General features: G+C 63.2%; 55 protein-coding genes, 1 other RNA gene and 1 pseudogene (1 of these 57 cut by a window edge). 11 read left to right on the plus strand and 46 right to left on the minus strand.

What is annotated here, in order from left to right; all coding sequences use genetic code 11:
• Window positions 1–307 (plus strand): annotated as a pseudogene (locus tag C6V82_RS18305) (hypothetical protein); the annotation flags it as partial.
• A 93-nt stretch (window positions 308–400) separates the two neighbouring features.
• On the opposite strand, the gene murB reads toward C6V82_RS18305, so the two are convergent.
• From murB to C6V82_RS15060, 9 genes are read right to left on the minus strand one after another with little or no spacing between them, the layout of a single operon-like run.
• A complete protein-coding gene (gene murB, locus C6V82_RS15020) occupies window positions 401–1,429 on the minus strand; it encodes a UDP-N-acetylmuramate dehydrogenase (protein ID WP_102588608.1) in 1,029 nt (342 codons plus the stop codon).
• Window positions 1,426–1,902: a low molecular weight protein-tyrosine-phosphatase gene (locus C6V82_RS15025; protein ID WP_102588607.1), complete on the minus strand. Its 477-nt coding sequence runs from the start codon at window positions 1,900–1,902 to the stop codon at window positions 1,426–1,428. The genes murB and C6V82_RS15025 overlap by 4 nt, the downstream gene beginning before the upstream one ends.
• Complete coding sequence (gene kdsB, locus C6V82_RS15030) at window positions 1,902–2,702, minus strand: 3-deoxy-manno-octulosonate cytidylyltransferase (RefSeq protein ID WP_102588606.1); 801 nt, start codon at window positions 2,700–2,702, stop codon at window positions 1,902–1,904. Before kdsB ends, C6V82_RS15025 begins: the two co-directional genes overlap by 1 nt.
• Window positions 2,702–2,911 carry a Trm112 family protein gene (locus C6V82_RS15035; RefSeq protein WP_102588605.1) on the minus strand — a complete coding sequence of 70 codons (210 nt, stop codon included), beginning with the start codon at window positions 2,909–2,911 and terminating at the stop codon, window positions 2,702–2,704. The genes kdsB and C6V82_RS15035 overlap by 1 nt, the downstream gene beginning before the upstream one ends.
• Window position 2,912: 1 nt before the next feature.
• On the minus strand, window positions 2,913–4,001 hold the full coding sequence (lpxK, locus tag C6V82_RS15040; protein ID WP_373297647.1) for a tetraacyldisaccharide 4'-kinase: 1,089 nt from the start codon (window positions 3,999–4,001) through the stop codon (window positions 2,913–2,915).
• Window positions 3,998–5,749 carry a lipid A export permease/ATP-binding protein MsbA gene (msbA, locus tag C6V82_RS15045; protein ID WP_102588604.1) on the minus strand — a complete coding sequence of 584 codons (1,752 nt, stop codon included), beginning with the start codon at window positions 5,747–5,749 and terminating at the stop codon, window positions 3,998–4,000. Before msbA ends, lpxK begins: the two co-directional genes overlap by 4 nt.
• Window positions 5,746–6,183: an ExbD/TolR family protein gene (locus tag C6V82_RS15050; RefSeq protein WP_102588603.1), complete on the minus strand. Its 438-nt coding sequence runs from the start codon at window positions 6,181–6,183 to the stop codon at window positions 5,746–5,748. Before C6V82_RS15050 ends, msbA begins: the two co-directional genes overlap by 4 nt.
• Window positions 6,180–6,893, minus strand: a complete 714-nt coding sequence (locus C6V82_RS15055) for a MotA/TolQ/ExbB proton channel family protein (RefSeq protein WP_180978302.1) — start codon at window positions 6,891–6,893, stop codon at window positions 6,180–6,182. Before C6V82_RS15055 ends, C6V82_RS15050 begins: the two co-directional genes overlap by 4 nt.
• A gap of 35 nt (window positions 6,894–6,928) precedes the next feature.
• Entirely contained in the window at window positions 6,929–9,205 is a 2,277-nt protein-coding gene (locus tag C6V82_RS15060) for a DNA internalization-related competence protein ComEC/Rec2 (RefSeq protein WP_102588602.1), read from the minus strand.
• Window positions 9,206–9,396: 191 nt separating this feature from the next.
• Between C6V82_RS15060 and C6V82_RS15065 the strand changes: the two genes are divergently transcribed.
• The gene (locus C6V82_RS15065; RefSeq protein ID WP_102588601.1) at window positions 9,397–9,924 is read left to right on the plus strand and encodes a DUF2062 domain-containing protein; all 528 of its coding nucleotides are present in this window, start codon (window positions 9,397–9,399) and stop codon (window positions 9,922–9,924) included.
• Window positions 9,925–9,994: 70 nt separating this feature from the next.
• Here the strand turns inward: C6V82_RS15065 and C6V82_RS15070 are convergent, their stop codons facing one another.
• Window positions 9,995–10,687, minus strand: coding sequence for an ABC transporter ATP-binding protein (locus C6V82_RS15070; protein ID WP_102588637.1), 693 nt, complete (start codon window positions 10,685–10,687; stop codon window positions 9,995–9,997).
• 37 nt (window positions 10,688–10,724) lie between these two features.
• The gene (locus C6V82_RS15075) at window positions 10,725–11,966 is read right to left on the minus strand and encodes a lipoprotein-releasing ABC transporter permease subunit (protein ID WP_102588600.1); all 1,242 of its coding nucleotides are present in this window, start codon (window positions 11,964–11,966) and stop codon (window positions 10,725–10,727) included.
• A gap of 162 nt (window positions 11,967–12,128) precedes the next feature.
• On the opposite strand from C6V82_RS15075, the gene C6V82_RS15080 reads away from it, so the two are divergent.
• Window positions 12,129–13,184, plus strand: a complete 1,056-nt coding sequence (locus C6V82_RS15080; RefSeq protein WP_102588599.1) for an agmatine deiminase family protein — start codon at window positions 12,129–12,131, stop codon at window positions 13,182–13,184.
• 69 nt (window positions 13,185–13,253) lie between these two features.
• The gene (locus tag C6V82_RS15085; RefSeq protein WP_102588598.1) at window positions 13,254–14,156 is read left to right on the plus strand and encodes a carbon-nitrogen hydrolase; all 903 of its coding nucleotides are present in this window, start codon (window positions 13,254–13,256) and stop codon (window positions 14,154–14,156) included.
• A 28-nt stretch (window positions 14,157–14,184) separates the two neighbouring features.
• Here C6V82_RS15085 and C6V82_RS15090 read toward each other — a convergent pair whose 3' ends face one another.
• From C6V82_RS15090 to secA, 3 genes are all read right to left on the minus strand, one after another.
• Entirely contained in the window at window positions 14,185–15,141 is a 957-nt protein-coding gene (locus C6V82_RS15090) for a Nudix family hydrolase (RefSeq protein WP_229843226.1), read from the minus strand.
• A 73-nt stretch (window positions 15,142–15,214) separates the two neighbouring features.
• A complete protein-coding gene (gene argJ / locus C6V82_RS15095) occupies window positions 15,215–16,444 on the minus strand; it encodes a bifunctional glutamate N-acetyltransferase/amino-acid acetyltransferase ArgJ (RefSeq protein WP_102588597.1) in 1,230 nt (409 codons plus the stop codon).
• 44 nt (window positions 16,445–16,488) lie between these two features.
• Window positions 16,489–19,221, minus strand: a complete 2,733-nt coding sequence (gene secA, locus C6V82_RS15100) for a preprotein translocase subunit SecA (RefSeq protein ID WP_102588596.1) — start codon at window positions 19,219–19,221, stop codon at window positions 16,489–16,491.
• A gap of 575 nt (window positions 19,222–19,796) precedes the next feature.
• Between secA and C6V82_RS15105 the strand changes: the two genes are divergently transcribed.
• Window positions 19,797–20,222 (plus strand): DUF721 domain-containing protein, encoded by a 426-nt coding sequence (locus C6V82_RS15105; protein WP_102588595.1) that lies wholly within the window; start codon window positions 19,797–19,799, stop codon window positions 20,220–20,222.
• Window positions 20,223–20,377: 155 nt separating this feature from the next.
• Here C6V82_RS15105 and lpxC read toward each other — a convergent pair whose 3' ends face one another.
• The 17 genes from lpxC to rsmI all read right to left on the minus strand — a co-directional run bounded on the left by lpxC (window position 20,378) and on the right by rsmI (window position 39,476).
• On the minus strand, window positions 20,378–21,289 hold the full coding sequence (gene lpxC / locus C6V82_RS15115; RefSeq protein ID WP_102588594.1) for a UDP-3-O-acyl-N-acetylglucosamine deacetylase: 912 nt from the start codon (window positions 21,287–21,289) through the stop codon (window positions 20,378–20,380).
• 112 nt (window positions 21,290–21,401) lie between these two features.
• Window positions 21,402–22,583, minus strand: coding sequence for a cell division protein FtsZ (gene ftsZ / locus C6V82_RS15120; protein WP_102588593.1), 1,182 nt, complete (start codon window positions 22,581–22,583; stop codon window positions 21,402–21,404).
• Window positions 22,584–22,618: 35 nt separating this feature from the next.
• The gene (ftsA, locus tag C6V82_RS15125) at window positions 22,619–23,908 is read right to left on the minus strand and encodes a cell division protein FtsA (protein WP_102588592.1); all 1,290 of its coding nucleotides are present in this window, start codon (window positions 23,906–23,908) and stop codon (window positions 22,619–22,621) included.
• Window positions 23,909–24,101: 193 nt separating this feature from the next.
• Window positions 24,102–24,827: a cell division protein FtsQ/DivIB gene (locus C6V82_RS15130; RefSeq protein WP_102588591.1), complete on the minus strand. Its 726-nt coding sequence runs from the start codon at window positions 24,825–24,827 to the stop codon at window positions 24,102–24,104.
• Complete coding sequence (locus C6V82_RS15135; RefSeq protein WP_102588590.1) at window positions 24,824–25,750, minus strand: D-alanine--D-alanine ligase; 927 nt, start codon at window positions 25,748–25,750, stop codon at window positions 24,824–24,826. The genes C6V82_RS15130 and C6V82_RS15135 overlap by 4 nt, the downstream gene beginning before the upstream one ends.
• Window positions 25,747–27,159 (minus strand): UDP-N-acetylmuramate--L-alanine ligase, encoded by a 1,413-nt coding sequence (gene murC / locus C6V82_RS15140; protein ID WP_229843225.1) that lies wholly within the window; start codon window positions 27,157–27,159, stop codon window positions 25,747–25,749. Before murC ends, C6V82_RS15135 begins: the two co-directional genes overlap by 4 nt.
• A gap of 58 nt (window positions 27,160–27,217) precedes the next feature.
• Complete coding sequence (murG, locus tag C6V82_RS15145; protein WP_229843224.1) at window positions 27,218–28,306, minus strand: undecaprenyldiphospho-muramoylpentapeptide beta-N-acetylglucosaminyltransferase; 1,089 nt, start codon at window positions 28,304–28,306, stop codon at window positions 27,218–27,220.
• Window positions 28,303–29,544: a putative lipid II flippase FtsW gene (ftsW, locus tag C6V82_RS15150; protein ID WP_102588588.1), complete on the minus strand. Its 1,242-nt coding sequence runs from the start codon at window positions 29,542–29,544 to the stop codon at window positions 28,303–28,305. The genes murG and ftsW overlap by 4 nt, the downstream gene beginning before the upstream one ends.
• Window positions 29,541–30,920 (minus strand): UDP-N-acetylmuramoyl-L-alanine--D-glutamate ligase, encoded by a 1,380-nt coding sequence (gene murD, locus C6V82_RS15155; RefSeq protein WP_102588587.1) that lies wholly within the window; start codon window positions 30,918–30,920, stop codon window positions 29,541–29,543. Before murD ends, ftsW begins: the two co-directional genes overlap by 4 nt.
• Before the next feature lie 31 nt (window positions 30,921–30,951).
• Window positions 30,952–32,034, minus strand: coding sequence for a phospho-N-acetylmuramoyl-pentapeptide-transferase (mraY, locus tag C6V82_RS15160; protein WP_102588586.1), 1,083 nt, complete (start codon window positions 32,032–32,034; stop codon window positions 30,952–30,954).
• A 16-nt stretch (window positions 32,035–32,050) separates the two neighbouring features.
• Window positions 32,051–33,424 (minus strand): UDP-N-acetylmuramoyl-tripeptide--D-alanyl-D-alanine ligase, encoded by a 1,374-nt coding sequence (locus C6V82_RS15165; RefSeq protein ID WP_102588585.1) that lies wholly within the window; start codon window positions 33,422–33,424, stop codon window positions 32,051–32,053.
• Entirely contained in the window at window positions 33,421–34,953 is a 1,533-nt protein-coding gene (locus tag C6V82_RS15170) for a UDP-N-acetylmuramoyl-L-alanyl-D-glutamate--2,6-diaminopimelate ligase (protein ID WP_102588584.1), read from the minus strand. Before C6V82_RS15170 ends, C6V82_RS15165 begins: the two co-directional genes overlap by 4 nt.
• Before the next feature lie 44 nt (window positions 34,954–34,997).
• Entirely contained in the window at window positions 34,998–36,707 is a 1,710-nt protein-coding gene (locus tag C6V82_RS15175; protein WP_102588583.1) for a peptidoglycan D,D-transpeptidase FtsI family protein, read from the minus strand.
• A complete protein-coding gene (gene ftsL, locus C6V82_RS15180; RefSeq protein ID WP_373297643.1) occupies window positions 36,704–37,072 on the minus strand; it encodes a cell division protein FtsL in 369 nt (122 codons plus the stop codon). Before ftsL ends, C6V82_RS15175 begins: the two co-directional genes overlap by 4 nt.
• A gap of 46 nt (window positions 37,073–37,118) precedes the next feature.
• Window positions 37,119–38,075, minus strand: coding sequence for a 16S rRNA (cytosine(1402)-N(4))-methyltransferase RsmH (rsmH, locus tag C6V82_RS15185; RefSeq protein WP_102588582.1), 957 nt, complete (start codon window positions 38,073–38,075; stop codon window positions 37,119–37,121).
• 73 nt (window positions 38,076–38,148) lie between these two features.
• Window positions 38,149–38,513, minus strand: an RNA gene (gene rnpB / locus C6V82_RS15190) — RNase P RNA component class A.
• Window positions 38,514–38,603: 90 nt separating this feature from the next.
• The gene (gene rsmI / locus C6V82_RS15195) at window positions 38,604–39,476 is read right to left on the minus strand and encodes a 16S rRNA (cytidine(1402)-2'-O)-methyltransferase (protein ID WP_102588581.1); all 873 of its coding nucleotides are present in this window, start codon (window positions 39,474–39,476) and stop codon (window positions 38,604–38,606) included.
• 95 nt (window positions 39,477–39,571) lie between these two features.
• Between rsmI and C6V82_RS15200 the strand changes: the two genes are divergently transcribed.
• The 4 genes from C6V82_RS15200 to C6V82_RS15215 are packed head-to-tail and all read left to right on the plus strand — an operon-like array spanning window position 39,572 to window position 42,901.
• Complete coding sequence (locus tag C6V82_RS15200) at window positions 39,572–41,332, plus strand: penicillin-binding protein activator (protein WP_102588580.1); 1,761 nt, start codon at window positions 39,572–39,574, stop codon at window positions 41,330–41,332.
• Window positions 41,316–41,684, plus strand: a complete 369-nt coding sequence (locus tag C6V82_RS15205) for a YraN family protein (RefSeq protein WP_102588579.1) — start codon at window positions 41,316–41,318, stop codon at window positions 41,682–41,684. The genes C6V82_RS15200 and C6V82_RS15205 overlap by 17 nt, the downstream gene beginning before the upstream one ends.
• Before the next feature lie 39 nt (window positions 41,685–41,723).
• Entirely contained in the window at window positions 41,724–42,317 is a 594-nt protein-coding gene (locus C6V82_RS15210) for a phosphoheptose isomerase (protein WP_102588578.1), read from the plus strand.
• A 5-nt stretch (window positions 42,318–42,322) separates the two neighbouring features.
• Window positions 42,323–42,901, plus strand: coding sequence for a BON domain-containing protein (locus C6V82_RS15215; protein ID WP_102588577.1), 579 nt, complete (start codon window positions 42,323–42,325; stop codon window positions 42,899–42,901).
• 214 nt (window positions 42,902–43,115) lie between these two features.
• On the opposite strand, the gene C6V82_RS15220 is transcribed toward C6V82_RS15215, so the two are convergent.
• The 8 genes from C6V82_RS15220 to zapE form a co-directional block, all read right to left on the minus strand.
• A complete protein-coding gene (locus tag C6V82_RS15220; RefSeq protein ID WP_102588576.1) occupies window positions 43,116–43,613 on the minus strand; it encodes a ClpXP protease specificity-enhancing factor in 498 nt (165 codons plus the stop codon).
• A 55-nt stretch (window positions 43,614–43,668) separates the two neighbouring features.
• Window positions 43,669–44,295: a stringent starvation protein SspA gene (gene sspA, locus C6V82_RS15225; protein WP_102588575.1), complete on the minus strand. Its 627-nt coding sequence runs from the start codon at window positions 44,293–44,295 to the stop codon at window positions 43,669–43,671.
• Between the two features lie 160 nt (window positions 44,296–44,455).
• On the minus strand, window positions 44,456–45,223 hold the full coding sequence (locus tag C6V82_RS15230; RefSeq protein WP_102588574.1) for a cytochrome c1: 768 nt from the start codon (window positions 45,221–45,223) through the stop codon (window positions 44,456–44,458).
• The gene (locus C6V82_RS15235; protein ID WP_102588573.1) at window positions 45,223–46,482 is read right to left on the minus strand and encodes a cytochrome b; all 1,260 of its coding nucleotides are present in this window, start codon (window positions 46,480–46,482) and stop codon (window positions 45,223–45,225) included. The genes C6V82_RS15230 and C6V82_RS15235 overlap by 1 nt, the downstream gene beginning before the upstream one ends.
• Window positions 46,482–47,075 (minus strand): ubiquinol-cytochrome c reductase iron-sulfur subunit, encoded by a 594-nt coding sequence (gene petA / locus C6V82_RS15240; RefSeq protein WP_102588572.1) that lies wholly within the window; start codon window positions 47,073–47,075, stop codon window positions 46,482–46,484. The genes C6V82_RS15235 and petA overlap by 1 nt, the downstream gene beginning before the upstream one ends.
• Window positions 47,076–47,307: 232 nt before the next feature.
• Complete coding sequence (gene rpsI, locus C6V82_RS15245; RefSeq protein ID WP_102588571.1) at window positions 47,308–47,697, minus strand: 30S ribosomal protein S9; 390 nt, start codon at window positions 47,695–47,697, stop codon at window positions 47,308–47,310.
• Window positions 47,698–47,710: 13 nt separating this feature from the next.
• Window positions 47,711–48,139 carry a 50S ribosomal protein L13 gene (gene rplM, locus C6V82_RS15250; RefSeq protein WP_102588570.1) on the minus strand — a complete coding sequence of 143 codons (429 nt, stop codon included), beginning with the start codon at window positions 48,137–48,139 and terminating at the stop codon, window positions 47,711–47,713.
• A gap of 223 nt (window positions 48,140–48,362) precedes the next feature.
• On the minus strand, window positions 48,363–49,535 hold the full coding sequence (zapE, locus tag C6V82_RS15255; RefSeq protein ID WP_180978299.1) for a cell division protein ZapE: 1,173 nt from the start codon (window positions 49,533–49,535) through the stop codon (window positions 48,363–48,365).
• A 220-nt stretch (window positions 49,536–49,755) separates the two neighbouring features.
• Here zapE and C6V82_RS15260 point away from each other — a divergent pair, with 220 nt between their 5' ends.
• Entirely contained in the window at window positions 49,756–50,220 is a 465-nt protein-coding gene (locus C6V82_RS15260; RefSeq protein WP_180978298.1) for a Z-ring associated ZapG family protein, read from the plus strand.
• 15 nt (window positions 50,221–50,235) lie between these two features.
• Here C6V82_RS15260 and C6V82_RS15265 read toward each other — a convergent pair whose 3' ends face one another.
• The gene (locus C6V82_RS15265) at window positions 50,236–50,994 is read right to left on the minus strand and encodes a Nif3-like dinuclear metal center hexameric protein (RefSeq protein WP_102588567.1); all 759 of its coding nucleotides are present in this window, start codon (window positions 50,992–50,994) and stop codon (window positions 50,236–50,238) included.
• A gap of 115 nt (window positions 50,995–51,109) precedes the next feature.
• Between C6V82_RS15265 and C6V82_RS15270 the strand changes: the two genes are divergently transcribed.
• Window positions 51,110–52,384 (plus strand): Do family serine endopeptidase, encoded by a 1,275-nt coding sequence (locus tag C6V82_RS15270; protein ID WP_102588633.1) that lies wholly within the window; start codon window positions 51,110–51,112, stop codon window positions 52,382–52,384.
• A 112-nt stretch (window positions 52,385–52,496) separates the two neighbouring features.
• Here the strand turns inward: C6V82_RS15270 and hisD are convergent, their stop codons facing one another.
• From hisD to C6V82_RS15300, 6 genes are all read right to left on the minus strand, one after another.
• Window positions 52,497–53,813: a histidinol dehydrogenase gene (hisD, locus tag C6V82_RS15275; protein ID WP_102588566.1), complete on the minus strand. Its 1,317-nt coding sequence runs from the start codon at window positions 53,811–53,813 to the stop codon at window positions 52,497–52,499.
• 67 nt (window positions 53,814–53,880) lie between these two features.
• A complete protein-coding gene (hisG, locus tag C6V82_RS15280; RefSeq protein ID WP_102588565.1) occupies window positions 53,881–54,534 on the minus strand; it encodes an ATP phosphoribosyltransferase in 654 nt (217 codons plus the stop codon).
• A 23-nt stretch (window positions 54,535–54,557) separates the two neighbouring features.
• Entirely contained in the window at window positions 54,558–55,820 is a 1,263-nt protein-coding gene (murA, locus tag C6V82_RS15285; protein ID WP_102588564.1) for a UDP-N-acetylglucosamine 1-carboxyvinyltransferase, read from the minus strand.
• A gap of 12 nt (window positions 55,821–55,832) precedes the next feature.
• Window positions 55,833–56,102, minus strand: coding sequence for a BolA family protein (locus C6V82_RS15290; RefSeq protein ID WP_102588563.1), 270 nt, complete (start codon window positions 56,100–56,102; stop codon window positions 55,833–55,835).
• 118 nt (window positions 56,103–56,220) lie between these two features.
• Window positions 56,221–56,556: an STAS domain-containing protein gene (locus tag C6V82_RS15295; protein ID WP_102588562.1), complete on the minus strand. Its 336-nt coding sequence runs from the start codon at window positions 56,554–56,556 to the stop codon at window positions 56,221–56,223.
• Window positions 56,553–56,715, minus strand: partial view of an MlaC/ttg2D family ABC transporter substrate-binding protein gene (locus C6V82_RS15300; RefSeq protein WP_102588561.1) — the end only. The gene runs 506 nt beyond the window's last position; the window shows 163 of its 669 coding nt (coding positions 507–669); the start codon falls outside the window, past its right edge — the gene reads right to left on this strand; it ends in the stop codon at window positions 56,553–56,555. The genes C6V82_RS15295 and C6V82_RS15300 overlap by 4 nt, the downstream gene beginning before the upstream one ends.

A 56,715-nucleotide genomic window follows, 5' to 3' on the forward strand; every position in this document is an offset into this window, starting at 1 on the left:
GGCCGAAACGCCCAAGGCCGAAACGCCCAAGGCCGAAACGCCCAAGGCCGAAACGCCCAAGGCCGAAACGCCCAAGGCCGAAACGCCCAAGGCCGAAACGCCCAAGGCCGAAACGCCCAAGGCCGAAACGCCCAAGGCCGAAGCACCCAAGGCTGAGGCGTCTAAGGCCGACACGCCCAAGGCTGAGGCTCCGAAGGCCGAGGAGGAGAGCCCAGCCAGCCGTCGGCGGCGCCGTGCGCACAATGATCCACGCGAGATCCGCCGTCGGGAACTGGAAGCCAAGGCACAGGATGGCAAGCAGGGGTAACCTGATTGCCTGGTACCCAACGACACCGCCCGCAGCCATTGGCTGCGGGCGGTGTCGTTGTGGGCTGGCTGATGGCGCCAAGAGTTGGGCCGTTCAGGGATATCGCATGTCGCCACCTGCCAAGCGCGGTTCGCGCTCCAGCACGACTCCGAATCGCTCGAATACGGCGCCAGCGACTTGGCCTGCAAAGGCCAACAGCTCATCAGCGTTACCCCCGCCGTGATGGACCAGCACCAGCGCCTGACGGTCATGCACCCCGAAATGCCCGTCTCGCCAGCCTTTCAAGCCACAGCGCTCGATCAACCAGCCAGCCGCCAGCTTCACCGCGCCATCGGGTTGGGGAAAGTGGGGCATTCCTGGGTGATCGGCCAGCAGCTTTCGGGCGAGCGGACCCGGCACCAGCGGATTCTTGAAGAAGCTTCCGGCGTTGCCGATGCGCGCGGGGTCGGGGAGTTTCTCGCGGCGAATTGCACACACCGCGTCGGCCACCTCCAGGGCAGTGGGGTCGGCACCAAGTCGCGCCTGAAGATCGCCGTAACCCAGCCGCAGGGTGGGGTCGGCACTCAAGCGCAATACCAGGCGCGTGATCACCACGCGCCCCTCGAGCTCGCCCTTGAAGATACTGTCACGGTAGCCGAAGGCACACTGCTCAGGCGACAGCACCGCTTCGCGTCCATCGTCGAGATAGAGCACGTGCACGGCGTCCAGTACGTCACAGAGCTCGACCCCATAGGCGCCGATATTCTGGATGGGTGCCGCACCGCAGTGGCCGGGAATCAGCGCCAGATTCTCGACGCCCCACAGGCCACGCCGGGCCATGGCCATGACCAGTTCATGCCAGACCACAGCCGCTTCGGCATGAACCAGTATCGCGTCGCAGCGCTCCTCCACCCACCAGTTGGCCATGCTTGGCGTCAGCACAAGGCCACTGAGTTGCGGCGGCAGGATCAGGTTGCTACCGCCGCCAAGCAAGGTCAGCGGCCAACCTTGGGCGCGGGCCAATGCCACGGTATCCCTCAGCGCCTTGGGGTCAGCGGGTGCGGCGAAGCGCTCGGCAATGCAAGGCAATCCCAGGGTATTGGCACTGGAAAGATCGTAGTGCGAATGTATCGGCACACTCAACGGCTCGTCCCCAGGCGCGCCTGAATATCCACGAGCAACCCACGCGAAGCCGCCTCGATAAGATCGAAGACCTCGTCGAAGCCGTCCTCACCGCCGAAATAGGGGTCCGGTACCTCTCTATTCTGCTGGCCGGCGAATGCCAGGAAAAGTCCCACATGGGCCTGGCAGTCATGAGGGAGGCGTTCGCGTATCGTCGCAAGGTTGTCGTGATCCATGGCCAACACATAGTCGAAGACCACGAAATCCTCATCGGCAAGCTGTCGTGCGCGTAGCCCCGAGAGGTCCACCCCGCGACGCGCAGCGGCCTCGCACGCCCTGGGGTCGGGCGACTTGCCGACATGCCAGGGCCCAATCCCGCAGGAATCCACCGCCACCCGCGAAGCCAGGCCATGCTCGTCGAGCAGGCGACGGAACACGCCTTCGGCGGTAGGCGAACGGCAGATATTACCAAGGCAGACGAATAGCACACGCATCACTGGTCGGCCTCCCCCTCATCTTCCCCACCCGCGGTGAGAAGCGCCCGAACCCTGGCGAGATCCTCGGGGGTATCGACACCGGCCGGATGCGGCGCGAGCGACAACGCCACCTGAATGGCATGGCCATGATGCAGGGCACGCAATTGCTCGAGTTGCTCGAGTTGCTCGAGCGGCGAAGGTTCCCAGCCACAGTACTCGGCAAGGAATCCGGCACGGTAGGCATAGAGCCCGACATGTCGCAGCCAGGCATCGGTATCAAGCAACTCGGGACGCTTGGCGAAGGCCTCTCTATCCCAGGGAATGGGCGCCCGGGAAAAGTAGAGCGCCCGGCCGGAGAGCGCACGCACCACCTTGACCACATTGGGGTTGAACAGGGTCTGAACGTCGCTGATCGGCTCGGCAAGCGTGGCGATGGAAGCGTCGCGATCCTCGAAGAGTCGCGCCGCCACCTGGTCAATCAGCGCCGGGGGAATCAGCGGTTCATCCCCCTGCACGTTGACCAGTACCGCATCATCGGCCAGGGCCAGTTGCTCGGCCACTTCAGCAAGCCGGTCGGTACCTGATGGATGGGCTGGGCTGGTCATCACCACCTCGGCGCCATAGGGCGCCAGTGCCTCACGAATCCGCACATCGTCGCAGGCCACCACCACTCTGCTTGCGGCACTCTCGCGGGCGCGATGCCAGACATGCGCCACCATCGGCTCACCTGCTATCTCGGCGAGCGGCTTGCCAGGCAAGCGCGTGGACGCATGACGTGCAGGGATAACGGCGATGAAGGTCCGGTCCGTGTGTGTCATCAGCTGTCTCCCGAGCGCCCGGGTGAGTCATGCAGCTTCTCGTCGACCTCCAGGACACGCGCCTCCTCCGGCAGCATCACCGGAATGCCGTCGCGTACCGGATAGGCCAGGGCATCGAACAGGCAATGAAGCTCACCCGCCTCGCGGTGGTACTTGAGCTTGCCCTTACACAGCGGGCAGACCAGCATGGCCAAAAGCTCCTTGTCCATTTCATGTACCTCTTGATCGAGATTCGAAAGATGGTGATTCGAAAGATGGCGATCGGCAAGATGGTGAACCCCATGCCGCCACACGCTGTTCCAACCAGGCGACGAACGCGTCATCGGGCTCTGCGACCACGTCCAGTGCCCAGCTGTCGAATGGCGCCAACCCCCGGCACTTGACCGCATCCTTGGCGGTCATTACCAACGCATGGCCATCGCCGAAGGCGAGATCCTCGACACCAAAGTCGTGATGGTCGGCAAAGGCGTGCGGAATCGCCTCGATCCCGAGCCCGGCAAGGGTCGCAAAGAAGCGCGACGGATTGCCTATCCCCGCCACCGCATGCACCGGTGTCTGGAACGGCAACGGCGCCAGGGGCTCTCGCTCGCCCCCCAGGCGACGCCAGCCAGAGGGACTCAGGCGCATGCCATGCACACCCACCGGGGGCACAAACGCCGGCTCGCCGTTGACCAGCACCGCATCGACGCTGCGCAACCGCTCGAGGGGCTCGCGCAGCGGCCCGGCCGGCAGGCAGTGGCCATTACCGAAGCCGCGCTTGCCATCCACCACCACCAGTTCCAGATCGCGGGCCAGCGCCAGGTGCTGAAGCCCATCGTCACTTATCAGGATATCGCAACCGGCGTCCACAAGACGACGCGCGGCGCGCGACCGATCGGGGTCTACCATCACGGGCACGCCGGTCTGCTCGGCGAGCATGCGCGGTTCATCACCGCTCTCGCTGACAGGCGTTTCGGCCGTGACCCAAAGCGGATACGCGTGCCCCTTGGGCAGCTTGCCACCATAGCCCCGCGAGAGGATGCCCGGGTGCCACCCGCCAGCAGCAAGCCACTCGGCAAGCCAGGCCACCAGGGGTGACTTGCCGGTGCCGCCAAGGGTGATATTGCCGACCACGATCACCGGCACCGGGGCGCGCCACACGGGCTTGTCACCGCAAGCGTAGGCGTGGGCACGACGCGACATGCCACGCCGATATAGTGCTTCCAGCGGGCGCAGCCAGGCAAGGCGCGACGCCTCGCCATAGGCGGCCTCCTGCCAGTGCGTGCCGAGCCACGCGATCAGCCGTCCCGCCAAGGTCAGCGGGACTCCTGGAACTGTAGACGATGCAGTGCCGCGTAGGCACCGTCTCGCGCCAGCAGCTCAGCATGGCTGCCCTGCTCAATGATCTCGCCCTGCTCCATGACCAGGATGCGGTCCGCCCGTTCGATGGTCGAAAGCCGGTGGGCGATCACGAAGGTAGTACGCCCGCGGCACACCTCCTCCAGCGCCGCCTGGATATAACGCTCCGACTCACTGTCCAGCGCCGAGGTCGCCTCGTCGAGGATCAACAGCGGGGCATCCTTGAAGATCGCCCGGGCGATGGCCAGACGCTGACGCTGGCCCCCGGATAGCATTACACCGTTGTCCCCGACTACCGTGGCATAGCCGCCGGAGAGGCCCTCGATGAACTCATGCGCGTGGGCGGCTTGCGCCGCCGCTTCGATGGCCACGGGGTCGGCATCGGGAACGCCATAGGCGATGTTGTCGGCAATACTCGCATTGAACAGCGTGACCTGCTGGGAAACCAAGGCAATCTGGCGGCGCAAGGGCGCCAGGCGAAAGCTCTCGAGGGGCACGCCATCGATCGACAGGCGCCCGGACGTGGGGTGGTAGAAGCGCGGCAAGAGCCCCATCAGGGTGGTCTTGCCGCTACCCGAACGGCCGACAATGGCGACCATTTCTCCAGGCGCCACCTCAAGGTCGATACCCTTTAGCACCTCGGGTTGATCATCCCCATAGGCGAAGTGGACCCCCTCGAAGCGCACGCGACCCTCGAGTCGGCCGGGTTCATGGGTACCCTGGTCACGTTCGGCGGGCTCTTCAAGCAAGCCGAACAGCTCCGTGGCCGCGGCGATACCCTTCTGGATCTCGCTGTTGATATCGGTGAGCTGGCGCACAGGCTTGGCCATCAATGACGCAGCGGTAATGAACGCCACGAACTCGCCTGGCGTCATGTTGGCCATCAGCGCCGGCGACATCGCAAGCCACACCAGCAGCGCCAGCGACAGGGCCACCAGTAGTTGGATGACCGGCGTGCTGATCGCGCGGGTCAGCGCCTCCTTCATGCTCTGCTGGCGGTTGTAATCGCTTGCCCTGGCAAATCGATCCTTTTCGAAGGTCTCGGCGCCGTGGGTGCGCACCACGCGGTAGCCGGAAAGCGCCTCGGAGGCCACATGGGTGACATCGCCCATGGAGGCCTGGATGCGCGCAGAGATTCGCCGGAAGCGCTTGCTGGCGTAGCTGACGACGCCACCGATCAATGGCGTGACCACCAGGAACAGCAGCGTCAGCATCCAGTTGGTCCACAACAGGTAGCTGACAAGCCCAATCACGAATAACCCTTCGCGCAGCAGGATGGTGATGGCATTGGTGGCAGCGCCGGTGACCTGCTCAACATGGAAGGTGACCCGCGAGATCAAATGCCCGCTGGAATGGGCGTCGAAGAAACGCCCCGGCAAATGCAGCATGTGATCGAACACGTTGCAACGCAGCGTGTGGACCACGTTGCGCGCCACGTTACTCATGAAATAGGTGCCTAGAAAGGTGCCTAGCCCACGAATCGCGAACATGCCGACCACGAACAACGGCAGGAACAACCGAAAGGCCGCATCGGGGTCCTGAATGCCATCGATCAGTCGCTTCATCATTTCGGCGAGTGCGGTGCTCGATGCCGCGTAGAGGGCATAGCCAACCACTGCCAGCGCAAAGGAGCGCCAGTGCGGCTTGACGTAGCCAAGCAGTCGCCGGTAAAGCGTCCAGCCAGAGTATTGGGTTCCGTCGTAATTCACGGCGTCTCCGCTTGGGTCGATGTGGCCTGGGTCGATGCGGGCTGAGCGGTGGCGATACGCACCTGGCGGATGCCGAGCAGGCTTGCCTGGTCGAGGGCACGCACCACATCGGCGTGGCTGGCTCGACCATCTGCCTCGATCACCAGCCCCGCCTCGCGCGCCGCCTCGGCCTCGTTAGCCAGCGCCTCACCCAGCTCGGCGGCGCTGAGTTCGCGCCCCTGGAGCCGATATACCCCCTGTGCAGTCACCGCAAGCGTCACCGGAGAAACATCGGCGGCCACGCCGCTGGCACTTTCCGGCAAGGTGAGCTCGAGCGCCTGGCGCGTCTCGAAGGTGGTCGAAACCATGAAGAAGATCAGCAACAAGAACACCACGTCGATCAGCGGCGTCAGGTTCACTTCCACCGGGTCGCGGCGGGATCGCGGAAACCTCACGGCTGCTTGACCCTCGGCGCGATGCGGCCATCGGCCTCCAGACGCTCCGTATCACGCTCCTGCTGCTGAGTGCCGCTGCCGTGGCGCTCGGCCAGGGTCAGCTCACCAGGATAATGGGCCAGAAACTCGACCACCTGGCCCGCCTGCTCTTCCATTCGCACCGTGATGTCCTCGACCCGACGCTGGAAATAGCGGTGAAACATCAGCGCGGGAATGGCAATGGTGAGACCGGCCGCCGTCGTGACCAGGGCACGGGAGATACCGCCGGCAAGATCGGCGGTGCGACTGGCGCCGTCACCAGCGACGATCACCGAGAATACCTCGATCATGCCAACCACGGTGCCGAGCAGGCCGATCAATGGGGTGATCGCGGCAATCGTGCCCAGCGGGCTGAGAAAACGCTCCATGTCGTGAATCACCGCCGTGGCGGCTTCCTGAAGCCTGGCGCGAACCTGCTCATGGCCAAGACGCGCATTGCGCAGACCCGCCGCCAGCACCCCACCCAACGGCGAATGGCTTTCCAGCCAGTAGAGGTTGACCTGCCCGCGCGAGACCAGGGTACAGACTTCCTGTCCAAGCCCGAGCGGCGCAATCCGCCCGGCACGCAGTGTCCACAAGCGTTCGATAATGATCACCGTGGCCAGCAGCGAACTGCCCAGCAACGGCAGCATCAGCCAGCCCCCGGCGACCAGGGCATCCATCATGTTCATGCGTTCCCCTCGAGAATTCCCGGCGAGCAGGCCGTTCAGTGCCTCGATTCTAACGCAAGGCAGTCGCTACCGACACCGCCGCGCCGCCAGGGTAATGGACGCTGGGTGTGCAGATGAGGCGCATTGGCGTTGCCGAACCAGAACGTCACCGCACCATCCAGGGCGGTGTTCCATTGGCAGCTGCCAGTGCGCCGAAATCGCCTCACGACCTCATCGGCGGGATGGCCAAAGGGATTGCCGCGTCCAGCGCTGTAAATCACCTGGCGCGGTGCCAGCAGACTGACCAGATGTGGGCCTGAACTGGTCGAGCTACCGTGATGGCCAGCCACCAGCAGCGTCACTGGGGCAGTCGCCTCGAGCAACAAACTCCGCTCCACCTCGCGACCCACATCACCGGTAATCAACACACGCTGTGTGCCGGCGGTGACTTCCAGCACGCAGGATCGGTCGTTGCTGGAAAAGCGCGACGTGTCCGCCGGCGGCCAGAGGACTCGAAACGCCACCTGATCGCGATGCCAGACTTGCCCGGACTGACAGGTCGCTGCCTCGACCCCAATCCTCTCATCGCTTGGCGCCAGGAACCGCCCTACGTGATGATGCTCGATAAGGCTTGCGACTCCGCCTGCATGGTCAAGATCGGCATGACTGACAATCACTTCGTCGAAGTGCTGTCCCGGTGGCCACAACGTCTGCAGTGGCGTGAAACCGGAACCGAAACGTGGGCCGGTATCGAACAGCAGCCGGTAGCTGGCGGTACGCAGCTCCACGAGCTGCCCTTGCCCGACGTCATGGATACGCACCCGCAACTCGCCGGGAAGCATGCCTGGCGCGGCGTGTACCAGCGGGACCAGCAGCACGACCAACGTGCCTGCTCCACGCAGCACGGTCGCCAGGCCCGGCAACGCCCAGAGCATGGCTAACGCCCCCAGCGCCAGCGCCAGGGGGGTCACCTGCTCGGCCTCGGGCAGCCACAATGGCAGCCAGGCCACCGCGAGCTCCAGCAGCGCGATCAGCATGTCCACCAACTGACCAAACAGCCACCAGCAGAGGCTGGACAGCCAAGGCAAGGGTGCCAGCAGCCAGCCAAGCAACCCCAGGGGCACCAGCAAACTACTGACCAACGGCACGGCTACCAGGTTGACCAAGGGCGCGGCAGGTGCCAGCCGCGCGAAGAACATGAGCACGGCGGCGGCCATCAACGGCGCCAGCAACAGCTGAGTACGCAGCAGCGCCCAGCACCAGCCATGTACTCCGGCAGGACGGCTTCGCCCTTGCCAGATCAGGATCAGCAACGCCACCGCTGTAAAGGAAAGCCACAACCCAGGCTGCCAGGCACTACGTGGGTCGGCCACGATCACCAGCGCCAACGCCAGCCACCAGCCCTGCCAGGGCCCTGGGGCGTGTCGCCCGCTGGCCACCCACAGTCCCACCAACGTCATCAGCATGGCGCGCAGGGCGGGAGGCTCAAGCCCCGCAAGCGTGGCGTACCCTACCGTAGCCGCGCCCGCCAGCCACCACGGCCACACCGCCAGACGCCAGGCGCCCGGGGTCAGCACTCTCGCCATACCGCGTCCCGCAAGCAGGCTGAAGCCGGCCACCAACCCGACATGCAACCCGGAGATCACCATCAAATGCGTGGTGCCGCTGGCATTGAGAAGATCCCAATCCTGCCTTTCGAGACGCTCGCTGGCCCCAAGCGTCAGCGCGGCCAACCAGCGTGCCTGATGCGGCTCGAGCGCCTGGCGGTCGAGATGCGCAAGCGCCAGACGATGCAGGGAAACATTCGCGACAGCGAGCTTTCGCGCGGGTGGTTCACTGCGCACATACCCCGTCGCATCAATGCCCTCTCGCCATAGCCAGGCACGGTAGTCGAAGGTATGGGGGTTGGCGAACCCGGCAGGAGGCCGCAGCCGTACAGTGAAGGACCAACGCTCACCCGCAAGGATCGGCGGGGCGTCTCGCATGCTGATTCGCACCCGGCGCAGCTGATCACAGGACAGCCGACCTTCAAAGAGTGGCGCACAGTGGTCAACGGCGACATTCAAGCGAGCCAACGATGCCTCCTGGGAGACATCCAGTACCCGGCCCTCGATAGCCAAATCCTCACCGGCAAGGCCCGCCGGCAACTCGGCCCCCCTGGCCAGCAGCAGGCTCACGGCAACAGCGAGCATCACCGCAAGCGCCGGCCACCCGCGCGGATGACGCACCGCCAGCAACAACCCCACCATTACCGCGACTTCCAGCACCCCGGAAGATGCCACGGCCCCCAGCGCCACACCGCAAAGCGCGGCAAGTGCCAGAGGAATGGACATTCCCTTCGGCATTCCTTTGCTCCACAAGGCCCGCCACGCCTCACCCGGAATCACACCCTGATGTCTGGCGATGTCACCTCGTCCACAGGGTGCCACTCATCGAAATGGCGATTTCGTGGAGCGGGCAGCATGGCAAGAATGATCCCATGCATGGATAATAGCTCGCATCACGCAGCCGCGAGCCAACCGTCATGCCGCGCCGTTTTCTAAAGCGCTACATGCCCCATCCAGATACGCTCAGGCGGCAGCGTTCATTGCGCTTCATGGGCCACCTGATCGCCAATCCATCGCTGTGGGTATTGACCAGAAGGAGCGTCGCCAACGCCTTTTCGGTGGGGCTGTTCAGCGCCATGCTGCCGATCCCGTTCCAGATGGCGGTGGCCGCCTTCGGCGCCTGGTTGTGCCGGTGCAACCTCCCCTTGTCGGTTGGGCTTGTATGGATCACCAATCCCTTGACCATGCCGCTGATCTTCTATGGCAACTACCGAATCGGTAGTTGGTTGATGCACACCACCCCTCGTGAAGCACCGAGCCGGCTCTCGACCCGCTGGATTGCCGAGCAGATGGTCGACATCATGCCAGCACTGGTGGTGGGATCCATTGTCAGCGCCGTCGTGCTCGCGATTCTTGGCAACCTTGTCATACGCTTGCTGTGGCGCTGGCAAGTCTCACGTAGCTGGCGGCAACGTCGCTGGCGCCGTAGACGCAAATCCGGTTGAGCCCCCCACACACCACCGGCGCCTGAAAGGCGCCGGTGGTGTGTGGTCAGAACATGCGCATCGGTCAACACTACTGGCCCGTCAACCGCCCCTCATCGAGCTTGAGCACGCGATCTTGATGAGCGGCCAGCGCTGTGTCATGCGTCACCACCACGAAGGCACAGGCGGCATTGCGTGCCAGATCATCCATCAGCGCCAGGATGCTGGCGGCGGTGTGCTGATCGAGATTACCGGTCGGCTCGTCCATCAGCACCAGGCTCGGGTCGGTGACCAGTGCCCGCGCGATCGCCACACGCTGCCGTTCGCCACCGGACAGCTCACCCGGCTTGTGCTCGGCACGCGCCGCCATTCCCACCTTGTCGAGAAGCGCCATGGCACGTTGCTCGGCATCTTTCTTGCGCAACCCTCGCACGATCAGCGGCAGTGCGGCATTCTCCACCGCGGTGAATTCCGCCAGCAGATGGTGGAACTGGTAAACGAAGCCGATGTGCCGATTGCGAAAATGCCCCAGGGCGGCATTGCCAAGATTGGCCAGCGACTCTCCGGCAATTCGCACCTCGCCCCGACTGGGCTGGTCGAGCCCACCGAGCAGATTGAGTAGCGTGGTTTTCCCGGAGCCGGAGCTGCCGACGATGGCGACTCGCTCACCGGCATTCACCGACAGCGCCAATCCGTCGAGTACGGTGAGATCCTGAGGGCCCTCGCGGTAAACCCGGGTCAGGTCATGACAGGCCAGCATCGGCTGCCCTTGCTCGGTGGTCATCGGCGAACTCTCCTGGTTGGCCATGTGGGTGATCGGCTCACTCATAGCGCAGCACTTCGGCAGGTTGCACCTTGGCGGCCCGCCAGGCGGGATACAACGTGGACAAGAACGTCAGTCCAAGGGCCGCGATGACGATGTCGCGCACATCGATCCAGCTCAACCGCGACGGCAAGTTGCTGATGAAGTAGACCCCGGCATCGAGGAACTGGATGCCGAAGACCGACTCCACCCAACCGATCAGATCGGAAATGGTCAGTGCCAGCAGTACGCCAAGCCCAACCCCGACGAGGATACCGATCACTCCGATGGCCAGCCCCTGAACGATGAAGATGCCCATGATGGAACCTGGCGTGGCGCCGATGGTTCGCAGGATGGCGATATCGGCGTGCTTGTCGGTGACCACCATCACCAGGGTCGAGACGATGTTGAAGGCCGCCACGGCGATGATCACCGTCAGCAGCAGGGAAATCATGCGCTTCTCCATCTGGATCGCCTGAAACAGGTTGCCGTGGGAGAAGGTCCAGTCGGTGCCTCGGTAGCCAGCCCCCAGCTCATTGACGATGGCACGGGTCTCGCTGCTGGCGATAAACAGGTCATCGAGTTCGAGACGCAGGCCGCCTACAGCATCACCCAGGCGTGCCAGGGTCTGCATATCCTCGAGGTTGGCATAGGCAAGCCCGGCATCGAGGTCGGCGCCAACGCTGAAGATGCCGCTGACCGTGAAACGCTTGAGTCGCGGGAACACGCCCGCCGGGGTGATCGAGGCTTCCGGCACCAGCAGCGTGACCCGGTCTCCCACCCCGACGCCAAGCCGCCGCGCCAGGATCGACCCCAGCACGATGTTCCACTCGCCGGGCTCGAGGTCGGAGAGGCTGCCCTGCTGCATGTGGTCGCCGATGATCGACACGCGATTCTCCCATTCGGGATGAATGCCATTGACGATGGCGCCCTCGTTGTTGCCACCCACCGAAAACATCCCCTGCTGTTCCACGTAGGGGGCGGCACCGATCACCCGCTCGCGTTGCTGCAGTTGCTCGGCAAGCTGCTCCCATTCGACCATGCCGGTACGTGACTCGATCTTGGCGTGCGGCACCATGCCGAGGATGCGGGTGCGCAACTCGTGGTCGAACCCATTCATCACCGAAAGCACGAGGATCAGCACGGCAACGCCGAGCATCAACCCCAGCATCGAGGTCAGGGAAATGAAGGAAATGAAGTGGTTGCGGCGCTTGGCGCGCACATAGCGCAACCCGATCAGGAAAGGAAGACGGTCGAGCATGTTGGCGTTCCTTGTCAGCGGGCGCCCATGGTAAGGCTTTTTTCGTGGCGCTGCATTGCCTGGCCCGCGGATGAGAGCCGAGAAGCGCCTGTGACGCTTGCATCCCGCCGGCACTCGCCCTACATTCGCGGCCACATGAACTCCACCACGAGGGCACGGCAGATGGCCAATCGCCTGCTACCCGAATGGCACCCACAGGATGCCATACAGCTCACCTGGCCCGGCCCCGACAGTGACTGGGCAGCGATGCTGGAACGTATCGAGGCGACGCTCGACGCCATGGTAGTGGCGATAGGCCGCTATCAGGATGTGGTGATCAGCGTGCCCGATGCCGCGACCCACGCCCGCCTGTCCACACGCTTCGCCAACCTTGGCGTAGCGCCTGAACGTCTGCATCTGATCGTTGCCGCAGCCGACGATACCTGGGCCCGGGACCATGGTCCCATTGGCGTCGAACGTGATGGCGTGCTCGCCCTCCACGATTACACGTTTACCGGCTGGGGGGGCAAGTTCCAGGCCGAGCTCGACGACAGCCTGACTTCCAGACTGCACGATATGGGCGTGTTCGCCTGCCCACGAATCAACCACGAGCTGGTGCTGGAAGGAGGCGCCATCGAGACCGACGGCGAAGGCACGCTGCTGACCACCGAGGCGTGTCTGCTCAACCCCAATCGCAACCCGCAGCTTGACCGAGCGGCCATGGAGGCTCGACTGCGAGAGGATTTCGGTATCACCCGGGTGCTGTGGCTCACCAACGGGCATCTCGAGGGCGATGACACCGACAGCCATATCGACACCCTGGCGCGCTTCTGCGACCCGGCTACCATCGCCTTTGTGGCGTGTGACGACCGCGATGACCCGCACTTCCCGGCACTGGCCGCCATGCGAGAAGAACTTGAGGCCATGCGCCGTGCCGATGGCGCCCCCTACCGATTGATCGCCCTGCCCTGGCCGCGCGCCTGCTTCGATCCAGTCGACGGTCATCGATTACCGGCCACCTATGCCAACTTCCTGATCATCAATGCTGCCGTTCTGGTACCGACCTACGGCGATGCCGCCGATAGCCGGGCGCTGGCGGCTCTCGGCGAGGCTTTCCCGGGCCGTGACATCATACCCATCGATTGCACCAGCGTGATCCGCCAGCACGGCAGCCTGCACTGCCTGACCATGCAGCTACCCGCGGGAAGCCTGGCCGCCGCATATACTAGCAACACCTGACACCAGCATCCGTAGCGAGAGACCCCGTCGTTGGGTCAGTCGTGAGCAATGACAATCGAGGAGAGCCCCATGACCCGACACCTCAAGGTCGGCCTGGTACAGCAACCGGCCTGGCCCGACAAGCAGCGCAGCCTCACGGAGAGCGAGGCGGGTATTCGCGAGCTGGCAAGCGCTGGCGCCGAACTGGTGATGCTCCAGGAATTGCACGCCACCCATTACTTCTGCCAGTTCGAGGATACCCAACTGTTCGACCTGGCCGAGCCGCTCGATGGTCCCACCGGCACGCGACTGGCGGCGCTTGCCGCGGAGCTCGACATCGTGTTGGTGGGATCGTTGTTCGAGCGCCGCGCGCCTGGGCTCTACCACAATACCGCCGTGGTCTATGACAAGGCACAAGGCGCGGTGGGCCACTACCGCAAGATGCACATCCCCGACGATCCCGGCTTCTACGAGAAGTTCTACTTCACGCCGGGTGACGTGGATGATCAGCGACGCCAGGGATTTCAGCCCATCGACACCTCGGTGGGTCGGCTCGGGGTGCTGGTGTGCTGGGATCAGTGGTACCCGGAAGGCGCACGACTGATGGCACTGGCCGGTGCGGAGCTACTGCTCTACCCCACGGCGATCGGCTGGTCACTTACCGATGACGACGCCGAAAAAGCCCGCCAGAAGGATGCCTGGACACTGATTCAGCGTAGCCATGGGGTGGCCAACGGCCTGCCGGTGATCGTCGCCAACCGGGTCGGTCACGAACCGGACCATAGCGGTTTGAGCGAAGGCATCGACTTCTGGGGCGGCAGCTTCATCTGCGGTCCCCAGGGAGAGCTGCTAGCGCATGCCGGTGTGCAGGCCGAACGGCTGCTGGTGACCCTGGACATGCAACGCTGCGAGGAAGTCCGGCGTATCTGGCCCTACCTGCGCGACCGCCGCATCGACGCCTACGGCGATCTGACGCGGCGCTATCGGGACTAGGGGCGCTTCCCGCTTATGGCGTCATTATCTATTTCCAGAAATCGCGAATCGAGGCGATACCCTGGGCGCCGACCGCACGGGCGTGATTGGCGTCATGGCGGGTCATGCCACCCAGGGCAAACACCGGCATCGCGGCGCGCTCCACCAGTTGCTGGAAGTCATGCCAACCCATCGGGAACACTTCCGGATGCGACGGCGTGGTACGCAGCGGTGAAAGCGAAACGAAGTCGCAGCCGAGCCTGCCAGCCTGCTTGAGCTGGCGATCATCATGGGTCGAGGCGGAAAGCCACTTGCCCTCGGCGATCGGTCGACGCTCGAGCGACATCAAGCGGTCACTGGTCAAGTGCACTCCGTCGGCATTCACATGCTTGAGCAACTCAGGCTCACCATTGAGCAGCAGGCGTGCGGAGTAGCGACGACACAGCGCCAGCGCCTGTTCGGCCCGGGCCAGATAGGATGGCTCGTCGAGGGTCTTGGCGCGCAACTGCACCAGACGAATGCCATCCTCCACCATCGCTCGCTCGAGGCGCTGCAGGAACAGCGCATCATCCGACTCCTCGGCGGTGATCAGGTACTCGGTGGGCAACATCACCGCACGCAGGATCGGCAGGTTGGCGGCCGGGAACGGGTACTTGAAGAGCTCCCCCATCGGTACCCAGCGTACCGCCTGGCCCTCTCTTCCAAAGGGCTCGCCTGCGAACTCATGCACCTGCCAGACATCCAGCAGAATATGCTTGTCGGGGTACTCGTGATGAATGCGAATCAGCGGTTGGGCGCGCCGAATCTCGACACCCAACTCCTCATGCAATTCACGCTTCAGCCCGCCCAAGCCCGTTTCATAGGGCGCCAGCTTGCCACCAGGAAATTCCCAGAGACCGCCGTGATCGACATTGGAGGGTCGGCGTGCAATCAGCACGTCCTTCCCGGTGGCGCTGATGATGGCGGCAGCCGCCACGTGCACCCTTCTTTTCACCATTGCGTTCATTCACCTTTCCCACTTTTTCACGCCTGCCAGGGCGCGGCGTCTGTGTCTGGTGGTTGGCCGCTACCGCCGCCCTTCAACTGCGGTAGTCGGCATTGATGCTCACGTAGTCATGGGACAGGTCGGAGGTCCATACCGTGGCGCCCTCGTCACCCCGTCCGAGGTCGATGCGAATGGTGATCTCCTCACGGGCCATAACGGCGCTACCCGCCTGCTCCGTGTACGCCTGGGCACGCCCGCCCGCCTCGACCAGGCGAACCTCGCCGAGGTCGATGGTCACCTTCTCGACATCGAAATCGTTGACCGGTGCACGCCCCACTGCGGCGAGTATCCTGCCCCAGTTCGCATCGGAGGCATACAGGGCGGTCTTGACCAATGGCGAATGGGCCACGGTAAACGCCACATCCAGCGCCTCGCGACGCCGGGTGGCACCGGTGACCTGGAGGGTGACGAACTTCGTCGCTCCCTCTGCATCGCGGATGATGGCCTGGGCAAGCTCGGTCATGACCCGCTGCAGGCCGTTACGAAATACCGCCAGGTGCTCTTCGGTTGTCACCGCTGCACCGCGTCCGGTGGCAATCAGCATGCAGGCGTCATTGGTCGACGTATCACCATCCACCGTGATGCAGTTGAAGGAGCGATCCACCGTCTCACGCAGCAGCGTCTCGAGCAGGGATTGCTCGATGGCCGCATCGGTGGCAACGAAACCCAGCATGGTGGCCATGTTGGGCTGTATCATCCCCGACCCCTTGCTGATGCCGTTGATGGTCACCGTCTGATCACCCAGCGACAGGGCTACGCTGGCACCCTTGGCACGAGTGTCGGTGGTCAGGATGCCCTCACCGGCCGACTGCCAAGCTTCGGCGCCCTCGCCTAGCGCTTCCAGCGCCGCCGGCAACCCGGCCAGCAGCCGATCCATGGGCAGTGGCTCACCGATCACCCCGGTGGAAAACGGCAACACGCCATTGGCCGCCACACCGCTCAATTGGGCGAGCCGTTCACAGGTGGCACGGGCATCTTGAAGGCCTGTCTCACCAGTACCGGCATTGGCGTTGCCGGTATTGATCACCAGGTAACGAGGTGCCTGTCCCGCCTCGGCGCAAGCCGCCAGATGCTCACGAGCCACCACGACCGGTGCTGCACAAAATGCGTTGCGGGTGAAGGTACCCGCAACACTCGCACCTTCGGGTATCTCGATCACCACCAGATCACGGCGATCGGGCTTCTTGATACCGGCCATCGCCGTACCCAGCCTCACCCCCGCGACCTCCGGCATCACCGGAAAGCTCGCCTTACCCACTGCCATTGCCTTGCCTCCTGTCTGGAATCAGCATCGAGCCCGGTGCGCTCTTAGCTCAACTTGCCGCAGCACTGCTTGTACTTCTTGCCGGAGCCACAGGGGCAGGCGTCGTTGCGTCCGAGCTTGGGGCCTTCACGACGCACCGGGCGACCATCGGCACCAGGCAGCGGCGCCTGCTGGTCCTGACCCTCTTCACTGGCCACGGCAGGGGCGTCAGGGTGGCTCGCCGCTTGGGCCCTCTCGCGCTCGAGGGTTTCGCGACGCTGACGCTCCAGTTCCTCGACCTCTTCCGGGCGGCGAACCTTCACATGGCTGAGAATCCGCGTCACGTCGGACTTGATGTTGGTCAACAGGTTCTGGAACAGCTCGAAGGATTCGCGCTTGTATTCCTGCTTGGGGTTCTTCTGGGCATAGCCACGCAGGTGAATGCCACGCCGCAGATGGTCCATCGACTGCAGGTGCTCCTTCCAGCGGGTGTCCAGTACCTGCAACATCACCTGCTTTTCGAAGCGACGCATGAGCTCGGTGCCAGCTTCCTCGACCTTGGTCTCGTAGGCCTCGCGGTGCATGTCCTGCAGCCGTTCACGCAGTTGTTCCTCGTGGAAGCGCTCATCCTGTTCGGACCACTCGACGACCGGCGCGTCGAGGTTGAACTCGCTGCGCAACTGATCCTGCAGGCCGGGCAGATCCCACTGTTCGGGAAGACTCTGCGGCGGCACATAATCGCTGATCGCCAGATCGAGCACTTCCTGGCGAATCCCCATCACCGCCTCCGAGACTTCCTCGGCAGAGAGAATCTCGTTGCGTTGCTCATAGATCACGCGGCGCTGATCGTTGGCCACGTCATCGTATTCAAGCAGCTGCTTGCGAATGTCAAAGTTGCGGCTCTCGACCTTTTTCTGGGCGCGTTCCACGGCATTGGACACCATCTTGTGCTCGATGGCCTCGCCATGCTCCAGCCCCAGCGCCTTCATCATGCGCTGCACGCGGTCGGAGCCGAACAACCGCATCAGGCTGTCTTCCAGTGACAGGAAGAAGCGGGTCGAACCCGGATCGCCTTGGCGGCCGGCACGGCCGCGCAACTGATTATCGATGCGCCGCGACTCGTGGCGCTCCGAGCCGACCACATGCAGGCCACCGGCGGCCAGTACCGCCTCGTGACGCTCGAGCCACTCAGCCTTGAGCTGCTCGACCTGCGCCTCGCTCGGGTTGTCGAGCTTGGCGGCCTCGGCCTCCCAGTTGCCCCCGAGCACGATATCGGTACCACGGCCGGCCATGTTGGTGGCGATGGTCACCGCGCCGGGACGCCCGGCCTGGGCGATGATCTCGGCTTCGCTCTGGTGCTGCTTGGCGTTGAGCACGTTGAAGGCGATGCCGGCCTGTTTCATCAGGTTGGCCAGGTGCTCAGAGCTTTCGATGGACGCGGTACCCACCAATACCGGACGGCCCGCTTCGGTCTCGGCCTGAACATCCTTGATGATCGCCTCGAACTTCTCCTCGGCGGTCAGGTAGACCAGGTCGTTGAGGTCCTGCCTGATCAGCGGCTTGTTGGTGGGAATCACCACCACATCCAGGCCATAGATCTGGCGGAATTCGAAGGCCTCGGTGTCGGCGGTGCCGGTCATGCCGGACAGCTTGTCGTAGAGTCGGAAATAGTTCTGGAAGGTGGTCGAGGCGAGTGTCTGGCTCTCGCGCTGCACCGTCAGCCCTTCCTTGGCTTCAACGGCCTGGTGCAGGCCTTCAGACCAGCGGCGCCCCGGCATCGAGCGCCCGGTATGCTCATCGACGATCACCACTTGCCCTTCGCTGACGATGTAATCGACATCGCGATGGTAGAGGTGACGGGCACGCAGTGCCGAATGCATGTGGTGCAGCAGGTTGAGGTTCTGCGCGGCGTAGAGCGAGTCATCCTCGCCCAGGCGACCGTCCTGGCGCAGCAGTTCCTCGACCTTGTGGTGACCAGTTTCGGTGATCTCGACCTGCTTCTGCTTCTCGTCGAGCAGGAAGTCACCGCTGGTGGGGTCCTCCTCGTCCGTACAGCGCTCGAGCTGCCCGGCCAGACGGTCAATGATCTTGTAGAGCTCGGTATTCTCGTCAACCGCACCTGAAATGATCAGCGGAGTACGCGCCTCATCGATGAGGATCGAGTCCACCTCGTCGACGATGGCGAAGCTCAGGTCACGCTGGACCTTGTCCTCCAACGAGAACGCCATATTGTCGCGCAGGTAATCGAAACCGAACTCATTGTTGGTACCGTAGGTGATGTCGCAGGCATAGGCCGTACGTTTTTCCTCGGAGGTCTGGCCGGAATAGATGATCCCCACCGAAAGCCCCAGGAATTCATAGAGCGGGCGCATCCATTCGGCGTCACGGCGTGCCAGGTAGTCGTTGACGGTCACGACATGCACGCCCTTGCCCGGCAGGGCATTGAGGAACACCGCCAGGGTTGCCACCAGGGTCTTGCCTTCACCGGTCTTCATCTCGGCGATGCGACCACGGTGCAGGGTCATGCCACCGATCATCTGCACATCGAAATGACGCATGCCCATCACCCGCTTGCTCGCCTCGCGAACCGTGGCGAATGCCTCGGGAAGCAGCGCATCCAGCGTCTCGCCCGCCTCGGCCCGGGTGCGCAACTCGCTGGCATGGGCCTTGAGGTCGGTATCGCTGAGGGCTTCGAGCTCGGCTTCCAGAGCGGTGATCTGACCGACCTGGCGGGCCATGCGTTTGACTTCACGGTCGTTCTTGGAACCGACGACCTTGCGTAACAGGGAATTGATCATGAAGGGTCCAGTGTCTGCGTGTGGCATCGTGCCAGCGCCTATCGGCGCTCGGCCATTCTTCGTCTTGTCGGATAGGCCACGCAGTTGGGAGGACCACGACGTGTCAACACGTCATGAGCCGCGGTGGAGCGCTGAGGGGTCGAAGGCGCTGGCAAGCGCTTCGTTCCGCGGATGCCCAATGCGCGCGTGCAGGCAAGAGGCCAGCGCGCATGGGCCCGGCGGCGAGCCTTGAGGCGTGAACTGGCACGGATCATTGCCGGCGCCAGAATGCATACCTGTACGATACGCTCGGCATGGCGCAGGTTGTCTGCGTGCGCAAGCCCCGCCGGCAGCAGGCACCCTACCAATAGCCCAGCCAGCCACCAGCGCGTCGGGCGTCGGATGGCCTGCCTGCGACTGGGCACCGCCCCATTCAGGACAGACTCGGCAGACGGCTGGGTAGGAACGGTGGGCATGCTGTCGACGGTCTCCGGAGCGTGCTAGGCTCTCGTTTCAGTACGTAGAACCAACCCAGGGGTAATCCCCCGAGAAGCAAGCCAATGAGTATAAAGGTTAAGCGGGCGCGAGCCCAGTCCATGACCCGACTGTTGCAGGGTCACGGCGAACTGGGATCCTTGATGCGCATGGCGCGCCTGATCGAGCGCGCCCAACAACATCTGCGCGATCATCTCCCCGAGGAAGTGGGCGAGCACCTGCATGTCGGCGGTTATCAAGGTGGACGGCTGACACTGATCACCGACAGTGCGGTGTGGCTGACTCGCCTGCGCTATGAACAGCGTCGCCTGCTGGACCTTCTGCATCAGTTGCCGGGGTTCGAGGCGGTCACCGGATTCCACTTCAAGGTACGTCCGGTCCGCCCAGCCAAGGCGCCTGTACGCCAGGTCTGCGAACTCCCCGCCAGTGCGGCAGATGAATTGAGCAGTTGTGCCGCCGACGTGGACGACCCGCGCCTGAAGCGCGCCCTGGAACGGCTCGCCTCCCATGCCGAGCGTGAGTCGTGAGTCGTGAGTCGTGAGTCGTGAGTCGTGAGTCGTGAGTCGTGAGTCGTGAGCGCAAAGTAACGCCTGCTTACACGAAGAAAACCCCACCGGTGTATGCCGATGGGGTTTTTCTTACCGCTTAACGATTACGGCTGATCGCTCCGGGCGAAGCCCGGCTAGGCCATGGCTGGGGCGGCGTAGGAAATCGGCGCCACTTCGGTCTCGTCTTCGAAGGTCACGATCTCGAAGGCGTCCGGCTGCGCCATCAGTGCACGGCACAGCTGATTGTTCAGCGCATGGCCCGATTTCACGCCGCGAAACTCACCGATCAGGCTGTGGCCCAACTGGTAGAGGTCACCGATGGCATCCAGCACCTTGTGCTTGACGAATTCGTCGTCATAGCGCAGACCGCCGTCGTTCACGATGCGGTAGTCGTCGACCACGATGGCGTTGTCTAGGCTGCCGCCCAGGGCCAAATTGTTGGAGCGCAGGTATTCGAGGTCCCGCATGAAGCCGAAGGTCCTGGCCCGCGACACTTCCTTGACGAAGGACGTGGTAGAGAAGTCGACCACGGCCGTCTGCTTTTGATCCTCGAACACTGGGTGGTCGAAATCAATGGCAAAAGACACCTTGAAGCCCTGGTGGGGCAAGAAGATCGCTTCCTTGTCATCCTCGCGAACCACCACCTCACGCTTGATGCGGATGAACTTCTTGGGCGCGTTCTGCTCGCTGATACCCGCCGACTGGATGAGAAATACGAAGGGCCCGGCGCTGCCATCCATGATCGGCACCTCCGGGGCGCTCAGGTCGACATAGGCATTGTCGATTCCGAGCCCGGCGAGGGCCGACATCAAATGCTCGACGGTCGCCACCTTGGCGCCACCAGCAGAAAGCGCGGTGCACAGCGTGGTGTCGGTGACATGTTCGGCACGGGCCGGAATCTGCACCTCGGGATCGAGATCGGTTCGCACGAAGACGATCCCGGTATCCACGGGGGCCGGACGCAAGGTCAGGTAGACCTTCTTGCCGGAGTGCAGGCCGACGCCAGTGGCGCGGATGACGTTCTTCAGTGTGCGTTGTCTGATCATGGGCAGTGGCCAGGCTATTTGTCAGTTATCAAACACCGTTCACTATAACACCGAACGAGTGTTTCAACAAAAAAACATCGCCCGGCACGGCCGATGCGCGCCATCGCTGCCCTCAATCGGCCTGACGACGCAGGAAAGCCGGGATATCGAGATAGTCGTCGAGCTCCTGGGAGCGACGCTTCTCGGCGCGCGGCTTGGCCGCTTCCTCGGGCTCCGGCGAACGTGCAGCGGCCTGCTGTCGCATCGCCGCAGGCTGCTGACGCTGGCGATAGTCACCACTGTCACCACGGCGCGCGGTCTCGCGGGCGGGGGCAGCCTTCTGTTGAACGGCCTGGCGACCATCCAGGCCGGCGGCCACTACGGTAACGCGCAGTTCGTCGGTCATTTCCATATCGATGGAGGTACCCACCACGATGGTGGCGTCCTGCGAGGCGAACTCCTGGACAGTAGCACCGACATCGTTGAACTCGCCGATCGAGAGATCCGGCCCCGCGGTAATGTTGACCAGAATTCCTCGTGCGCCATGCAAGTCGATGTCTTCGAGCAGTGGGCTGCGAATGGCTTTCTCGGCCGCTTCACGGGCACGGTTCTCACCAGTGGCGCCACCGGTTCCCATCATCGCCATGCCCATCTCGGACATTACGGTGCGTACGTCCGCAAAGTCGACGTTGATGATACCGGGGCTGGTGATCAGCTCGGCAATGCCCTGCACGGCACCCAGCAGTACATCATTGGCGGCACTGAACGCCGTCAGCAGGCTGGCGCTCTTGCCAAGCACGGAGAGCAGCTTTTCGTTGGGAATGGTGATCAACGAATCGACATGCTCCGAGAGCTCTTTCATGCCCTCCTCGGCCGCACGCATACGCTTGGGCCCCTCGAAGGGGAACGGGCGAGTCACCACGGCGACGGTCAGGATGCCAAGCTCCTTGGCCACCTGCGCCACCACAGGCGCACCACCGGTACCGGTACCGCCCCCCATGCCGGCGGTGATGAACACCATGTCGGCGCCATTGAGCAGCTCTGCGATGCGTTCGCGATCCTCCATGGCGGCCTGCCGGCCGACATCGGGATTGGCGCCGGCGCCAAGCCCCTTGGTGATCTCGCTGCCGAGTTGCAGGACGGTCTTGGCGGCCACCCGCTTGAGGGCCTGGGCATCGGTGTTGGCGCAGATGAACTCCACGCCTTCGATGTTACTTTCCACCATGTGGTTGACGGCATTGCCGCCACCGCCGCCAACGCCGATCACCTTGATCACGGCGCTGCTTGAGGGTGCGCTATCTACGAGTTCGAACATTAGCCCCGTCTCCTGGAACGCCGATGGCGATCCTGTCAGAAATTTCCTTTCAACCAGCCCTTCAGCCTTTCCAGCGCAGGGATCGACTCCCTGAGCCCGCGCCGGGAGACGTCTTCGCGTCTCGGCTGTACCGGCACGACGCTGCCCTGTGTCTGTCGACCGTGACCCTGACGATGCTCCTGCAGGGCGTAATGTAGCAAACCGACTCCAGTCGAATAAATCGGGTTGCGAACGACATCGGCAAGCCCGCGCACGTTCTGCGGGCAAGCGATGCGAACCGGCATGTGGAAAATCTCCTCGGCCAGCTCCACCACGCCCTCCATGCGCGAGGTCCCGCCAGTGAGTACGACGCCGGCGGCCACCATGTCCTCATAGCCACTGCGGCGCAACTCATCGCGCACGAGTGTGAACAATTCTTCATAACGCGGTTCGACCACCTCTGCCAGCGATTGGCGAGACAGGTCGCGCGCGGGTCGGTCGCCGACGCTTGGCACCTTGATCATCTCGTCGCTGGCGGCGAGTTGGGTCAGCGCACAGGCATACTTGACCTTGATCTCCTCGGCGTACTGGGTCGGTGTCCGCAGTGCCATGGCAATATCATTGGTGACCTGGTCACCGGCAATCGGTATCACCGCGGTATGGCGAATGGCACCTTCGGTGAACACCGCGATGTCGGTGGTGCCACCGCCGATGTCGACCATGCAGACGCCCAATTCGCGCTCATCCTCGGTGAGCACCGACATGCTCGAGGCGAGTTGCTCGAGGATGATGGCATCCACCTCGAGACCACAGCGCCGCACGCATTTCTCGATGTTCTGCACCGCATTGAGTGCCGCGGTGACAAGATGCACCCGAGCCTCGAGGCGCACACCAGACATGCCGAGTGGCTCGCGGATACCGCCCTGAGTATCGATGGAGAACTCCTGAGGCAATACGTGCAGCACACGCTGGCCTTCGGAAATGGCTCGGGCACGGGCCGAATCGATAACGCGATCAATATCGGAGGGCGTGACTTCACGCTCCTTGATCGCTACCACACCGTCGGAATTCATCGAACTGATGTGGCTTCCCGCAACACCCACATAGACGGAATGGATATCGCAACCGGCCATCAACTCCGCTTCTTCCACAGCACGCTGAATCGACTGGACCGTCGATTCGATATTGATCACCACTCCCTTCTTCATGCCTCGGGAGGGATGCGAGCCGATACCGGCAATCTCGATACTGCCATCGTCGGTTGGCTGCCCCACGATCGCCACGACCTTGGACGTTCCGATATCCAGCCCGACTACCATGTTGGACGCATTGGATGGAGCTGCCATGAGTCGCGATGTCTCCTCGAATCTGACCCGTTTGATTGGGCCTGCAATACATAAATTGAACTAGGGGCAATTATAGGAACAACTTGGGTTGATTCTCCACCCCTTAACGGAAAACAAACTTCACGATACGGTGATTTTGTTGCGAAAGAAATAGGCGAATGCCTTTTAACACATGTCATCCAGACAAAAATGATCAACTTTCTCCCGCCGACTGTTCTTCAAGAGGTTCGGTTTCGCCATGCCAGGCCACCGCCACTCCATTAGGGTATCGAAGATCAATGTAGCGAATATGCGACGACTGTGAACCGAGTTGTCGTTGCCAGGCGGCCGACAGACGTGAAAGTCGCGCCGCACGGTCATTTCGGCCGAGCATCACCCATACGCCATCGTCCAGTTGGAAGCGCCAGGCACCACGCGGTTCAAGTCGCAATTGCGACAACTCAAGCCCCAATTGCGCGAACTGAATGGCCAATTGCTGGTGATAACCAAGTACTTCGGCACCACTGCCGGAGGGCCCGGCAAGATCCGGCAAGTCGCCGGGCAGCGACACCGGGCCAACGGCAAAAGGTTCACCCTCGGGGTTAAGCAGGTGATCATCGTTCCAGCGCGCGACTGGCACTTGTTCGACCAGCTCGAAGGTCAACGCATCGGGCCATTGACGGCTGACACGCACCTCGGCGAGCCAGTCAATCGCCAGCGCCTCCTCGCGCAACTCCGTGACACTCACGGAAAGCCAGCTCTGCCCGCGCAGTAGAGGAGCGAGTTGCTCACGCAGATAATCGGCACTGACATGCTCGAGCTCACCACGAATCGATACCCGTTCGATGGGGCGGTCCAGCCACAGCCAAAGCGCACGGCCGCCGGCCCCGATCAACAGCGCCAAGAGTACTACGCCAAGCCAGCCTCCTCGCTGCGTCATGCCCTGCCCTGCTCTAAGGTAGTGGCCAGGATCCTCAGCACCAGGGTCTCGAAGTCGATACCCGCATGAGCGGCGGCCTGAGGCACCAGGCTATGGTCCGTCATGCCGGGCGATGTGTTGACTTCGATCAGCCAGAAGCCCCCCTCACTGTCGCGCATGACATCCACACGACCCCAGCCTGCCGCGCCCACCGCATCGAAAGCCTGTCGACACAGTTGGCCAAGCTCGGCCTCCTCGTCAGCCGAAAGACCACACGGCAAGTGGTAGAGGGTGTCATTGGAGACATACTTTGCCTCGTAGTCGTAGAAACCACCCGGCACTTCGACGCGAATCGCCGGCAATACCCTGTCCCCCAGCAGCGACACGGTATACTCCTCACCTTCGATGAAGCGCTCCGCCATCACACGGGCATCGAACCTGGCGGCATCACGATAGGCGGCCTCCAGTGCCTCGGGGCTATCGACGATATTGATGCCAAGTGTCGAGCCCTCGTGCACGGGCTTTACGATCAACGGCAGCCCAAGCCGCCTTGACACCGCGACCCAATCGGCATCCGCCTCGAGCATCTCCGCCATCGGTGTGGGCAGGCCCAGTGCCTGCCAGACGAGCTTGGTGCGCTGTTTGTCCATGCCCAGCGCCGACGCCAGCACGCCGCTGCCCGTATAGGGTATGCCAAGCAGCTCGAGCGCCCCTTGCAGGGTGCCATCTTCACCACCACGACCGTGCAGGGCGATGAACACCCGGTCCGGTGCCAGTGCCTCGAGCCCAACCAAACCACCCTTCGCGGGGTCATAGCCCGTGGCATCGACACCAGCACGCTGCAGCGCCGACAGCACGGCGGCACCGCTCTTCAGCGACACCTCACGTTCGGCGGACTCACCACCATACATCACCACGACACGCCCCAGATCGGCAGGGGTCATAGCGCCACCTCATCCAACTTGAGGGCGGATTCACTGAGACGCAGGGAGATGCCGCCGACATCCCCGGCGCCCTGGGTGATCAGAATGTCATCGGCGCGCAATACCCGCGACAGCAACGCCGGCAACTCACTCTTGTCCTGAACGAAGATCGGGTCCACTTCGCCGCGCTGGCGAATCGACCCCGCCAGTGTGCGTCCCTCGGCGCCCGGGATAGGCGTTTCGCCGGCACTGTAGACATCGAGCAGCAACAGCGTATCGACGCCCGCCAGCACACGCACGAAGTCTTCGTAAAGGTCGCGAGTGCGGGAGTAACGGTGCGGTTGGTAGATCATCACCAGACGCCGTTCGGGCCAGCCAGCACGCACTGCGTTGATGACCATCTCGACCTCTCGCGGGTGATGGCCGTAATCGTCGACCAGCATCACCTCGCCCGCACCGCCAGGGGCCGGATAATGACCATGCACCTGGAAGCGCCGGCCGACACCCTGAAAACCGGCCAGTCCATTCAGGATCGCTGCATCGGGGACGCCAGCGTCGCTTGCCACCACGATCGCCGCCATGGCATTGAGAGCATTGTGTCTGCCCGGCATGGCCAACCGCACCTGGAGTGGCGCCAGATCACCCGGGCGATGAGCGGTAAAGCGCACCTCACCTGCCGATTGAATGAAATCGGCAATGCGATAGTCGGCATCTTCGCTGAAGCCATAAGTGATGAACTGGCGATGCACTTGATCGAGCATGCCACGCACATTGGCATCATCGATGCACAGCACCGCCAGGCCATAGAATGGCAGGTTGTGCAGAAATTCCAGGAAGGTGGATTTCAGTTTCTCGAAATCCCCCCCGTAGGTCGCCATATGATCGGCATCGATATTGGTGACAATCGAGACCATTGGCTGCAGGTGCAGGAAGGAGGCGTCGGACTCGTCCGCCTCGGCCACCAGGTAGTCGCCTTCTCCCAGCCGTGCATTGGTGCCGGCACTGGTCAAGCGGCCACCGATCACGAAGGTGGGATCGAAGCCGGCTTCACCCAGCAGCGTGGCAGTGAGACTGGTGGTAGTGGTCTTGCCATGCGTGCCGGCCACCGCAATGCCGTGGCGGAAGCGCATCAACTCGGCCAGCATCTCGGCACGCCTGACTACCGGCACTCGATGCTCGCGCGCCCACTGGATTTCCGGATTGGTGTCATCGACGGCCGTGGACACCACCAGCACATCGGCGCCTGCCACATTGTCGGCACCATGGCCGATATCGACGTGAATGCCGCACTGCTCGAGGCGGTTGATCACCGGTGACGCCTTCAGGTCACTGCCGCTGACCCGATAGCCCTGATTGGCCAGCACCTCGGCGATACCGCACATGCCTGACCCACCGATGCCCACGAAATGAATATGCCGTATGCGGCGCATGCCCAGCCCTCGACCATGGGCCGTAGGGGTTGACTGACCGGGAACCGGCCGTTGTGTGCTATCGCTCAAAACCTGTCTCCATGCAACCGGCCACCAGGCGCTCGACGGCATCGAGGTGGGCGCAGGTCCGTGCCTGCGCCGCCATGGTGGCGAGTATTTCGGGAACCAGCAGTGCCACTAGTCGCTCGCGAAGTGACAGCGCCGTCAATCTATCCTGGGGAAGAAGCTCGGCCGCCTGCTCTGCGACCAACGCACTGGCATTGGCCGTCTGGTGGTCGTCCACCGCGTGGGGGAATGGTACGAACAGCGCCGGTTTGCCCGCCGCGGCAAGTTCCGCCACGGTAAGCGCTCCGGCACGGCATACCACCAGGTCAGCCCAATCGTAGGCGGCCGCCATGTCGTCGATGAACGCACTCACCTCGGCCGTCACACCTTGCTCACGGTAGCGCTCCGCGCATGCCTCCTGCTTGTCACGGCCAGCCTGATGGCGCACGTCGGGGCGCGCCGGCTCGGGCATGCCTGCCAGCGCCTCTGGCAGCCGCTCATTGAGCACCTGGGCCCCCAGCGACCCGCCCACCACCAATAATCGCAGGGGTCGCCCCTGCATCTCATCAGCTTGGCGTGGATGTTCACCCAATGCAGCAATCTCTTCTCGCACGGGGTTTCCGACCACCTCAGCACGCCCCGAAAAGGCTTGGGGAAAGGCGGCATAGACGCGTCGCGCTAGCCGCGACAAGGCCTTGTTGGTCAGGCCCGCCACGGCGTTCTGTTCATGGATCACCAGCGGACACCGTGCGAGCCAGGCGGCCAACCCACCCGGCCCGCTGGCGAAGCCACCCAGCCCGACTACCAGTTGAGGGTCGAATTCACGGATGATCCGCCAGGCCTGCCAGATGGCGCGGGTAAGGTTCACTGGCGCCAACAGCCAGCCAGACAGCCCATTCCCGCGCAGCCCAGCCACCGCAATCCGGTGTAGAGGAATGCCGGCGGCCGGTACCAGCTGATTCTCGATTCCCCTGGGGCTTCCAAGCCATTCTACTTCGATGCCCTCGCCGGCGAGCCCACGGGCCAACGACAGTGCGGGAATCACATGTCCTCCGGTCCCACCCGCCATGATAAGGGCTCGACGGCCCGCTTGCTTGCTCACTCTGCCACTCCTTGCATGTTCGCTGGTGCCTCGTCCCCTCGCCCGCTCCCTTTGGTCCTGCCAGGCTCGCGGTGGGCAGCCGGCCTGTTGCGGCGCTCGGTCAAGCGAGTTTCGATATCGACCCGCAGCAACAGGGCCATCATCGCGGCACTGACCAACAGGCTGGACCCCCCATAGCTGAGCAGGGGCAGCGTCAGCCCCTTGGTAGGCAGCATGCCGGTACTCACCGCGATATTGATGAACGCCTGGGCGCCAATCACCATGGCGATCCCATAGCTCAGGTAGGCGCCGAAAGGCAGCCGGGCAAGCTCCGCGCGACGCCCCACCGCCATGGCGCGCCAGATCAGCAGGGCGAATAATCCCACGACCCCGATAGCAGCAAACAAACCCAATTCCTCGGCCAGCACGGCGAACACGAAATCCGTGTGTGCCTCGGGCAGGTAGAACAACTTCTGTACACTGTTGCCAAGCCCCATCCCCAACCAACTACCGCGACCAAAGGCGATCAACGCCTGGGTCAACTGGTAGCCACTGGCGAACTGATCCGCCCAGGGGTCGGCGAAACTGGCCAGACGGGCCAGGCGGTAGGGCTCGGCGATGGCCAGCAAACCGCCCCCCACGGCCACCACCACAATCAGCAACAGGAAGCGCCCCCATGGGGCGCCGGCCATCAGCAGCATGCCCATGACGCAAGCGGCCATCACGACCACCGCCCCATAGTCAGGCTCGAGGATCAGCAGCACACCGATCAGCCCCAATATCAGCAACGGCCTCAAGAACGCGCCCCACTGCTTGCGCACCTGGGGCAGAAAGCGCTCGAGGTAGCCGGCCAGGTAAGTGATCAGACAAAGCTTGGCGACCTCTGAGGCCTGCACGTTGAAGGGGATGCCGGGCAACGAGAGCCAACGCTTGCTGCCGTTGACCTCGCGTCCCACCAGCAGCACCAATGCCAGCAGGGCAATGCCCAGCAGCAGCAGCAACGGCCCGTTGGCCTTCCACCACAGCAGGGGCACCCGCATCACCACGGCCGCCACGGCGAATGCCGCCAGCAGGAAGATGCCGTGGCGAATGCTGAAGTACCAGGAATTCCCGGTGAGGCTCGCGGCGACCTCGGAAGAAGCCGAGGTGACCATCACCCACCCGATCAGCATCAGCGCCACGATGGCGCTGACCAGCCAACCATCGAAGGCATGCTCGCGAGTCGACAGGCGTTGTCTCAGGCGTCGCAGACGTTTCATTCAACCTCCCTGGCCACATGGCACTGGACCCACTCGCGAAATACCTCGCCTCGTACCTGGTAGTTCTCGAACTGATCGAGACTGGCACAGGCCGGTGACAACAGCACGCAATCCCCGGGCCTGGCAATCGCCAGCGCCCTGGCAAGCGCCTGGGTCATGTCCGCCACTCGGGTTACCGGCACCTGCTCGACAAGCGCCGCCTCAAGCTGCCCGGCGTCCTTGCCGAACAGCACGGCCTCGCGGCCATAGCGCGCCAGCGGCTCTGCCAGCGGATGAAAGTCAGCCCCCTTGCCAACACCACCGGCAAGCAAGATCAACCGCCCCTCGAGGGTCGAGCCGAGGCCGGCGATGGCGGCAAGCGTGGCGCCCACATTGGTACCCTTGGAGTCGTTGATCCAACGCACGCCACCGCATTCGGCCACCAGTTCACCTCGGTGCGCAAGGCCCGGAAATCGCCGCAGCACATCAAGCATCGCAGGCATCGGTAACCCCAGGTGCCGGCCCATGGCCAGTGCCGCCAGCGCGTTGGCGTGATTGTGTCGTCCAGCCATGCGCACCTCGCAAGCCGGCATCAGTGGCTCGTCGCCATGCACGAGCCACTCTCGCCCCTGGCGACGGCCTATCCCCCACTCATTCGCCGCCGGTTCGGCGGTGGTGAACCGCGCCTCGCAAGGCAGCGGTCCCTGCGGCCAGGTCATCGCGTCTTCGGCATTGACGACTGCATGAGCCGCACCGCGGAAGATGGCAAGCTTGGCGGCACGGTAAGCCTCGAGGCTGCCATGGCGATCGAGATGATCCTCCGAAAGGTTCAGGAAAGCCGCCGTCTCGGCGCCAAGCCAGGGCGTGGTCTCGAGCTGGAAGCTCGAGAGCTCGAGCACGTAAAGCTCGGCATCGGGCATCTGCTCGAGAAGATCGAGCGCCGGGGTGCCGAGGTTGCCTCCCACGGCCACCCGGCGCCCGGCCGCGCGGGCCATTTCTCCGACCAAGGTGGTCACGGTGGACTTGGCGTTGGAGCCGGTAATGGCCACCACAGGCGCCTGTGCCGCTCGCACGAAGAGGGCGATTTCGCCGATCACCAGCGGCTCGCCGGTGGCCACACGAACTCGTCCGGCAAGCTCGGCAAGACCTGGCGTCGCAGGATCGACACCCGGGCTCAGCACCACTTCCTCGACCTCGCTCAGGTCGAGCTCGGCAAGCGGCCCCGCGTGCACCGCGATGCCTGGATGCGCCGCTTGAAAGGCTTCAAGACCTGGTGGTGGCTCACGGGTATCGGCCACCTGGAAGGGTAGCCCGAGCCTTGTCAGATGGCGGCATATCGCACGGCCCGAGACTCCAAGCCCGACCACCAGGGTCACACCCTTGGGCACCTTGACCATGTAAGGCTCCTAGCTCTGGGTCTGGCCTGGTTCAACGAACCTTGAGGGTGGCAAGTCCGATCAACACCAGGATCACCGTGATGATCCAGAAGCGCACGATCACCCTGGGTTCAGGCCAGCCCTTGAGCTCATAGTGGTGATGCAGGGGGGCCATTCGAAAGATCCGGCGTCCCGTCAGCTTGTAGGAGCCGACCTGCAGGATGACCGAGACGGTTTCCATGACGAAGATCCCGCCCATGATGAACAGCACGATCTCCTGGCGCACGATCACTGCCACGACACCGAGTGCAGCACCCAATGCGAGTGCCCCCACATCACCCATGAACACTTGTGCCGGGTAGGTGTTGAACCACAGGAAACCGAGCCCGGCACCGGAAATGGTGGCACAGAATACCGCCAGTTCACCGGCGCCCGGAATATGGGGAATCTGCAGGTAGTTGGCGAATACCGTATTGCCGCTGGCATAGGCGAATACCGCAAGCCCCATGGCCACCAGGACGGTGGGCATGATCGCCAGGCCGTCGAGACCATCGGTGAGGTTGACGGCGTTGGAGCTGCCGACGATCACCAGATAAGTCAAGACGATGTAGAAGACCCCCAGCGGCAGCACGAAGTCCTTGAACAGCGGCACGATCAGACTGGTCTCGACCGGGCTTGCCGCGGTCAGATACAACAGCGCGGCAGCGGCAAGGCCGATCATCGACTGCCAGAAATACTTCCAGCGTGCCGGCAGGCCGCGGGGATTCTTCTCCACCACCTTGCGGAAGTCATCGACCCAGCCGATGGCACCGAACCCCAGGGTCACCGCCAGCACCACCCACACGTAGTGATTCGTCAGATCTCCCCACAGCAGGGTACTGACGGCGATGGCCATGAGAATCATGGCACCTCCCATGGTCGGCGTACCGGCCTTGGAGAGATGCGATTGGGGCCCATCGTCGCGTACCGCCTGGCCGATCTGCCGCTCGACCAGGCGACGAATCATCACCGGCCCCAACCACAGGCACAGCACCAGCGCGGTGAGGGTACCCAGGATCATTCGCAGGGTCAGGTAATTGAAGACATTGAAGGCGCTGAAGTATTGCGCCAGGACATCAGCCAGAAAAAGCAGCATGAATTGCGTTCACCCTTTATGAATCCGAGCGCAGCGCCGCCACGACACGTTCCATGGCGGTACTGCGTGACCCCTTGACCAGCACACTGGCGCCGGGCGGCAGATGGTTGAGGACATGGCGCACCAGCGCCTCCTGATCATCGAAATGGCACCCACCTTCGCCGAAGGCGTCGCTCGCCAGTCGAGCCGGCTCGCCATGGGTGCCGAGGAAGTCGATCCCCAGTTCCTGCGCGTAGCACCCGATCTCGGCATGTAGCTGGTCGGAGGCCTCTCCCAATTCCCCCATCGCACCCAGCAGGCACCAGTGCGGCCCAGGCAACGTCACCAGCAGGTCGAGCGCCGCCTTCACAGCGCCGGGGTTGGCATTATAGGTATCGTCGAGCAGGCGTGACCCCTTGAGGCCCGCCGAGACGCTGAGCCGGCCAGGCATCGGCGCAACGCCGGCAAGCCCCGCAACCACCGACTCCGCTGGCACGCCAAGCGCCAGGGTCGCCGCGGCGGCGGCGAGTGCATTGGCCACATTGTGGCGTCCCAGCAGGCCAAGCGGCACGCGGCCGAGTTCGCACCCATCCACGACAAGCGTGAAAGCATAGCGTCCGAAGTCGTCACAGGCCAGCGCCGTGGCCGTCACCCGAGCGCTTCCGGAAAGCCCGAAATCCAGCACCTCCCGCGGGCAAGCCAATTGCGCCCAGGTAGCGAAGTAGGCGTCATCGCGATTGAGTACCGCCACGCCATCCGCCGGCAAGCCACTGACGATCTCCGCCTTGGCCTGAGCAATCTGCCCCATGCCACCGAATTCCCCGACATGGGCGCCAGTGACATTGGTGATCACCGCCACGCGCGGCTCGACCAGGGCTGTCGTCCAGGCGATCTCTCCAAGGTGGTTGGCACCCAGCTCCACCACCGCCTGGCGATGGTCGGACCTCAGCGACAACAAGGTCAAGGGGGCACCGAAATCGTTGTTGAGGTTGCCACGGGTGGCAAGCGTCGGCGCCTCGCGCTCGAGCACCGCGGCGATCAGTTCCTTGACCGTGGTCTTGCCGCTATTGCCGGTCACGGCGATCACCTCTCCGCCCCAGGCCCGCCTTCTGGCACGCCCCAGCAGGCCAAGCGCCAGGCGCGTATCCGCCACCACAAGCTGGGGCAGCGGGTCATCCACGGGGTGCTCGACCAAGGCCGCCACCGCGCCGGCCGCACGGGCCTGGGCGATAAAATCGTGGGCATCGAAACGCTCGCCGCGCAGCGCCACGAACAGGCTTCCCGGCACCAACTGCCGTGAATCGGTGATGATCGCCGAGAGCGGGATGTCCTCGGTGGGCGCCGCTATCCCAAGCGCAGCCGCAACCTCGGCCAGTGTCGCAAGCCCCACGACGTTCACGCCCCCGCTCATGGCCTGGCCTCCCCGGCGACTCGGGTAGATAAGGCGCGCTCTGCCTGCTCGACATCCGAGAAGGGCTCGCGAACGCCGTTGGTCTCCTGGTAGTCCTCATGGCCCTTGCCGGCAATCAGCACCACGTCGTCGACACCGGCGTCTCCCAGCAGGCGGGCAATCGCCGCACCGCGACCTTCGATATTCCAGGCCCGAACACGAGCGTCGGCAGATAATCCCTCGCAGACCTGTGTTCGTATCGCGGAGGGGGTCTCGCTGCGCGGGTTGTCATCGGTGATGACCAGCCGGTCGGCATGGCGCTCGGCGGCCGCGGCCATCAGCGCGCGCTTGCCGGCATCACGATCACCACCGCAGCCGAACAGGCACCATAGGCGACCGCTACCGGGCAGATGGTCGCGCAGTGCGGTCAGCGCATTGTCCAGGGCATCGGGAGTATGCGCATAATCAACCACCACGGTGGGCGCGCCAGGCAAGGTCACGACCTGCATGCGACCGGGTACTGGCTGAAGGTGCGTCGCGGCCTCGAACAGCGCCTCGAGTGGGTGCCCAAGGCCATGCAGGGTAGCGATGGCGAGCAGCACGTTGTCGAGGTTGAAACGCCCCATCAGCCCAAGCGAGAGTTCCCGCTCGCCATCCGGTGTGGCAATCAGCGCGCGCTGTCCCTCGGCATGGGGAAACCAGTCGAGCACACGCAGGGTGACTGCCTCGTCCTCACCACTTGCCAGCACGCGCACACCAGGCGCAAGCCCCGCCAGCATCAAGCGCGCCAGGGAATCATTGGCGTTGACCACGGCGAGTGTGAGCTCCGGGCGCCGGAACAGCTTTGCCTTGGCCGCCGCGTAACTCGCCATGCTGCCGTGGTAATCGAGATGGTCACGGCTCAGGTTGGTGAACACCGCCGCCGTGATCCGGCACCCCTCGAGGCGCCCTTGATCCAGGGCATGGGAGGAGACTTCCATGGCGACACGCGTCACGCCATTGCCCGCAAGACGACCCAGCGCCGCCTGAAGCGCCAACGGTCCGGGGGTGGTCAAGCCCGCCTCGGCCAGGCTGCCTGGACGACCAAGCCCCAAGGTGCCCACCACCGCCGCATCGACATCGAGCGCCTGGCTAAGCTCGGCGATGTAATGGGTCACCGAGCTCTTGCCATTGGTGCCCGTGACGCCGACCACCTGCAGGTCCTCAGGCACCTCGAAAAGCAGGCGCCCAAATTCACCCAGCCGCTCACACAACCCGTCGAGCACGACCACCCTGGCATCAGGGTCGCTATCGACTGACGCCGCGCCATCGCCATGGGCAAGCACCAGGCACGCCCCCGCCTTGAGTGCCGAGGGGATGAAATCGCGGCCATCGCTTGCCACTCCAGGCACCGCGATGAACACATCACCTGCATTGACACGGCGACTGTCCAGCTGCAGCGTGATCCGCTCGGACGCAAGCGTCGGCAGCCGATCGACACTCTCGGGCCATAGCGCCGCGAGGCAGGCAACCAGGTGGTCGGGAGCGACATCAGTGGCAATGGGCGGCATGGCATCTCTCGGCTGGCATGAAACGGTGTCGGAAGGAGGCAAGCTCATTGCAGACGTTGATCTGGCGGCACATCGAGCAAGCGCAGGGCATTGCCGGCGACCCGCGAGAACACTGGGGCCGCGACTGCGCCGCCGTAGAAGGCATCGCCCTTGGGGTGATCGATCATCACCACGGTGACGATGCGCGGGTCGGACACCGGGGCAATGCCGGCGAACAGGCTGCGATAGACATTTTCCTGATAGCCCTGGGCGGCGGTCTTGCGCACCGTTCCGGTCTTGCCGGCCACGCGGTAGCCAGGTACCACCGCCCGGCGGGCACCGGTATCGGGCTGCACCGCCTCTTCCATGATTCTGAGTAGATCGTGGGCCACATCGGGCGTGATGGCTGGAACACCGGCCGGCGGCTCCGGCAGGCGCAGCAGCGACGGTGGCAGCCGCTCGCCGCTATTGGCAAGCGCCGTATAGGCACTGGCCAATTGCAGCGCCGATGCCGACAACCCATACCCATAGGAGAGTGCAGCCCACTGGCTGCTCGACCAGCGCACCGGCGCCGGCATGCTCCCGGTGGACTCTCCAGGGAAACCGGTACCCGGGCTCTCACCGAAACCCAGGCGACGATAGATATCCGGCACCAGCGGGTCATCCAGCGCCAGCACCAGCTTGGACATGCCGATATTGGAGGATTTCTCGAGAATTCCCGCCAGGCTGAGCTCGCCATAATTACGGATGTCGCGGATGGTGAAGCGGTCGATGCGCATCCAGCCTGGCGAGGTATCGACCACGGTATCACGATCGAATTGACCACTCTCCATGATCGCCGCCATGGCCAGCGGCTTCATTACCGAACCGGGCTCGAATACGTCAACGATCGCCTGGTTACGAAGCCCCCGCGGGTCGAGACCGGCACGGTTGTTGGGGTTGTAGGATGGCTGGTTGGCCATGGCCAGCACTTCGCCGGTGCGGGCATCGAGCATCACCACCACTCCGCCATCGGCATCGTGCTCGGCCACCGCGGTCTTGAGCTCGCGATAGGCCATGTACTGCAGACGCTGATCGATGGACAGCGTCAGCTGGCCGCCCGGCTTCGCCTCGCGCAACACCTCCAGGTCACGTACCAGCCTGCCACGACGATCCTTGAGCACCCGGCGCTGGCCAGGCGTGCCCGCAAGATAGGGCTGATAGGCAAGTTCGAGCCCCTCCTGACCCTTGTCATCGACATTGGTCACCCCAAGCAACTGGGCAGTTACCTCGCCGGCCGGGTAGTAGCGCTTGTACTCGTTCTGGGCGTACACCCCAGGGACGCGCAGGTCAAGCACCTGCTGGGCAGCCGCCGGTGTGAGCTGACGACGCAGGTACATGAACTCGCGCGAGGCGTAGCGCTCGAGGCGTGCAGTCAGGTCATCCAGGGGCATGCCCAGGGCACGCGCCAGCATCAGGCGCTGAATGCTGTCCTCGGGGACATCCTGGGGATTGGCCCATAGCGTCACCACCGGGGTCGAGATCGCCAGCGGTTCGCCATTGCGGTCGGTGATCATGCCGCGGTGAGACGGCAACGGGTCGGTGCGAAGCGTTCGGGCGTCCCCCTGGCCCTGCAGGAAAGGACGATCGAACACATGCAGGGTGACGATTCGCCCGGCGAGCAGCCCAAGGCCAATCAGCACCACCGCCACGACGATCCCGTAACGCAGGCCGCCCATGGGGGACATCGGCGGTGGCCGACGGGGTGTGACGCCGCTACGCACTTCGGTGCTCATGGCCGGATCACCTCGACTTCATCGACATCGGGCAGGCGCATGTCGAGCCGCTCCACGGCCAGTCGCTCGACGCGGGCCGGTGATGACCAGGCGCTCTCCTCGAGCAATAGCTGCCCCCATTCGGTCTGCAACTGATTCTGCTCGCGCTCGAGCTGCTGCAGGCGGGCATACTGTTCTCGGGTCTGTTGGGTCGCGGTGATGACCGCCAGCGCGCTGACAAGGCAAGCCACGATCAGCACCAGCGTGACCAGCATCATCGGGCTTGGCCGCAGGGACAATGGCCAGCCGAATTCACTGATCCCACGTCGTGCCGTATCCGACGGCTGTCTGTCCAGTCGTTCCCTATCCTGTCGCTCCCTATCCATAGGAGGCCTCCTCCCTGGCAGCCATTCCAGTCATGGTCATCGGCCGTCAATAGCGCTTGCGGGCTACCCGCATCACCGCACTGCGGGCCCGCGGGTTGTCGTCGACCTCGGCATCGCCGGGACGCCGCGCCTTGCCCACCGCCTCCAGGCGCCGCTCCAGTTGGTCATCACGGATCGGCACCCCCTTGGGCAGATGGGTATCCCCGCGAACATGATGTCGAATGAAGCGCTTGACCCTGCGATCCTCGAGCGAATGAAAGCTGATCACCACCAGATGCCCCCCCGGTGCAAGCGCTTCAAGGGCCGCTTCGAGTGCCGCATCGAGCTGCTCGAGCTCGCCATTGACCTGAATACGTAGCCCCTGAAAGGCTCGTGTGGCCGGGTGCTTGCCCTTTTCCCAGGCGGGATGAGCGACCTTGATGACCTCGGCGAGGTCGGCAGTGCGGGTGAAGGGTCGCTCGGCGCGGCGCGTGACGATGGCACGAGCCAGGCGACGTGCATAGCGCTCCTCGCCGAAGCTCTTGAACACCTGAGCGATCTCGGCCTCCTTGGCACGAACCAGAAACTCGGCTGCACTTTCGCCATGGGTCGGATCCATGCGCATGTCCAGCGGGCCATCGCGCAGGAAACTGAAGCCCCGCTCCGGGTCATCGAGCTGCGGTGAAGACACCCCCACGTCGAGCAGCACTCCCGCCAACCGGCCCTGCAGGCCATGCTGTCCGGCAATCTCGCCAAGGCGTGCGAACTCGCCCTGTTCAATGACAAACCGCGGGTCATCGATACTGGCCGCCTCACGGATCGCCTGGGGGTCGCGATCGATTGCCAACAAGCGGCCCTCGGGGGCAAGGCGCGCGAGGATAGCGCGGGAATGCCCCCCACGGCCGAATGTACCATCGAGGTAGGCACCGCCAGGCTCGTGAACGAGGGCATCGACAGCGCCGTCAAGGAGCACACTGGCATGTCGATAGCCGCGAGGGGATGTGTCGGGTGCGGATGTCGGCATGCAATTCTCGATTGACGGCTGGTAGGCCGGCGGGAGGCCGGCATCTGATCTGCAATGACAGATCATGAAGAAAGAGGGGAGCCGGCCGGTAAGCCGGGTTCTGTCGTGGACAGTCATTCATCTAGGGGCCGCGTCACCACGGCCCTCGAGCAACCTACCCGAACCCGACGCGGGCCACGCCAAAGGGTTCCTATTTGGTCTTGCTCCGAGTGGGGTTTACCGTGCCACGCACTGTTGCCAGGCGCGCGGTGCGCTCTTACCGCACCCTTTCACCCTTACCGGCCTCCCGAAGGAGACGTAGGCGGTCTACTCTCTGCTGCACTTTCCGTCGGCTCGCGCCGCCCAGGCATTACCTGGCACTCTGCCCTGTGGAGCCCGGACTTTCCTCCCCCGCCTCGATCCTGGGACCCAGGTGGCGGCGACTGTCTGGCCAGCTCCCGGAGCAAGGATACCAGCGCCCTGCCGCCCCCTCAATCGCCATTCAGGCCGATCACCATAAGTTTACAGGCACCACCCGGGCATGATCCTTCATGCGTCATCCTTGAGTGACTGGGCACGCGCGTACCACGCCTTGCGGGCACCACCCAGAAGCCTTGCCGCCACACCAGCCGTCTGCTTGACGCCCACACCCTCCCCAAGCAACGCGGCAAGCAAGGCATCGGCCTCGATATCGGTGCCTTGTTGGTCGTCTCGCGGCCCTGCGCCAGCCACCATGATGACGAATTCACCACGCGACTGGTCGGGGTCGGCCTCCATGCATGCCAGCAGCTCGGCGGCACTGCCATCGAGGAAGGTCTCGAAGGTCTTGGTCAACTCACGAGCAAGCACCACGCGTCGCGGCCCCAGGCAGTGGTCGAGATCGGCCAGGGTGTCGCGGATGCGATGCGGCGATTCGTAGAACACCAGGGTCTCCTCGCGCACCGCCAACCCCTCCAGGCGGCCACGACGGTTACCACCCTTGGCGGGTAGAAACCCCTGGAACAGGAAACGATCGGTGGGGAGCCCTGCGGCACATAGTGCGGCAACCAGCGCACACGCTCCCGGCACCGGCACCACCCGTCGCCCTCGTGCTCGCAATTCACGCACCAGCACGAACCCCGGATCGCTGATCAGCGGAGTGCCGGCATCGCTGACCAGAGCAAGCGATTCACCGGCGGTCAGGCGAGCGTCGAGCTGATCGACTCGCGCCTGCTCATTATGCTCGTGCAGGGAGAGCATCGGCACCGAAAGGCCGAGATGTCGCAGCAAGCGAGCGGTATGCCGGGTATCCTCGGCGGCCACCAGCGTGACTTCACCAAGAATCCGCGAAGCGCGCGCACTCAGGTCCTCGAGATTCCCAATCGGTGTGGCGACCACGTACAATGCACCCGGGTTCGAAATACTGGAGTTCGAGTCTGACATTGGTGGCTCCACGGCACGCGCCAGGACTGTAGAAGCCTTTCTCTACAGAGGCTTGACGCAACACACGCCTGAACAATGGACGGAAGGATGGATTCATGCTGACACCCCCACGCGGCCTGCTGGCCACCGCGTTGGTGACAATTCTGCTTGCAGGTTGCGCCTACCAGCCCGGTATCGTCGAACGCATGGCGGATGATGACCCTGCCAGTCTGCTCGAACAGGCGCAACAGCAGGATCCTGAACAAGCGGCCCAGACCCGACTGGAAGCGGCGGAGATTCTAGCACGTCAGGGCAATGCCACCCAGGCTCTCGACGTCGCCAGCACGATTGATGACGCACGCCTGCCCCCTCAAGCACGCGCCCGCTGGGCGCTGCTGCTCGCCGAGCTTGGCGACTCGCTCGATGACCCTTCGGCGGTGATCCAGGCCGGCCAGAACATCGATGAGCTCGACCTTTCGGCCGACAGGCGACTCGCGTTGCGCGAACAACTGGGCATGGCGCTTCTTGACATCGGCGAGCCAGCCGCCGCTGCCCAAGCCCTGCTCCGGGTGCAGGCGGATACCGACGACGAATCACTCAACGATGCAATCTGGGAGGCCATCGAGCAACTCGAAGGTGGCGCACTTTCCGACCTTGGCCGCGACGGTGACTCTCTGACCCTTGGCTGGGTTCGCCTCGCCGAACTGGTACGCAGCGGCGGGGGCGACATCGAGCGCCTCTTTGCACGCCTCGATGACTGGCGTGAACGCAACGCTCGCCACCCGGCGGCGCGCAGCGTGCCGGCCGAGTTGCTGGCACTGCGCGAGCTGCGTGGCACGGAGGTCAGCCACATGGCCGTGCTGCTGCCTGAATCCGGCCCCCTGGCCGGCGCCGCTCGCGCCATCCGGGAAGGCATGCGTATGCATCATCAGAACGCCATCAATGGAGGCGGCAGCGGGACTCGGTTGAGTTTCATCGACTCAAGCCAAGGCAGCCTGGACGCTCTCTACCAGGAAGCCCGCAATCGTGGCGCCCAGGTAGTGATCGGCCCGCTAGACAAGGACCAGGTCACCGAGCTCGAGACAGGTGACAGCGTGCCACTGCCGACACTGGCATTGAACTATGGCAACAGCGAAAGCAACCAGGCTCGGCGCCTTTACCAATACGGCCTGTCGGCGGAAGACGAGGCACGCCAGGTAGCACAGCGCGCCTGGGTCGATGGGCACCGCAGCGCTGGACTGCTGGTGCCAGACAACGACTGGGGCCGCCGCGTTGGCGAGGCATTCTGGGATGAATGGCGGGCGCGTGGTGGGGAGGTCAGCAATGCCGTGCGCTACAACCCCAATGCCGCGGCCACCGAAAGCACGCGTCGCGCCATCACCAACCCACAGCCGGACATGCTGTTCCTGCTCGCCTTACCGGAATATGCCCGCCAGGTTCCCCCGACCATGGATTATTACTACGCTGGCGAACTACCGGTATATGCCACCTCTCACCTGTTCGAGGGGCGCCTGAACCCACAGCGCGACCATGATCTGGACGACGTTCAATTCGTGGACATTCCCTGGCAAATCCCCGATGCCGCGGTGGGCGGCGAAGATGCCCTGCCCTTCACCGCCAGCTACCGCCAGTTGCGCGAAGAGTCGGACCCAGGCATGTTCCGACTGATGGCCATGGGCGTCGATGCCTATGAACTCGGACGTCGGCTTCCTCAGTTCCAGGCCATGTCCGGTAGCGAAATGTTTGGCGCCACAGGCACGCTGCGTGCAGGTCAGGATGGCCGCATCCAGCGCCAGCTTCCCTGGGCGCGTTTCGTCAATGGCGTGCCTCAGCCGATCCTGATCCCCGGCATCTTCGGCGATGAACGGGCCGAGTGACGCACGCGCACGTGGCGAGGCCATCGAGCGCCTCGCCGCCGATTGGCTAGCCGCCCATGGCCTGGTGCTGGTCGCCAGCAACCAGCACGCCAAGGGTGGCGAGCTCGACCTGGTGATGCGTGACGATGACGTACTGGTCTTCATCGAGGTACGCCATCGCGCGGATGACCGCCACGGGCATCCCCTCGAGACCATCACCCCCACCAAGCAACGCCGCCTGATCAAGGCCGCGCGTTTTTATCTCCAGCGCAACCGGCTATCATGTGCTTGCCGCTTCGATGTGCTGGCTGTCACCGGCCAGCCACCCGCCCTGGAGTTCATGTGGGTGGCCAACGCCTTCGACGCGCACTGAACGGTATCGCCACACCGCAACCAGGAGTCAGGGCTCAGCATGGATTTCCAGCAGCGCATACTCGGCCTCTTCAATGCCAGCATCGACACCAAGACCTACGCAAGCGAGGTGCTGCCACCGTTCATCGAGGTGGCAAGTCAAATGATGGTCCAGTGCCTGGTCAGCGAAGGCAAGATCCTGGCCTGCGGCAATGGCGGAAGTGCCGGTGACAGCCAGCATTTCTCATCGGAACTGCTCAATCGCTTCGAGCGCGAGCGCCCGAGCCTGCCGGCCCTGGCGTTGACCACCGACACCTCGACACTGACCTCTATCGCCAACGATTACAGTTACAATGAGGTGTTCTCCAAGCAGATCCGCGCCCTGGGCCAGCCTGGCGACATTCTCTTGGCAATCTCCACCAGCGGCAACTCGGCGAATGTCATCCAGGCCATCCAGGCTGCCCATGACCGTGACATGACCGTCGTTGCGCTCACCGGTAGAGACGGTGGCAACATGGCGTCGCTACTCGGCCAGGACGACTGCGAAATACGCGTACCGGCCACCTCCACAGCGCGCATTCAGGAGGTCCACCTGCTGGTGATCCACTGTCTGTGCGACCTGATCGACGAACAACTCTTCGGCACAAGCGAGTGATCACCATGACCAGGAAGTCTCTGCTCACCCCCCTCCTGCTGAGTATCATCCTCGGCATCAGCGGCTGCACCACTGTCACCGGGGTTACCCATTCAGGCCCCATTCAGGAAAACTACGGTGAACGAACCGCCGGCGCGCGCGTCGAGGACCAGAACATCCAGACCAAGATCAGCCACAACCTTGGCCGCACTGACGCACGCCTTGGCGATGCCCGCATCAACGTGGATGCCTACAATGGTGTCGTTCTACTGACCGGTCAGGTGCCTAGCGAAGAACTCAAGACGCTGGCCGAAGAGGTGGCCCATGAGGTTCGCAACGTCCGTGAAGTGCACAACGAACTGTCCATCGCCGGCAACCTGCCCGCCAGCCAACGGCTGGCCGACACCTGGCTTACCACGCGCATCCGCACCAACCTTGCAGCCAACGAGCAAATCGAATCGCGGCGCCTGCAGATAGTCACCGAGAATGACAGCGTCTACCTGATGGGCATCGTGACGCGCGCCGAGGCCGACCGCATCGTCAATGCCGTATCGAGCATTGGTGGCATGCAGCGTATCGTCAAGGTTTTCGATTATCTCGACTGAGCACACTGAGTACACGCTTCCCGGTTGCACAACGGCAAAAAACATCGGCATGAAAATGAACGGCAGTCCCGAGGGCCTGCCGTTCAAGTCATCCCGGAAAGGATGTGGATAAGCGCGCTGTTGATAGATTGATGTAGATAGACGTGATGGAGAAAGCGATAAGGGTGGCGCGCATGGATCGACGCGATGTGGAGTGCGGGGTGCGTGTGCCGCCCTACTTGATCACTCGCAACGACGGCTTGCCCTTGCGTGGCGCCGAAGCCCCGGACGTCTTGTCGGTAGAGGCATCGTCATCTGGCGATTCATCACTCGCATCAGAGTCGGCCGGCACATCGGCATCCACGCTGCTCAGTGACGGTCCTTCCTCGTCACTATCGCTTTCCGCTGCTTCCATCGGCATCACGGGTTCATGACCGAACACCATGCCAACGCCATTTTCGCGGGCATAGATAGCGATCAGCGCCGAGGTGGGCACCATGACCTGCATCGGCTTGCCACCGAATCGTGCGCCGAACCCCAGCGCCTCGTTCTCGATGAACAGGTCACGCACGGCGGTTGGCGCCATGTTGAGCACGATCTGTCCGTTCTGGACGAACTGCCTTGGCACCTCGACACCTGGCTGGTCCGCATCGACGACGATATACGGCGTCAGTTCGTTGTCCAGCAACCACTGATATAACGCGCGTGCGATATAGGGGCGGCTTGATTGCATCACTTGGCCCTCCGCATCGTTGGAAACATCCCGGCGATGCCGGGATGGCAGGTGTTCAGGCACGCATCTCGCGTTCGTTCTCGCTCAACGAGGCCTTGAAACCTTCACGATCGAACACCCGCTCCATATAACCGAGCAGTGGCTTGACCTGCTTCTCCGGCAACTCGATGCCAAGCGCAGGAAGGCGCCACAGCAACGGTGCCAGGCAACAGTCCACCAGGGTGAACTCGTCACTCATGAAGAACGGCATGTCTTCGAAGATCGGCGAGATGCCCACCAGGCTCTCGCGCAGCTCCTTGCGCGCACGTTCAGCATCCTTCTTGGGCCCCTGCTCGATCTGCGCCACCATCGGGCACCACTCGCGCTCGATACGGTGCATCCACAACCGGCTCTGGGCACGCGCCACCGGGTAGACCGGCAACAGCGGAGGATGCGGGAACCGCTCGTCGAGATACTCCATCATTACCTTGGATTCATAGAGCACGAGGTCGCGATCGATCAGCGTCGGGACGCTGTTATAGGGGTTGAGGTCAGCCAGCTCCTCGGGGCGCTGCTCTTCGGTGACCTCGACGATGTCAACGGCCACACCCTTCTCGGCGAGCACGATACGTACGCGATGACTGAAGTGATCATCACCCCCGGAATAGAAGGTCATCGACGACCGCTTGGCCACTACACCCATGAAACATTCCTCACATCAGTTCGAACCGCAATGATAACACGACAGCCCCTGGCTTGAGGGGCACTGCAGACACCATCGACTCTACCGCCAGACCGAAGACGCCACAGGGGCGCATGACTCAAGAAGGCCATGCGCCCCTGTCGGCTTCACAGGCAGCGGGTCAGTGAATGTCGCGCCAGTACTCACGCTTGAGCAGGTAACCAATCACACCGAAGATGAAGATGAAGATCAACACCTTGGGTGCCAACGCCTGGGCCTGCAGCTTGGAAGGCTCACCGGCATAGACCAGGAAGTTGGTCAAGTCATAGACGGCTTCCTCGAACTCATCCGGCTCCATGGAGCCCGGCTGCGTCACTTGCAACACGTCGCATGACTGATACTTGCCAGTCAACGTATCGAGTTCCGCTCCCTCCATGGGACGATCGCTTTCAGCGCAGACCTTCTCCTGCACGCCCTGAAGTGGCTCGAGCACATTGGGCATCGCCACCAGGTCAAACACTTCATTGTTGACGCCCGTGGGACGGCTCGGGTCCTTGTAAAAGGTGAGAAGGTAGGAGTAGAGCCAGTCGCCACCACGCAGGCGCCCATGCAGCGTCAGGTCAGGCGCGGGAGCCCCGAACCAGTTGGCGGCATCCTCCTCGGTCATGGCATTGTGCATCTGGTCGTTAAAGGCCAGGTCAGAGGAGAAGATCAGGTTGTCCTCTACCAGATCCTGTGGCATGCCGAAGTCTTCGGCTGCCCGAGCGAAACGCTGATGCTCCATCGAGTGACACCCCATGCAATAGTTGACATAGAGTTGCATGCCACGTTGCAGGGATTCCTGATCCTTGAGATCAGGCGTCATCGAGTAAGGCACATCCACGGCGACGGCTCCCATGGCACTGAAAGGCACCAGCGCGAAGAGCAGTGCGAACAGTTGCTTTTTCATTAGCCAGTCACCCTTTCCGGAACGGGTTTGGTCTTCTCCAGCCGGGTATAGAAAGGCATCAGCAGGAAGAAGGCGAAGTAGATCAGCGTGCACACTTGCGCCAGCAGCGTGCGACCGGCGGTAGATGGCAGCACACCCAGGATGCCGAGTATCACGAAACTCACCGCGAACAGCGCCAGCATTACCTTGGACATCCAGCCCTTGTAGCGCATCGAGCGCACCGGACTGCGATCCAGCCACGGTAATACGAACAGCACGGCGATGGCTCCCCCCATGCACACCACACCCAGGAACTTGGCGTCCAGGCCGAACAGCGAGAAGTTGATCGCCCGCAGAATCGCGTAGAAGGGTGTGAAGTACCACACCGGTGCGATGTGATCCGGCGTCTTGAGGGGGTTTGCAGGCTCGAAGTTGGGCTTCTCAATGAAGTACCCACCGCCTTCCGGGAAGTAGAAGATCACCACCGCGAAGACGAACAGGAACACCGCCACACCAACGATATCCTTCACCGTGTAGTAGGGATGGAAGGGGATGCCGTCCAGCGGCTTGCCGGATTCGTCCTTCTTGTCCTTGATATCGATGCCGTCGGGATTGTTGGAACCCACTTCGTGAAGCGCGATCAAGTGAAGCACCACCAGCGCCAGAATCACGATTGGCAATGCCACCACATGCAGCGCGAAGAAGCGATTCAGTGTGATACCGGAGATCAGGAAGTCACCGCGCACCCATTGGGCGAGGTCTGGCCCGATACCGGGAATAGCGGAGAACAGTGAGATGATGACCTGCGCACCCCAGTAGGACATCTGGCCCCACGGCAGCAGGTAGCCCATGAAGGCCTCTGCCATCAGCAGCAGGTAAATGGTCATGCCGAAGATCCACACCAGCTCACGGGGCGCCTTGTAGGAACCATAGAGCAGGCCGCGGAACATGTGCAGGTAGACCACCACGAAGAAGGCCGAAGCCCCGGTAGAGTGCATGTAGCGAATCAGCCAGCCCCACTCGACATCGCGCATGATGTACTCGACGGAGGCAAAGGCGCCTTCCGCGGAGGGGTTGTAGCTCATGGTCAGCCACACACCGGTGAGAATCTGATTGACCAGCACCAGCAGCGCCAGGGAACCGAAGAAATACCAGAAGTTGAAGTTCTTGGGAGCGTAGTATTTCGTCAGGTGCTCTTGCACCATCTGGGTGGCCGGAAAGCGGTCGTCAACCCAGCGCATCAGCCCACGCTCCGCCTTCGCCTTGTTCGGGTTACCCATCAGGCAGTCTCCTCATCTTCACCGACGATGATGATGTCATCGGTCTCGAAGCGATAGGGCGGAACCTCCAGGTTGGTCGGTGCCGGCACATTGCGGAACACGCGACCCGCCAGGTCGAAGAAGGAGCCGTGGCAGGGGCAGAAGAAGCCACCGGGCCAGTTGTCCACTTCCACCGCGTCTGGCTCAGGGCGAAAAAGCGGCGAGCATCCCAGGTGGGTGCAGATACCGATCAATACGCCAATTTCCGGGCGAATGGAGCGCAGCGGACCCGACACGTAACCAGGCTGCTGCGGTTCTTCGGAATCTGGATCGGCGAGACGTGAAGCATCAAAGTCTTCGATACGCTCGATCATCTCTGGTGAACGATTGATGATCCACACCGGACGACCGCGCCATTCCACCGTCATGCGCTGTCCTGCTTCAAGCTTGGACACATCGGCCTGCACGGGCGCACCCGCCGCTCTCGCCCTGGCACTTGGCTGCCAGGAAGCCACAAAGGGGACCGCTACCCCGACGGCACCCACCGCACCCACTACGGTGGTGGCACCCACGAGGAAACGGCGCCGACCCTTGTTTACGCCGTTATCTGCCATTTCAAGGTTTCTCCCATCAGCTTACCCGCTGTTCCATCACGGGCAGGAAAGCATCCCGCGACCACGGATACCAAATGCGGTCTATAGTAAGAAAATGCGCCACACCATACAAGGACGGCGACCATTGACCATGGTGGTAGTTCGCGCACAATATCCTGATCCGTAAAACAAAACGCCCGAGTCCATGGACTCGGGCGTTGTCGCTGGCAGTTCGCTCGACTGACCTTTTCGATCAGCGCTTGGAGAACTGCGGACGACGGCGGGCCTTGCGCAGGCCGACTTTCTTACGCTCTACCTGACGCGCGTCACGAGTGACGTAGCCGGCTTCACGCAGGGAGCCACGGAACTCCTCGTTGTACACCATCAGTGCACGCGTGATGCCGTGACGGATAGCGCCCGCCTGGGCTGAACCGCCGCCACCCTTGACGGTGACATAGACGTCGAACTGGCCGAGCGTCTCGGTGAGTTCGAGGGGCTGACGAACGACCATACGGCCCGTCACGCGGCCGAAATACTCGTTGAGATCACGATTGTTGACAGTGATCTTGCCGGTTCCCGGCTTCAGGAAGACGCGCGCGGTAGAGGTCTTGCGGCGCCCGGTACCGTAATACTGCTGTGTCATGGCGAAGACTCCCTCAGATGTTCAATTCTTGCGGCTGCTGGGCTGCATGCGGATGCTCGGTGCCGGCGTAGACCTTGAGTTTGGAATACATGGCACGACCCAGGGGACCCTTCGGCAACATGCCTTTAACGGCGGACTCGATGATGCGCTCCGGCGCGTGTTCGACGAGCTTGTCGAAGGTCATGGAGCGCAGGCCACCCGGATAACCGGTGTGACGATAATAGGTCTTGGCGGTGGCCTTGTTGCCGGTGACCTTCACCTTTTCGGCATTGATCACGACGATGTAGTCGCCGGTATCGACATGCGGAGTGAATTCCGGCTTGTGCTTGCCACGCAGGCGACGAGCGATTTCGGTGGCCAGACGGCCGAGCGTCTTGTCCGCGGCGTCGACGACGTACCAGTCGCGCTGGACGGTCTGCGGTTTGGCAGTGAACGTCTTCATGGATGTATCACCAGATCAGTGTATTGGGTTCTGCCGCCGGCGTGCCGGCATTGAACCATCCCTATTCTTCTTGGTTGTCCCGCCCAGGAGGACGACACAACGGTCGAGCGAGCGCGCATTCTACACTAGTCGCGACCCGTAGGAAAAGGGCTGCGGACGATCGCCGCACTGGTGGGGCATAAGGCCTGTCGCCATCGATCCGCGGGAGTGAGGCGCGGGACGACTAGGGCTTATGAGGCAATGCCAGGTACTCGCGCGACTGCATCTCCTGCAACCGCGACAAGGTGCGTTTGAATTCAAACTCCAGGCGGCCATCGGCGTAGAGCTGCTCGGCGGGCACCTCAGCGGACATCAACAGCTTGACACCCCGGTCGTAGAACTCATCGACCATGTTGATGAAGCGCCGCGCCTGATCATCCGTGGCGCCACTCATCCGCGTGACATTGGACACCAGCACGCTGTGGAACTCGCGGGCAAGCTCGATATAGTCGTTCTGGCTGCGCGGTCCGTCGCAGAGCTCGAGAAACTCGAACCACACCACGTCATCGTGCAAACGCCGGGCATGCAGCACCCGGCGATTGATCTCGATGGACTCATCTGGCTCCCCAGCCTGACCGGCGATTTCGCGAAAGCTACGCTCGAGCTCCCGCTCCGCCTCGTCATCGAGTGGAGAATGAAATATCTCGGCTCGCTCCAGGGCACGCAAACGGTAATCGATCCCGGAGTCGACATTGACCAACCGGCAATGACGCTTGAGGAGGTCAATGGCGGGCAGGAATCGCGCCCGCTGCAGGCCATCCTTGTAGAGCTCATCAGGCACGATATTGGAGGTCGCCACCAGTACCACGCCATGCTCGAACAAGGCCTCGAGCAGGTTGGCGAGAATCATCGCATCGGTAATGTCCTTGACGAAGAACTCGTCGAAACAGATCACCCGGACCTCGCCGGCAAACTTGGCCGCCACCAGGCGCAGGGGGTTGCGCTCGCCCTTGTAGTGCTCCAGCTCGTTATGCACGCGCTGCATGAAGCGGTGAAAATGGGTCCGCATTTTCTCGGGAAACGGCAGCGACTCGTAGAAGCAGTCCATCAGGTACGTCTTGCCACGCCCAACTCCGCCCCAGAAATAGACGCCTTCGATATCGGGAACCGCTGGTTTTTCCCGTCGCTCCTCGCCTTTGTCGCGCTTGCCAAACAACCCCGCCATGCGTGATGCAAGCCCCTGCTCCGGCGGCAAAGAACGCGGACGCCTCTGCGGCGTGGACAGAAGATCGTCGTACAGACGCTGGAGATGCTCGACCGCCCGCTCCTGCGCTGCGTCGTACTGGAAGTCATCACGCTCGAGGTCGGCACGATAGCGCGCCATGGGGCTCAAGCAGGCATCACGGGAGTCTGACATGGGCGAAGGTGTCTGCATGGCAACGAGGACTGCCTGTCATGGATTGGATAATAGATAATGAAATGCGCATTATACGCATCCGAGCTGGCAAGCGCATCGCCGCCACGCGTTGACCCGTCAAGCTACCTGGACCCTATAATGGTGCGCCAGGGCCTTACGCCCTATCGATACCGGCCTTGCCTCGCGCACCGGTTCGTCCCAATGCCGCAGGGGGAAAGACGTGGACGAGAGCAATATCAACTGGATTTTCGCTGTGGCCAGCCTGTGCGCTGGTATCGGTATCGGAGCACTGGGCTATCACCTGCTCAACGCCACGGCCGCGCATCAGCAGAAACTGCGCCAACGCCTCGCGGAGCGCGACCGCGAACTCGTCGCCCTCAAGGAGGGCATCGGTGATCACTTCGACGACGTCACGGAGCTCGTCGAGAGCCTCAAGCGCGACAGCGATACACTCTCGCAAAGGCTCGCTGAACATGCCACGACCCTCAAGCGCTCCACGACTGCGCAGAAGACGCTGGAGTTCATGCCTGCACATGAACCGCCACCTGCGGAAGATGTCGCTCAAGCCGACGCTGAGATGCCGACCCCGCGCGACTACGCAGACGGAAGCGGTGGCACATTGTCCGAGAGTTTCGGACTGAAGCGCGATGCCGACAAGGGCGAAACATCGCCACCCCGTTATTGATCGGCTGCCCGGCGATCAGGCCGGGTTGTCGATATCCACAAAGCGATGTTCGATAGAGAACCGCTTTGCAAGCCACTCGCCCAGCGCCTGAACGCCATAGCGCTCAGTGGCATGGTGGCCAGCCGCCAGATAATGAATCCCCTGCTCACGGGCCAGATGCGTGGTGCGCTCGGATATTTCTCCGGAAATGAACGCATCGGCTCCCGCCTCCCTGGCGGCGGAAATCATGTCCTGAGCACCGCCGGTGCACCAGGCGACCCTGCGGATCTCGCCGCCATGCGGCGACTCGATCAGTAACGGCTGGCGCGCCAGGCACTCCCCGACATGGGTAGCCAACGCCGCGGCATCAAGCGGATTGGCAGGCGAGCCCAGCCACAGCAGCCCTTCTCCCAGCTCGCCATCAGCGCAGCCGTCCACGCGAAAACCCAGGCGCCTTGCCAGTTCCGCGTTGTTACCAAGCGTCGGGTGGGCATCCAGTGGCAGATGATAGGCCAGCAGGTTGATGTCGTGGCGCAGCAGACTCTCGATCCGCTGGCGCTTCATCCCCGTGATGGCCACCGGCTCGTTCTTCCAGAAGTAGCCATGGTGCACAAGCAGGACATCCGCCCTCCATGCCACCGCTTCATCGATCAGCGCCTGGCAGGCGGTCACGCCTGTCATCACGCGCACCACCCTGTCCCGGCCCTCGACCTGCAGGCCATTGAGCGTGTAATCCTTGAAGCGTTGTACGGCGAGTTCCCGGTCGCAGGCCGCCACCAGTTCATCACGATTCATCGTCTCGTCTCCGGACGTCGTCTGGGTGTCAATGTTACAATCCAACCATTGTAACCAGCGGGCGACTGCCTGCGCGACCGCCCACGACAAGGATTCTTGCCGCATGCAACGCTCCCTGCCGCGCTCTGTGCTGCCCTATCTGTTACCTATCGCCATCGGCGTGCTGCTGGCGGTTGTGCTACTCAATACCTTTCCTCAACTGACCGGACGACAGCAGGCAGACCCCCAGCCGACCACCCCGGCGCCTGACCAACCCACCGAACAGCCCCCTCAAGTCCAGCCCCCCACCGCGGTATCGCCCGATGTGCAGGCACCGCACGAACCAGGCTCGCGACCTTCCCCGGAGATTCGCGAGGCGGCACCACTGAGTCGCGATCAGGGGCCGGTCAGCTATGCCACGGCTGTCGAGCGAGCCGCCCCCGCAGTGGTCAATATCTACTCGTCGCGTGTGGTGGAACGCGAGCAACACCCCCTGATGTCCGACCCCTTCTTCCGCCAGTTCTATGGCGACGACATGCCGGCTCGCCAGCGCATGCTATCGAGCCTCGGCTCTGGGGTGATCATCAGCGAAGATGGTTACGTCTTGACCAACCACCATGTCATCGGTGGCGCCGACCAGATCCAGGTCGCCCTGCGCGATGGCCGTGAGACACTGGCCGAAGTGATCGGTACGGACCCGGAAAGCGATCTTGCGGTACTGCGCATCGACCTCGACGACTTGCCGGTGATCGAGCTCGCCGACTCGACCGAGGTGGCGGTGGGCGATGTATCACTGGCCATCGGCAACCCCTTCGGTGTCGGGCAGACCGTCACCATGGGCATCATCAGCGCCACCGGCCGAAGCCACCTGGGGCTGAATGCCTACGAGGACTTCATCCAGACCGATGCCGCGATCAATCCCGGAAATTCCGGTGGCGCCCTGGTCAACCCGGAAGGTGCCATGATCGGCATCAACACGGCGATCTTCTCGCGCTCCGGTGGCTCGCAGGGCATCGGCTTTGCCATCCCCGCCAACCTTGCCCGCAACATCCTGGAGGAACTGGTGACCCAGGGGCGGGTCATTCGTGGCTGGCTGGGTGTCGAGGCTCAGGAGATGAACCAGGAACTGGCCGCCTCCTTCGGCCTCAACACCCCACGCGGTGTGGTGATCGCCGGCGTGGTCGCCGATGGCCCCGCCCACGAGGCCGGCCTGCGACCAGGCGATGTGCTGCTGAGGATCGATGGCCAGCCCATCATCGATGCCCGACAGACCATGAGCGACATTGCCGATATCCCGCCCGGTGATACGCTGCCGCTGACCGTGGTGCGCGGCGGAGAAACACTGGAGTTGAGCATCGAGGTAGGCGAACGCCCGCCCCCCCGGCTTCAGGAACCGACACAAAGCCAGTGAACCGGCATTCGCACCATTATCGACAACCCCCGTCATCGACTGGCCCATCACCGAAAGGCCCCGCCGTGGCGGGGCCTTTCGGGTCGCGCCTTGGGTATCGGCAGCCAGGCGGCTACTTGATGCGATACTCGGCGGATCGGGCGTGGGCGGTCAGAGATTCCCCCCGAGCCAGGGTAGAGGCGATCTTGCCAAGCGCCGAGGCGCCTTCAGCGGAGCAGTGGATGATCGATGAGCGCTTCTGGAAGTCGTAGACCCCAAGCGGCGATGAGAACCGCGCGGTGCCGGAGGTAGGCAGCACATGGTTCGGCCCGGCGCAATAATCACCCAGCGCCTCGGCGGTGTAACGCCCCATGAAAATCGCGCCAGCGTGGCGGATGTCAGGCAGCCACTCCTCGGGATCGGCCACCGATAGCTCGAGATGCTCCGGGGCGATGCGGTTGATCAGCGCAACGGCCTGCTGTCGATCCTCACAGTGAATCAGCGCGCCACGCCTTGCCAGCGACTCGCGCACGATCGCCTCGCGTTCCAGAGTCGGCAGCAACCGTTCGATGGCCGCCTCGACCGCCGCCAGGTGCTCGGCGTCCCAACTGACCAGGATGGCCTGGGCGTCTTCATCGTGCTCCGCCTGGGAGAACAGATCCATGGCAAGCCACTCGGGGTCGGTGCCACCATCGGAGATCACCAGAATCTCGGAGGGACCCGCGATCATGTCGATGCCCACCTGGCCGAATACCGCGCGCTTGGCAGTCGCCACATAGATGTTGCCGGGCCCGACGATCTTGTCGACCCGCGGCACTGTCTCGGTGCCATAGGCAAGGGCCGCCACCGCCTGGGCGCCACCGAGAGTGAAGACGCGATCAACACCAGCGAGATGTGCGGCCGCCAGCACCAGTTCGTTGAGCACACCATCCGGGGTCGGCACTACCATGATGATCTCTCGCACACCCGCCACATGAGCGGGAATGGCGTTCATCAGCACCGAAGAGGGATACGCCGCCTTGCCACCCGGCACATAGATGCCGGCACGATCCAGCGGGCTGACCTTCTGGCCAAGCACCGTGCCATCGGATTCGGTGTACTGCCATGATTCGGGCTTCTGGCGCTCGTGATAGAGACGAATGCGCTCGGCGGCACTCGCCAGCGCGTCACGCTGCTCGGCACCCAGGCCATCATGGGCCTGGCGAAGGCGCTCGGGGCTGAGCTCGAGCTCGGCCATGCTGGATACCGCCAAACGATCGAAGCGATTGCTGGTCTCGATCAGCGCGGCATCGCCACGCGTCCTGACCGCGTCGAGAATCTCCTCGACCCGATGCTGGACATCCACATCGGAAACGCCTTCCCAGGCGAGCAACGCGTCAAGGCGAACGTCAAAATCTGACGCATTGGTCGCCATGCGGGAAATGACGGGGCAAGCGGTGGTATCGGTCATGGGGTCATCCATAGCAATCGAATCTGTCAGGAATACCGAGTCAAGCGCCACGACGCGCGCCAAGCGCTCACGCCGAGGCCGACTCACGGCGCACTGCCACCGCCTGACCAAGGCGCTCGAGCAATGGCTTGATGCGCGCATGTTTCATGGTCATCGCCGCCTTGTTGACCACTAGCCGGGTGCTGATCGGTGCAATCAGCTCGCGCGGCTCCATACCGTTGGCACGCAAGGTATTGCCGGTATCGACGATATCGACGATCTCGTCGGCGAGGTTCATCAACGGCGCCAGTTCCATGGCGCCGTAGAGCTTGATCACCTCGGCCTGGATCCCTTGCTCTGCATACCAGCGACGCGCCACCTTGACGAACTTGGTGGCGACTCGGCGACGGGCCAGGGCTGGCTTGGCACCGGTGATGCCAGCGGTCATCAACTTGCAGCGCGCAATCTCGAGATCGAGCGGCTCATAAAGACCGTCGGCGCCATGCTCGAGCAATACGTCCTTGCCGGCCACCCCAAGATCGGCGGCTCCGAGCTGCACATAGGTCGGCACGTCGGTGGCACGAATCACCACCAGCTTGACGTCCGGCAAGTTGGTATCGAACAGCAGCTTGCGACTCTTGCCAAGATCCTCCGCCGGCGTGATACCCGCATCGGCCAGAAGCGGCAGGGTCTCGTCCAGGATACGCCCCTTGGAGAGGGCCAGAATCAATTGTTTGCTCATGTCGTTGCCTGTGATGGGAAGGGCTAGCCCGGCACGCGGCGAATCTGCGCACCCAGCAACTGCAGCTTCTCTTCGATGCATTCGTAGCCGCGATCGATATGGTAGATGCGATCGACCATGGTCTCGCCCTCGGCCATCATGGCCGCGATGACCAGTGACGCGGATGCGCGCAGGTCGGTTGCCATCACCGGCGCACCGGACAGGCGCTCGACTCCTTCGATCAGCGCGGTGTTTCCCTCGAGGGCGATTTTCGCCCCCATACGATTCAGCTCTTGCACGTGCATGAAGCGATTCTCGAAGATCGTCTCGACCACGCGCGCGTTGCCCTCGGCCACCGCGTTGAGCGCCACGAACTGAGCCTGCATGTCGGTGGGAAACGCCGGATACGGGGCAGTACGAATATTGACGGCCTTCGGCCGTCGCCCATGCATGTCAAGCTCGATCCAGTCGTCACCGCTGGTGATGGTGGCGCCCGCCTCCTCCAGCTTGGCAAGCACCGCCTCGAGGATATCGGCGCGGGTCCGGCGCACTCGGACGCGACCCCGTGACAGCGCGGCTGCCACCAGGAAAGTGCCGGTCTCGATACGGTCGGGCATCACATCATGATATCCACCGTGCAAGCGTTCGACGCCTTCGATGACGATGGTGTCGGTGCCGTGGCCACGAATCCTGGCCCCCAGGGTAATCAGGCACTCGGCCAGGTCGACCACCTCCGGCTCACGTGCGGCATTTTCCAGCACCGTGGTACCAGAGGCCAGGGTCGCTGCCATCAGCAGGTTTTCGGTACCGGTCACCGTCACGGTATCGAAGAAGATCGTGGCGCCCTTGAGCCGGCCATCCACCCGCGCGCGAATATAGCCACCCTCCACGCGAATATCGGCCCCCATCGCCTCAAGGCCACGAATATGCAGGTCCACGGGTCGCGAACCGATCGCACACCCGCCAGGCAGCGAGACATCGGCATGACCAAAGTGGGAGAGCAGCGGGCCGAGCACCAGGATGGAGGCGCGCATCTTCTTGACGAGTTCATAAGGCGCATCGCAGTGACGCACCTGTGAGCCATCGAGCTGGATGCTCATCTTCTCGCCCATCACCGGCTCTAGGCCCAGGTGGCCGAGCAGTTCCAGCGTGGTGGTGATGTCCTGCAGGTGCGGCAGGTTGCCGATGGTGACTGGCTCATCGGCCAGCAGTGTCGCACAGAGTATCGGCAGCGCGGCATTCTTGGCACCACTGGCCCAGACCTCGCCATCCACCGAACCGTTACCGGTAATGATCAATTTGTCCATGGAGACTCGCCGTCAGGCACCCTGCCCTTGTGAAGCGTTCGGAGAATCCGCGGCTTGCCACTGCGCCGGGGTAAAGGTCTTGATGCTCACCGCGTGCAGCGCACCGCTGGCGATCTCGTCGGATAAAGCCGAATAAATCAGTTGCTGCCGCTTGACCGGAGACAGGCCATCGAAGACCTCACCCACGGCGACCACCTGGAAATTGCAGCCCTCGCCCTGGATGTGGAACTCGCAGTTATCGATGCGTGCCTCGAGCAGCGACTTGACCTCGCTGGGTTGCATGAACCGCACTCCTGTGAAGCTGAAATGGGAAGGCCACCGGACGCAGTGCGACCGATGGCTCGAATCGGGAATAGCCACATGGTAAAGAAAAGCACCGCACTTGGCGATGCCGAAGGCGTCAAGCGGCAGCGGATTCCAACGGCAACAGACGGTCGAGCCCGGCGACATCGGTGAGACGGCGCAGCGCGGGAGAGAGCCTGACACTTGTCAGCTCGAGCTCCTGGGCCCGAACACGGCGTATCCATTCAAGCAATACACTCAGCGCCGCACTGCTGACACAACCCACACCGGTGAAGTCGAAAACCACCCCATTGCCGGCGGGCTGAGCATTGAGCCACTCGCCCCCTGCCTCGGCGAGCCGGGTCGCGATCTCGAAATCGACTTCACCGGTCACCACGAGACACGAATCGAGGGCCTTGAGGCGCACACCATGGGCTTCCAGCAGTGGTGTCACGCGCTACCGCCCTCTTCCAGTTCGTCCACCGCAAGTTCGGGGGCCCATCCGTCGATGACCGCATCGTAGTCGCGGTTGTTGTCGCGCATGGCCTGGTCGAACTGGTTGCGGAAGGTCAGCCCCAGGTTGATGCCATTGACGATCACGTTGACCACCTTC

This window comes from Halomonas urumqiensis (assembly GCF_003028575.1).
GTDB classification, from domain to species: Bacteria; Pseudomonadota; Gammaproteobacteria; order Pseudomonadales; family Halomonadaceae; genus Halomonas; species Halomonas urumqiensis.

Excerpts from the sequence above, each read along its gene's own strand:
- C6V82_RS15025 (WP_102588607.1), bottom strand. The coding sequence starts at position 1,902 with ATGCGTGTGCTATTCGTCTGCCTTGGTAATATCTGCCGTTCGCCTACC.
- C6V82_RS15060 (WP_102588602.1), bottom strand. The coding sequence starts at position 9,205 with ATGTCCATTCCTCTGGCACTTGCCGCGCTTTGCGGTGTGGCGCTGGGG.
- C6V82_RS15055 (WP_180978302.1), bottom strand. The coding sequence starts at position 6,893 with ATGAACATGATGGATGCCCTGGTCGCCGGGGGCTGGCTGATGCTGCCG.
- ftsW (WP_102588588.1), bottom strand. The coding sequence starts at position 29,544 with ATGAAACGTCTGCGACGCCTGAGACAACGCCTGTCGACTCGCGAGCAT.
- mraY (WP_102588586.1), bottom strand. The coding sequence starts at position 32,034 with ATGCTGCTTTTTCTGGCTGATGTCCTGGCGCAATACTTCAGCGCCTTC.
- C6V82_RS15210 (WP_102588578.1), top strand. The coding sequence starts at position 41,724 with ATGGATTTCCAGCAGCGCATACTCGGCCTCTTCAATGCCAGCATCGAC.
- C6V82_RS15090 (WP_229843226.1), bottom strand. The coding sequence starts at position 15,141 with ATGAACGCAATGGTGAAAAGAAGGGTGCACGTGGCGGCTGCCGCCATC.
- ftsL (WP_373297643.1), bottom strand. The coding sequence starts at position 37,072 with ATGGATAGGGAGCGACAGGATAGGGAACGACTGGACAGACAGCCGTCG.
- petA (WP_102588572.1), bottom strand. The coding sequence starts at position 47,075 with ATGGCAGATAACGGCGTAAACAAGGGTCGGCGCCGTTTCCTCGTGGGT.
- murC (WP_229843225.1), bottom strand. The coding sequence starts at position 27,159 with ATGCGCCGCATACGGCATATTCATTTCGTGGGCATCGGTGGGTCAGGC.
- hisD (WP_102588566.1), bottom strand. The coding sequence starts at position 53,813 with ATGACCGATACCACCGCTTGCCCCGTCATTTCCCGCATGGCGACCAAT.
- C6V82_RS15290 (WP_102588563.1), bottom strand. The coding sequence starts at position 56,102 with ATGCAACCCAGCGAGGTCAAGTCGCTGCTCGAGGCACGCATCGATAAC.
- rsmI (WP_102588581.1), bottom strand. The coding sequence starts at position 39,476 with ATGTCAGACTCGAACTCCAGTATTTCGAACCCGGGTGCATTGTACGTG.
- C6V82_RS15065 (WP_102588601.1), top strand. The coding sequence starts at position 9,397 with ATGCCGCGCCGTTTTCTAAAGCGCTACATGCCCCATCCAGATACGCTC.
- C6V82_RS15200 (WP_102588580.1), top strand. The coding sequence starts at position 39,572 with ATGCTGACACCCCCACGCGGCCTGCTGGCCACCGCGTTGGTGACAATT.
- ftsZ (WP_102588593.1), bottom strand. The coding sequence starts at position 22,583 with ATGTTCGAACTCGTAGATAGCGCACCCTCAAGCAGCGCCGTGATCAAG.
- C6V82_RS15215 (WP_102588577.1), top strand. The coding sequence starts at position 42,323 with ATGACCAGGAAGTCTCTGCTCACCCCCCTCCTGCTGAGTATCATCCTC.
- C6V82_RS15035 (WP_102588605.1), bottom strand. The coding sequence starts at position 2,911 with ATGGACAAGGAGCTTTTGGCCATGCTGGTCTGCCCGCTGTGTAAGGGC.
- hisG (WP_102588565.1), bottom strand. The coding sequence starts at position 54,534 with ATGAGCAAACAATTGATTCTGGCCCTCTCCAAGGGGCGTATCCTGGAC.
- secA (WP_102588596.1), bottom strand. The coding sequence starts at position 19,221 with ATGATCAATTCCCTGTTACGCAAGGTCGTCGGTTCCAAGAACGACCGT.
- C6V82_RS15235 (WP_102588573.1), bottom strand. The coding sequence starts at position 46,482 with ATGGGTAACCCGAACAAGGCGAAGGCGGAGCGTGGGCTGATGCGCTGG.
- zapE (WP_180978299.1), bottom strand. The coding sequence starts at position 49,535 with ATGTCAGACTCCCGTGATGCCTGCTTGAGCCCCATGGCGCGCTATCGT.
- rpsI (WP_102588571.1), bottom strand. The coding sequence starts at position 47,697 with ATGACACAGCAGTATTACGGTACCGGGCGCCGCAAGACCTCTACCGCG.
- C6V82_RS15070 (WP_102588637.1), bottom strand. The coding sequence starts at position 10,687 with ATGACCACCGAGCAAGGGCAGCCGATGCTGGCCTGTCATGACCTGACC.
- C6V82_RS15080 (WP_102588599.1), top strand. The coding sequence starts at position 12,129 with ATGGCCAATCGCCTGCTACCCGAATGGCACCCACAGGATGCCATACAG.
- kdsB (WP_102588606.1), bottom strand. The coding sequence starts at position 2,702 with ATGACACACACGGACCGGACCTTCATCGCCGTTATCCCTGCACGTCAT.
- lpxC (WP_102588594.1), bottom strand. The coding sequence starts at position 21,289 with ATGATCAGACAACGCACACTGAAGAACGTCATCCGCGCCACTGGCGTC.
- C6V82_RS15075 (WP_102588600.1), bottom strand. The coding sequence starts at position 11,966 with ATGCTCGACCGTCTTCCTTTCCTGATCGGGTTGCGCTATGTGCGCGCC.
- ftsA (WP_102588592.1), bottom strand. The coding sequence starts at position 23,908 with ATGGCAGCTCCATCCAATGCGTCCAACATGGTAGTCGGGCTGGATATC.
- murD (WP_102588587.1), bottom strand. The coding sequence starts at position 30,920 with ATGGTCAAGGTGCCCAAGGGTGTGACCCTGGTGGTCGGGCTTGGAGTC.
- C6V82_RS15105 (WP_102588595.1), top strand. The coding sequence starts at position 19,797 with ATGACCCGACTGTTGCAGGGTCACGGCGAACTGGGATCCTTGATGCGC.
- C6V82_RS15170 (WP_102588584.1), bottom strand. The coding sequence starts at position 34,953 with ATGCCGCCCATTGCCACTGATGTCGCTCCCGACCACCTGGTTGCCTGC.
- C6V82_RS15085 (WP_102588598.1), top strand. The coding sequence starts at position 13,254 with ATGACCCGACACCTCAAGGTCGGCCTGGTACAGCAACCGGCCTGGCCC.
- C6V82_RS15130 (WP_102588591.1), bottom strand. The coding sequence starts at position 24,827 with ATGACGCAGCGAGGAGGCTGGCTTGGCGTAGTACTCTTGGCGCTGTTG.
- C6V82_RS15135 (WP_102588590.1), bottom strand. The coding sequence starts at position 25,750 with ATGACCCCTGCCGATCTGGGGCGTGTCGTGGTGATGTATGGTGGTGAG.
- sspA (WP_102588575.1), bottom strand. The coding sequence starts at position 44,295 with ATGGGTGTAGTGGCCAAGCGGTCGTCGATGACCTTCTATTCCGGGGGT.
- C6V82_RS15205 (WP_102588579.1), top strand. The coding sequence starts at position 41,316 with ATGAACGGGCCGAGTGACGCACGCGCACGTGGCGAGGCCATCGAGCGC.
- rplM (WP_102588570.1), bottom strand. The coding sequence starts at position 48,139 with ATGAAGACGTTCACTGCCAAACCGCAGACCGTCCAGCGCGACTGGTAC.
- murA (WP_102588564.1), bottom strand. The coding sequence starts at position 55,820 with ATGGACAAATTGATCATTACCGGTAACGGTTCGGTGGATGGCGAGGTC.
- C6V82_RS15220 (WP_102588576.1), bottom strand. The coding sequence starts at position 43,613 with ATGCAATCAAGCCGCCCCTATATCGCACGCGCGTTATATCAGTGGTTG.
- C6V82_RS15230 (WP_102588574.1), bottom strand. The coding sequence starts at position 45,223 with ATGAAAAAGCAACTGTTCGCACTGCTCTTCGCGCTGGTGCCTTTCAGT.
- argJ (WP_102588597.1), bottom strand. The coding sequence starts at position 16,444 with ATGGCAGTGGGTAAGGCGAGCTTTCCGGTGATGCCGGAGGTCGCGGGG.
- C6V82_RS15175 (WP_102588583.1), bottom strand. The coding sequence starts at position 36,707 with ATGAGCACCGAAGTGCGTAGCGGCGTCACACCCCGTCGGCCACCGCCG.
- C6V82_RS15265 (WP_102588567.1), bottom strand. The coding sequence starts at position 50,994 with ATGAATCGTGATGAACTGGTGGCGGCCTGCGACCGGGAACTCGCCGTA.
- C6V82_RS15165 (WP_102588585.1), bottom strand. The coding sequence starts at position 33,424 with ATGAGCGGGGGCGTGAACGTCGTGGGGCTTGCGACACTGGCCGAGGTT.
- rsmH (WP_102588582.1), bottom strand. The coding sequence starts at position 38,075 with ATGCCGACATCCGCACCCGACACATCCCCTCGCGGCTATCGACATGCC.